Consider the following 57671-nt stretch of genomic DNA (forward strand, 5'->3'; position numbering starts at 1 on the left):
AACTACTACAATCAGGGCGGCTATTATAATCAGGCGCCGCAACAGGCTTACCCGCAACAATATCCGAACGGCTACGCCCAGCCCGCCTATCCTGCCCAGCAGGCCTACCCACAACAGGCCTATCCGGCACAGCAGGGTTATCAGGGCTATCGAAACGGCTACTGATGGCTTCCTCACCATCGCTATTGCCTGAGACTTCCTATCCGAGGCAGGCGGCCAAGGACCCTACACACTGATTATGCGGCTGGATCCCGGGCCGTCATGTCAGACACAAAAAAAACCTCCCGCCGTCTCTGACGGTCAGGAGGTTTTTTTGTGACGAATGGCAAGAGTTCACTCAAAGAGGGACCGGGAACAGCGCGCCACGGTATCGCAACGCGCACATTCCCTGCTCTGAGGGATTCTCCTCGATCAGACCGAAAGGGCCTCAGGTTCGGCGCGGGTACGCTTGACCAGTAGCTTGTTCAGGGCGTGCACATAGGCGCGCACGGCCGAGACGATCGTATCAGCATCGGCGCCCTGCCCATCGACCATCTTGCCTCCTTCCTGGAGGCGTACGGTCGTCCTGGCCTGTGCGTCGGTGCCTTCCGTCACGGCACCGACAGAGAACAGCTCCAGCGCTGCCTCATGCGGAAAGATCTCGCTGATCGCCTTGAAAGCCGCATCGACGGGGCCATTACCTGACACCTTGGCCGATTTGACATGACCGTCGACGAGCAGTTCCAGCTCGGCCTGCGCCGGACGTTTGGAGCCCGCCAGCAATTCCAGCGACACGAAGCGTATACGGTCGTGATCGCGCGTCTCATCATCGACCAGCGCACGGATATCGTCGTCGAACACCGTCTTCTTCTGATCGGCCAGAACCTTGAAACGCTCGAAGGCGTCCTGAATCTTGTCGTCAGGCAGATCGTAACCCAGCGCCTTCAGCTTGTCGCGGAAAGCAGCGCGCCCGGAATGTTTGCCCAGAACCAGCGAGGTCTTGCTCCAGCCTACGCTCTCGGGGGTCATGATCTCATAGGTGGCGGCATTCTTCAGAATGCGTCCTGATGAATACCGCTTTCATGTGCAAAGGCATTGCGCCCCACGATGGCCTTGTTCGGCTGCACGTCAAAGCCGGTGATATTGGCCAGCAGGCGGGAAATACCGAGCAGGCGCGGCGTCTCGATGCGGTTCTGGAACGGGATCTTGTCGCGTCGGGTGCGGATAGCCATCACGATCTCTTCGAGTGCGGCATTACCTGCACGCTCGCCGATACCATTGATGGTGCATTCGATCTGACGCGCGCCGCCAGCGACGGCAGCGAGGGTATTGGCGACGCCCAGCCCCAGATCGTTATGGTTATGCGTTGAGAAAATCACCTTTTCTGCACCCGGCACGCGTTCACGCAGCATGGTGAAAATCGCCTGCAATTCGTCAGGCGTGGTGAAGCCGACCGTATCGGGAATATTGATGGTGGTCGCACCATGACGAATGGCCGTCTCGACGCAACGGCAGAGAAATTCGGGCTCGGTGCGCGATCCGTCTTCGGCAGACCACTGCACATCATCCGTGAAGTGACGCGAGGCCTTGTTGCCCTCTGCAATCAGCTCCAGCACCCTCTCCGGCTCCATGCGCAGCTTGTATTTCATGTGCAGCGGCGAGGTGGAGATGAAATTATGAATCCGTCGGCGTGGCGCCTTGGCGATGGCCTCGCCTGCGGCCTCGATATCGCGCTTGCCGCCACTGCGCGCCAGACCGCACACCACCGCTTCGCGCACGGTTTCGGCAATTTTCTGCACGCTTTCGAAATCGCCGGGAGAAGCGACCGGGAACCCGGCCTCAATCACGTCCACACCCAGCTCTTCGAGCGCCTTGGCCATGCGGATCTTCTCTTCGAGATTCATCGAAAAGCCGGGCGACTGCTCGCCATCGCGCAGGGTGGTGTCGAAAATAATGACGCGGTCGTCAGCAACCGTGCCGAAGGAAGGATGGGTAATGGTCATAGTTTTTCTTCTCAACGCTCTGAACAACACAATCATGAACCCCCTGAACGCGCCAGACAGGCTGGCGGCGAAATGCGCTCAGGGGCTGATAAGTCGAAGCGTACGAAGGAGGAGGCCCGGGCACAGCTCGGCGCGTGCTGACGCACGACGCATGATGCCAAAAGAGGGGGCCGACATAATCATGAGGCCCTTCCTACTGCACAAAGCCGCCCCTTGCCTAGCGGAACCGGACGATTTTCTAGCCGGATCGCGCAATATTCGTGCCCGCACCCTGAAAATACCGATCGATTGCAGCGCTCATGGCGCTGGCCACTTGCTGTCGATAGGCGCCCTGGCGGAGCGATGCCTCGTCATGACGGTTGGACATGAACCCCATCTCGACCAGAACGGAGGGAATATCTGCCGATTTCAGCACGACGAACGCCGCATGACGCGCAGGGTGACGCAACAGGCCGATACGGGCTGAAACGCCGAGACGACACTCGCCGCCATGTGGGCCGAGCCACGACGCGTCTCTTCATGAACGAGACTCGCCAGAATATCCTGCACTTCCGTTGACATGCCGTGAAAAGCAGGCCCGGCAAAACGATCTGCACTGTTCTCCTTCTGCGCAAGAGAGGCCGTCTGCGCGTCTGATGCGCCGTTGGAGAGCGTGTAGACACTCGCCCCTCGTACGCCGGGGTCATGCAGCGCGTCGGCATGCATTGAAATAAAAAGCTGCGCCTTGTGCCGATGCGCGAGATCAACACGGCCTTCAAGCGGGATGAAGTGGTCATCTGCACGCGTCATGACGACGTCGTATCGCCCTGCCACCTTGATCTGGCGGTAAAGCTCTTTCGCTGCGGCTGCGGCAATATGCTTTTCATAAGTCCCGCTCACGCCGATGGCACCGGGGTCTTTGCCGCCATGTCCGGGGTCAAGCATGATGACAGGCTTTGGCGGGCTGGCATTGCCAATGACCGCAGGGGCCTTCTTTCCCGCATGGCCGTGGGCCTTGTGCCGGGCAGTGGCAAAGGCCACGGGAGACGGCAGGATCGTTGTCAGGGTGACGGCGCTGCCCATCAGGAAACTCACCTGGCGACGGGTCGGATTCAGGGCGGACATGAGGCGACCTTCGGAAGAGGGCAGAGACCGGCCATTCTGTGGCACCACAATGCGGTGTCAACATGGCAGGGCAGCGAGTCTTGCACGGATCGGGATTTTCGGTCATCCTGCGGGAGAAGGATTGCGAAACGGTCGATCCGGCACCAGCGACAGGGCATAGCTCTCCCACGCGCCGCTCCCGTTTTCCGCCATGCTTCGCGCGTCATCATGGTTTGCAAGAGCCCCCTCCGTTCCGCCGGCCCTTCGCCGCGAAACAGCCAGAGAGGTCAGTCTTCGAGCCGGAGGCGCAGATGACAACTCGCTTGGGGCCGCATGAAATCTGCCAGTCTCGTTTTGTGGAAAACTACCGGATCGGGCAATGCCCGGCTTCCGACGCTGTTCCGCGAGCGCTGGTCTGATGGCTCCTTTTTTTTCAAAAGTCCTCGACATTCTGCCGCGCGCGCCGGAACAGCCACTGTGTCTGCACAGGGCCTGATACCGGGCGTGACAAGGGCCGACCGGAGTTCCCCTTTATATGAACAAGCGTATGCTGATCGACACCACACACGCGGAAGAAACCCGCGTAGTGGTCATGGATGGTGATCGTCTCGAAGATTATGACATCGAAACATCGTCCAAGAAGCAGATCAAAGGCAATATCTACCTCGCCAAGGTAATTCGCGTAGAGCCGAGCCTTCAGGCCGCCTTCGTCGATTACGGTGGCAACCGCCACGGCTTCCTCGCCTTCAGCGAAATTCACCCGGATTACTTCCAGATTCCGGTTGCCGATCGTGAAAAGCTGCTCGCCCTTCAGGACGAAGATCTCCGCGCCGATGAGCGCGTCGAGAACGAAGGTGACAACCAGAGCGGTGACGAGACCGAAGCCACTGAGACCGGCGATCAGGGCGAGTTCGAAGCGCGTCCGGAGACGGTCGGTGGCGAACATGACACAGGCGACGAAGGTGCTGCTGCGCGTCGCACGGCGCGCTTCCTGCGCAACTACAAGATTCAGGAAGTCATCCGCCGTCGCCAGATCCTGCTGGTTCAGGTCGTCAAGGAAGAGCGTGGCAACAAGGGCGCTGCCCTGACCACTTATGTGTCGCTCGCCGGTCGCTATTGCGTTCTGATGCCCAACGCCCTGCGTGGCGGCGGCGTATCGCGCAAGATCACGTCGGACAGCGATCGCAAGCGCCTGCGCGATATCATCGCCGAACTCGACCTGCCTCGTGGCATGGCCATGATCGTGCGCACCGCCGGTGCCCAGCGCCCCGGCCCCGAGATCACACGCGACTGCGAATATCTGCTTCAGCTTTGGGACGATATCCGCAACCACACGCTATCTTCGGTAGCACCTACGCTGATCTACGAAGAAGCCAATCTGATCAAGCGCGCTATTCGCGACCTGTTCAGCAAGGATATCGAAGAAATCATCATCGATGGCGAGCCGGCCTGGAAGAATGCGCGTGAATTCATGCGCCTTCTGATGCCGCATAACGCCAACAAGGTGAAACTCTGGCGCGATCAGAGCCAGAGCCTTTATGGCCGCTACCATGTCGAGGGCCATCTCGACGCGATCGCCTCGCCCATGGCACAGCTCAAATCGGGTGGCTATCTGGTGATCAACCAGACCGAAGCCCTCGTTTCGATCGATGTGAACTCGGGCCGCTCGACGGGTCAGCGCAATATCGAAGATACGGCGGTACGGACAAATCTCGAAGCTGCCGAGGAAGTCGCCCGCCAGTTGCGCCTGCGTGACCTTGCCGGTCTGGTCGTGATCGACTTTATCGACATGGAAAGCCGCAAGCATAATTCCATGGTCGAGAAGCGCCTCAAGGACGCGCTGCGCAGCGATCGCGCACGCATCCAGATCGGCCAGATCTCGCATTTCGGCCTGCTGGAGATGTCGCGCCAGCGTCTGCGTCCGTCTATCGCGGAAGCCGTTCTGGTTCCCTGCCCGCATTGCCAGGGCACAGGTCATGTGCGCGGCGTCGAGAGCGCTGCCCTTCACGTTCTGCGTGCCGTCGATGAAGAAGGCCTGAAGCAGAAAGCGGCCGAGATCAGTGTTCACATCACCTCGGGCACCGCGCTTTATATCCTCAACAACAAGCGCGACTGGCTGGGCGAGATCGAACAGCGTCATCGCATGCATGTGTCATTCCAGCCGGATGACAGCCTGACGCCAGCCGATCTGCGTATCGAACGTCTGCGCCCTCAGGTTCCTGCGGAAACACGTCCTGCCCAGATCCACGAGGTCGAAAGCCCCGTGCCGTCGGTCGAAGCCGTCACGCAGGATGACGAGATCGAGCAGGGCCTGGATAATGCCGTTGCATCAGAAGAGACCCGAGAAATTGGATCCCGCGAAGAGAACACGAGAGAAGATGGTGGGCGTCGCCGTCGTCGCCGTCGTCGTCGCAACGGCCGTCGTTCGGATGACGCACGCGATGCCCAGACGACGTCGGATAACGGGCCCGACGATGAAGGCGAGGATGCACTGCGCGAAGTTGCCGCTGAAGACAACGGACGGGACGAGCAGGCGAACAGCGACGCTGAAGCCCTGATCGTACCGGGACGTCGCCGGATGCGCACGCGTCGTGTGTCACGTGACGAACGTGGCCAGGGTGACCACAATCCGGGTGAGCGTGGCCAGGATGAGCGCGCTCAGTCCGAGCGTCCTCAGGCCGAACCTGTGCACGAAGCACGGCGTAACGATGAGCGTCGTGCGCCTGCAGAGAAGCGTGAGAACCGCTGGGTCGGGCCGACACCTGCCGATCCGTTCGGCGGCGGCTCGTTCGACATTTTCGACATGATCGAACAGGCTGAATCGCGTCTCGGTGCGCCTTCTGCCCTCAATAACGAGCCGAAGCCGACTCTGGCGGTCGAGCCAAAGAGCGTTGAAGAGAAAGCGGCTATCAGCGCCCCGGTCGCTGCTCAGGCAGAGACGTCGCGTCACGGTATCGAGAATGAGGGTCGCAAGAGCCGTTCTCGCCCCCGTCGCAAGCCTGCTGCAGCGGAGATTGCCGAGCCCGCCCCCGCAGAGACGGTCGCTGCCGATTCAGCGCCTGTGCCGGAGCCGGTCGCCGTGGCCGAAGCGGATCAGGACAAGCCCGCGCCCCGTCGTCGCGGTCGCCCGCGCAAGACGCCGGTCGCAGCTGCCGTCAGTGAAGGTGACGCCCCCGCGCCGATCGTCGTTGAACCGGCAGTCGAAGTCGAGGCAGCACCGAAGCCGCGCCGCGGTCGTGCGCCAGCCCGCAAGCAAGCTGAAGCAAAAGCTACTGCCGCCAAGACGCGCACATCCAAAGCCAAGGCAAAGGCTGAAGAGGCGCCCGTGGTCCAGCCGATCAACGTCGATGACGTTGCCCCGGCCAAGCCACGCACCGGCTGGTGGAAGCGCTGATCGATTCAGCTTTTCAAACAGGCGAATAGAAAAAGGGGCGGCTCACACCGCCCCTTTTTTTGATCCCGATCCGCTCCTGCAAAGATGGCAGACATTCTGCCCGCAGTTCCCTTCCCCTCCTCCGGATCGAGGCTGCGCGAGGAATACGGATATGGTGTGCAGCTGATCCCAAGAAACGTAGGGGGCGACCTGTCACGGCGGGATTGACGCGCCTCCCTTTTAAATCTGCTCTGAAAGACAGTTCACCGCATTCATGACCTGGTGCTGATGCAGAACCGTATGGTCGGGGCACGCGTCAGTTGCCACCGGGATCGCCGTTATCTCCGCTTGATAGTTGACAGACTTCGTCCATCTCGGAAGCTCCAACACCCCAAGCTTGCATCGTCGCGCCACGCTCCAGGGTGCAGGGCTCGACCGCCTCGATCAATGCTTCCCTGCTACCTGCCTCAAGAGCACGCCACGAAACTCCACCGCTCCATCGAACGGCTTTCTGGCTTGATCCGAAATTCGAACTGATCGCCATCACGGTCACAATTGAAGACGAGCCTTGGCATTCTGGAAGACAGATCTCTCACGCGAGCAGATGCCTGCGCGAGCAGTCCCTGGTCGCGCGACGCAACGTCCACAATGATGCTCTCGAGATTGCGACTGGAAACAGAGAAATCGAATTCGACGCAGTAATGCCCTTTTGGAAGGTCCCGATAGGGGCCAAAAACAAGGTGCCCGTTCTTATAGTGATCGGCTTTGAAGACCAGGCGATCATCGTTGAGAGAACCGTGATGATGATGGAACTCGCGGGCAGCCAATCGGTAACGCCCTCTCTTTTCAAAATTCTCGAATGGCGCGAAACGCAGACGTTCCGCTCGATCAAAAAAATTTGCGGAATGCTTGAATATCGTATCTGGAAAAAAGGTTATGCCCGCTATCGTGGATGGCGTCCTGCACTCCGGTTACGGTCGACTGGGCTTTCTGCACGAAATGCACGACCGACCCTGCGAGTTCGGGCTCCTTTTGCAGCGCTACGGGCAGCGCGGCGTAGAGATGATGGGCGTCTCCTTGCTCGAAAGAGGCCAAAGCATCGATAATCTGCGCATCGACAATTTCACTTGAGTAAGATTGCAGGACGCGCTCCTGTGCAGCCATGACTGCGCGGTAACACGCCTCGTCTTGAAGGGAGACGACTGCGGCGGCGAACAAATTGAGATCGTAATAATGAAACCCCAACGGGTGATCGACCATCAATTCACGCAAGGCAGTCGTCGACCATACTATTGTTGGAAGCCCGCATCGCATCGCTTCGAATACAGGCAGCCCAAACCCCTCGTGCTCGGAGAGACAAACAAGTACATCAGATATGCGGTAAAGCTCTTCAAGTTCGGCTTCCGAGACTTCTCCGTGGAAGTGAGTTTCAACGTCAGGGTATGTCGCAGCATGCCGTTCGATCTCGATTTTCACATCGTCTTCACGTCCTGCGAAGCGCACGATCACCGGCTTGCCCGTTTCCTCAAAAACGCGGTTCGCCATCGAGATGATCGATTTATGGCCTTTGTGTTGTACGACACGACCAACGAAAAGCAGCGTGATCACGCCTTCAGGGGCGAAGCGTCGCTCCTGCTCGCGCCTCTCCGAACCGCCTTGCAGATAGCGACTTGCCGGATAGACAACAGAGGAACGTGACGCCTGGCCGCCCAGCGCCACGAACTGATCTCGCGTGAAAGACGAATTCACCCAGAAAAAGAGATTGGGCTTTCCGGATATCGCAACGATATTCTCGAACCCCTCGAGCGTATGGACGAGATAGCGCTCTTTGGAGAAATAGAACCAAGGAGACGTGTTGTTATGCCACCGAATCACAGAGGGCGTTGCACGCTGGCTGAGGAATGAATCCATCTCGGTCCAGGCACCGCAATAATGGTAGACTACGATCCCATCCGGATGATCGCTACACCAAGCATAGAAGGCTTCCAATCCCTTGACCGGCACGTCGGGATAACGAAGCGGATCGAAGCGCTCCGCAAATATCCCAAATTCGTGCGTCTCACCCGGGAAAAGAGCCAGGACACGTTTGAACTCATAGATACAATCGAAACCTATCGAGTCACTTTTTTCAAACAAGCCCTGTACAACAAACGCTATTTTCATGATGTATAAAGGCCTTCACAAATCAATGTCAGAGCTGCCAACGGTGTGACCATTGGCTTTCAGCATTCTCTGGTAATAGCTTTGGGAAAGATCGGGCTTTCCAACTCTTTTATAGAAATGACCTATTTGCAAAAGAAGATCATCATCCTCGGAATTTATCCGCAACGCCTGCTGATACCGTGCTTCCGCTTCCTTAAACTGACCCGCTTCCTTGTGCATATGTGCTGACTGGATGATGTAGCCATAACGCGTCGGGTCGAGAACGAGACCTCTATCGTAAAATTCCGCCGCTTCGATCCAGTTGGCATCATCCCTGGCAGCATCGCCCTTGCGAAAGAAAAATCTCGCCTGCCGCTTGAGCAGATACTTGCTCCCTGATGCTGAAATCAGTCGTAACTGAAGCTCTGGATAAACTGCAAACCAGCGACGAATGACATGCATGATGCGGCCTGAAACGGGAGTGTCCTCCCTCTCAAGCATGTCATCCTCGAGTTCAACGACAGACGTGAAAGTGATCCCCGAAAAAGTGACTGCGCCATCGAAAGCCTCTCCAACGGTGAGGATGATTTCGATTTCTGGCGCCTTGCCCGTTAGCTCGACGATAAGAGGCTCGAAATCTCGATGCACACCTGGTGACAAGGTCAAAACGCCACCGACTATCTGTTGACCCTGCGAATTGATGTCGATTTTGAGCGGCACCTGGTGACTGGACAAAACCGTTATCGTCGCCCGTAATTCGCAACGATACGCGCCAGGCGGCATCCTGATATACTGACTGGAAATGAGACGATCTGCGGCGATGCGCGTTGGCTCGAGCGTGCCCGGCGCATTCCCCTCCTGACTGGCAACGCGCACGCCTTTCCCCAACCAGAATTCATCAGGCCCGAAGGTAATGGATGGTGTGCGGGCAGGCGCGGTAAGGAGACTGAAAAGCTCCCGCTCCTGATCCAGATAATCTCTGTAGATTTTCAGATCGTAGAGCGAAGTGATGTTATCGTGCGAGTCGAACACAAGTTCCGGATCGAAGCCGCAAGGGAAGCGCTCATAAAGCGAGGCGCGAATAGTCTCGATGGTCTGTACAAGACGAGGGAGGTCTTTGATGGCAGGACGTGCCAAATCCTCGATAACCGACGGTCCCTGTTTGCTCTTCAATGACGCAAGGGCGGCTCGAATTTGCTTATCTCGCAGCCTGGGAGAATAAATATTCAAGATTGACTCTTGAATAGAGAGCAGCCTGCTTTTTGCAGAATCGGCTTCAAGGACTCCTATCGCAGAGACGAAGAGATCCATGTCATAATTCGGGAAGCCGAATGGATGGTCGACAAGAATTTCACGGAATACGGTCGTCGCCCAGGCTACGACTGGCAACCGATGCCGCATCGCCTCGAAAATCGGAAGGCTGAAACCCCCGTGTTGAGACAAGCAGACAAATACGTCTGCTGCTTCATAGAACTCTGTCAGCGCCTCGTCCGGGATAGCCCTGCGAACGACGATTTCGGCTTTCGAACTTCTGACAGACTGACCTGAAGCATCGTCAATCTCACACGCACCGTCACCCGCTCTAACAATGAGAGTCAATCTGACGCGGTGACCAAGCACCTCCTGCGCTCGGTCAGCCAGGGCAATGGCATTGATATACCCCTCATGCGCCTCTCCTCTTCCTACAAAAAGGAGCTTGATGGGCGTGTATGAGGTCGGGTCAAGTGCCGGCGCCGCGCTTGTTTTTGCAGGAGGTACATCAAGGCAGGAACTGGCAGGCAGCACGACATGACAGCGCTCAGGTGCAGCACCCAGAGAGATCAACTGTTCCCGACAGAAGCGGGAATCCGCCCAGAAATTGATGTGCGCGCAGTCGATGAAATCGACAATCGTCTCGTATCCGAGGAGCGCAGCATGGGCTTTTCGATCTTGACCGTTAAGGGTAAACCAGGGAGGTGTCGCAATATGCCACCGTATGACAACATGCCGGCAATGCTCTCGCAGAAAACGATTGAAAGGCGAGTGACCGTCACAATAATGGAATAAAACGACAACCTCAGGGTCTTCAATTAACCACCGCTCGAAAGCCGAGGTGGGCTCTACGGGAAGATCCGGAACGGCATCTGCATCATAACTGTCGGCAAAGATACGGATATCATCAGGGAAATTATCATTCGATTTTAAATATTTGTATTGATACTCGATATCTCTGATAAATACAGCGTTGTTTCTCGGAAAATTAACAACGATAAGTGCTATTTTCAAAATAAACCTCCCAGAATCAAAAGGATTTTAATAGTGTTATTCCTATTTATTCGAAATAATCCAAATTCATAACGGAACATCGATTAATATAGTACGTTACCTTCTGGGTTGTGTTGTCGAGCATGTAAAAAAGCATTTATGCTGATTTCGTATAGCGCCAAATTTTACAGGCCGACACCCCCCATGAAGCCCAACCTGAGCCTGTCTGTCGCCAAGATCGGATAAAAAGGCGCAGATGTCCCGTCGAAGCAAAATTGCACTGCCTATCGTGCCCCCATCGTCTAACCCGTGCCTGAAAGACTGGCCTTGCCAGACGGATCGTCGAGCCAACCTGCTTCGCGCAAATGCACCACATGATGACGCGAAACGGGGACGCTTACCCCGTTAACCAAGGTTAACCGCAGGGCCCTGGGGGTGCCATCCCACCTAGCCAGAGCCTTACGGGCGACCCACCAGGAACGATGAACCTGCAAGCCTTCGCATGTGGCTTGCCGGGCTAGAGCCTCGCGAAACACGCCGTGAACCAGTTTCGACCCGTCGCTTTGGTGGCAGCGAATGTAATGGTCCTCCATCTGCAGCGCGAGGATGGTTTCAGGGCGCGGGAAGTTATCGGCGATCCGGACCTGCTGGACGGCGGAGAAAGCCTCTTCCCTTTCGCTTGCCTTCGCCACGCTCGACAGATCTCGCACCGGCATTTTGCGTGATGTCGCATAAGCAGAACGACAAGAGCGACGCCTGGCAAGGCGATCAATAACACTTGCCCGTACCACTGCCACCAACCGGGCAAGCGAGGCCAGACCAGAACTTCTTGCCGTAGCAGATCAGACCCAGACGACGCGCGAGGAGCAGCGGCCCTGCATAGAGCCCCAGCCCTGTCAGGGCGCAAGTTACCCAATAGACCAAACGCGCAATTGGACCGGGGTTGAGATAGCTTCCATAGGGCCCGACAAAACCGAAGAAAATACCGCCCGATACCGCAATGATGACCAGCTTCATCATGAGACGGCGTGGCTGAAGAAGCCTGCCGTCATCGGGTATTCCTACAACCTTTTCCTGCACCATAGCCTTCAAGCCCCTGCCCTCCCCGGCCAAGGTAACGCAGCACTCCTGACGCGGGCATGCAATGCCCGATCGCCCTTTCGCCCGCTCGCCCATTCACGAAAGGGCGCTGGCCTGTCTGGCTAGAAGCGGCTTTCTGGGCCGTATGTTTTCAGGAGTTCGGTCTCGATGTTGCCCTTTTTTCGCCTCGTATCCTGCCTCTGCCTTGTCGGCATTCCGGCAAGTTCAGCTCGCGCAAACACTTCCTCCGTCGGTTGTCAGCATCTGACAACACCGAGCGGGCTCGAACTTGGCATCTGGTATCCGAGCCAAGGCAACTCACGCCGTCAGGATCTCGGTCCCTACGAGCAGACGTGCATTCCTGACGGGCCGGTTAGGGGCCAGAACCGGGCGTTGATCGTTTTCTCTCATGGCACGGGTGGATCATGGACCAGTCATCTCGATACGGCAGCAGCATTGGTGCATGAGGCTATGTCGTGGTGGCCATGACCGAGCCCGGGGATAACTGGCGCGATCAGTCGCGCGTCACCGATCTGGTGGGAAGAACACGCGCCCTGAGCGCAACGCTCGATTATATGCTTTCTCTCTGGCCGGGCAGAACACAGCTCGATAGCACCCGGATTGGGGCTTTCGGTTTTTCTGCAGGCGGGCTGACCGTGCTACTGGCGCTCGGGGCAAAGCCCGATTTTGCGCGCATCGCGTCATGGTGCCAGGCCCAGCCCCACAGTTTCACCTGCGCGCTTCTCGCGCATCGTCAAAAACCGCTGGATACTGCCCTGCCCGATCTGACCGACAGGCGCCTCAAGGCAGCGGTGATTGCCGCTCCGGCGCTGGGCTTCACCATGAGCAGAGAAGCCCTTGCTTCTGTGCGGATACCTGTTCAGCTGTGGCAGGCTCAGAACGATCGCATTCTGCCCTCGCCGGGCTCGGTCGAGCCCGTTCGGGACGGGCTTGACCAACGCCCCGAGACCCATCTCGTACCTCTGGCCGGACACTTCGACTTTCTGGCCCCGTGCCGCTCCGGCTTCGAAACCCTGTCTATTTGCCAGAGCGACCGTGCTTTCGATCGCGCTGGATTTCACGCGGGCTTCAATGCGGCACTGGGGCGATTTTTCGACGACACGTTACGCCCCCGGCCCCGCTCTGACACGCCGCGATGAATTTGTGTCAGCGGCAGACGCTTGGCGCGCCGGTCGCTGCGATATAGGTGCCGGTCAGCGGGTTGAAGCAGGCATTTTGCGGGCAGGTGCTGCCGGAACTCATGGCATCTGGAAAGACCTGTCCGCCCATACGGTTCGTTTCCTGCTGCACCGCGCCGCAAAGCGGCGTGTTGGTCGGGGCGGAAGGGTCGTTGGTGAGCTGCGCCTCATTGGCAGGCGGGGTTTCGGTGGTCATGCCCAGCGCGAAATCCTGCGGCGGCTGGCGGGTTGGGGCCTGCGCCACCGGCTGGGGCGGGTTAGGTTCGGCACAGCCTGCGAGCAGGGCCAGCCCTAGGAATCCGGCGCCGAGGCCGGTGCGATAGAAATGGTTCATAACCCGAGATCCCCCTGTTCTTCCTTTTCCGTCCCCAGAGGTCGAGCCGTCCCTGACGGGTGCCATCGGCAAAACGCAGGGTGATTGCGCCGCCACGTGGCGCCCGGAGGCTGTCGTCACCGGTTTTCCGCGGCCATCCTGCACCAAGGCATAGCCTCGCGCCAAGACGGCCTCTGGCGAAACAGCCTCAAGCCGACCGACGATACCATTTAATCTTGCGCGATCGAGGCCGATCCGGGCGTTGAGCGGCTCGGTGCCCTGACGGGCATGGGCAAACCCGGCCTTTTCCTGCTGCATACGATGCCTGATGCCCGCAGCCAAGGCTGCGCTGGCCAGACCCAACCCGGCCTTTTTCTGCCCTAGAAAATGCGCTGCGGAAGGCATACGCCCTTCAAGGCCCATCAGGTGCTGGCGCGCGCGTGAGGCCACCATAGGCAAGGCGAGTTCGAGGCGTTGCCCGCGTTCGTCCAGTCTGAAACGCGCAGTTTCGAGCAGGCTCGGCAGGTCGGGCAGCTTTGCGGTCACCTGCTCTGTGCGCGCCCGCGCCAGTTGCAGATGACGCGAGAGCCCACCGGCCAGACGGGCGCCACGATGGGCGAGATCGGCCACTATTTCCGAGCGCAACGGCACGGCCATTTCGGCAGCGGCCGTCGGTGTGGGCGCACGTTGATCGGAAACATAGTCGATCAGTGTCGTATCGGTTTCATGCCCGACAGCCGAGATGAGCGGAATGGGACAGGCCGCCACCGCACGCAGGACATTTTCCTCATTGAACGCCATCAGATCTTCGAGCGAGCCACCGCCGCGAGCGACGATCAGAAGATCGGGGCGCTGAGGCAGCGCGAGAAGCCTTCGATTGCCGCAGCGATCTGGAAGGCGGCCCCTTCGCCCTGCACGGCAACAGGCCAGACGAGAACAGAGCGGGGAAACCGCCTGGAAAGCGTGGTGAGGATATCGTGCAGCACCGCACCGCGGCTGGACGTCACGAGGCCGATTACCTCAGGCAGGAACGGAATCTTCCTTTTCCGCTCAGGATCGAAGAGTCCCTCTGCCAGCAGCTTATGGCGCAGTTTCTCGATCTTGGCGAGAAGCGCGCCCTCACCGGCAAAACTCATCTGGTCGATGACGAGCTGATAGCTGGAGCGGTCGCCATAAGCCGAGACGCGCCCGGTCGCGATCACTTCGATCCCGTTCTCGGGCACCAGCCCCAGACGCGAGACAGAGCCACGCCACACCACGCCGGAAATCTTACCGCCCTGATCCTTCAGCGAGAGATAGACATGGCCGGAAGGGTAGCGCTTGAGCTCGGTAATCTCACCTCGCACACGCACACGGCCAAAACTGCCCTCGAGCGTGCGCTTGATCGCGCCCGAGATTTCGCTGACCGAATATTCGGGCACATTGCCAGCCGCGCTCTGATCGTTTTCGCTCATGGGCGCAGTCTATGCTACGGAACGCGGGCTAGGACCAGTCAGAACAGGAAGAATGACGATGCGGGTGTTACTTGTCGGATCAGGCGGACGCGAACATGCCCTTGCGGCCTGCCTCTCCCGCTCTCCCGAGCTTGAGGCGCTGTTCATCGCCCCCGGCAATCCGGGCATGGCGCCCCTCGGAACCCTGGTGCCGCTCGCTGCCGATGATGTCGCTGCCCTCGTGGCGTTTGCAAAAGAGCAGCGAATCGACCTCGTGGTGCCCGGTCCGGAGGCGCCGCTGGTCGCCGGGCTGACCGATCTCTGCGTCGAGGCAGGCATTGCCTGTGCTGGCCCGAGTCAGGCCGCCAGTGCGCTTGAAGGCAGCAAAAGCTTTACCAAGGATGTGGCCGACGCCGCAGGCATCCCGACCGCACGATGGGAACGCTTCGAAGACGCCGAACCTGCCCTCGCCTTTGTGCGCCGTCGCGGCGCACCGATCGTGATCAAGGCCGATGGTCTGGCTGCGGGCAAAGGCGTGATCGTGGCCCTGACGCTCGAAGAGGCGGAAGCTGCAATCATCGACATTCTGACCGATCGCAGCTTCGGCGAAGCCGGGGCGAGCATCGTGATCGAGGAATGCCTGGTCGGTCAGGAAGTCTCGCTCTTTGCCTTCTGCTCGGATGGTGAGGCTGTGCTGATCGGCGCGGCCCGCGATCACAAGCGCATTGGCGAGGGGGATACCGGCCCCAATACGGGCGGCATGGGCGCGATCTCGCCCCCGCCGCATTTCGACCGCGAGGCGCAGGAAAAGGCGCTCGACATCATGGTACGCCCGATGCTGGCCGAGATGGTCCGTCGCGGCACACCCTTCCGCGGGATCATTTTCGCCGGGCTTATGCTGACCCAGGATGGCCCCAAGCTGATCGAATATAATGTGCGTTTCGGCGACCCTGAGGCTCAGGCCCTGCTGATCCGGCTCGATTCCGACCTCCTGCCGGTGCTCAAGGCGCTGGCCGAAGGAAGGCTCGAAAACGCGTCGATACGCTTCACTGATGACGCTCGATTTCGATTGTGCTGGCCGCACGTGGCTATCCGGGCACACCGGTCAAGGGGGGGGCCATTCGTGGCATCGAAAGGGCGGAAGCAGTGCCGGGTGTCTCGGTGTTTCAGGCAGGCACGGCAATGCGCGATGGTGCGCTCGTCTCCTCAGGCGGACGCGTTCTGACCGTGTGCGCCAAGCTGAGACGCCGGCGCAGGCACGTGCCCACGCCTATGAGGGCGTTGCGGCCATCGAATGGGAAGACGGCATTTTCAGACGCGATATCGGCCTCTGATAGCGGCCCCGCAACGAAAAGCCGCGCCTGTGCAGTTGCAGGCGCGGTGGATGAACGATCACGTTCAAGAAGCCCGCAGAAAAGCGGGCGATACGATTATTTCGACAATGCCTTGGGGCTCAGATTGCGGCGGGTCCATTTGACTTTCTTTCTCAGGCGACGTGTCCGCATTTGATTTCTCCTTCGAGGGGCTGCCCTCGTGCACTGCAAGTCGCAACAGCCCCCGCTTCATTTATCCTGAAAAATTGTCTTTCCGGTCGATGCTTTCATCTGACAGGGCTAAATTCTAGCTTGTGCTGACCTGAAGTGGCGTGTGATCACCCAGGATTTTCCTAACCCTGCCCTCTGTCAGCGTGGACATCGCGATGGTGACGACCATCGGTTCGTTGCGTGTCTGACTCTCGCGGTAGAGCGCCGCCTGCTGCTTGCGGAGCGGCATCGGTGGCGGATGGTCGTTGATCAACCAAGCCCAGGCCCCCCTAGGTCGATGGACCTCATTCTCGGGACTTACGGCCGTATCTGGCTCGGCCCCCATGGCCAGCCTGTATTGGTGGATCGTTTCTGACGGAATGTCGCACACCAGAAGGTCATCGACAGCGATCTGGGCATGACGGGCGGTGTCAAACACCGCCATGAGCATAGGCTGCATCATCCTGTTCTCCGTGTTGTCGCGATGAAATCGGCGACCCACCCTGAATAACATTTATATAGTGATTTACATCGTATTTCACGTTATTTTGATGTTATAATTGCAGGTATCGCAGGGTTGCGCGTGCCGTGCCTCTCGCCCCCCTGATGCCTCAGCACCCTCTTGCCCAAGCGCAATCGGGGCGTCCCCGATCCAGCCATCCCGGCGCAACGTTTCTCCTGTTGCGTCCAAATATGCGCCGATCATGCCAAAGCCATAATTGCGTGCAAGAAACAATCCAGGTTTTCTCCAGATGGGCGTTCCAGTGTTCAAGACTTCCATAAATACTGACAAGAGTACGACTGCATCCGACGATATGGCCATGCGCAATGCCGGTATTGATTGTCTGCGTGGCGTGGCCATTCTTCTGGTTGTGATCCATCATCTGGCGCTGCGCTTTCCGCTGCATCATACAGATCTGTCCCATGTTCTGCCCGAGCGTCTGTTACGGGCGCTCACATGGGATGGGCCTAAAGGTGTGACGGTATTTTTCGTCATCTCGGGTTTTCTCATCACACGCACCATGCTGTCCCGCTGGGGAAGTCCGGCACGCCTTGATTTCCAAAGCTTCATGAGTCGTCGTGCCGCGCGCATTCTGCCGTGCCTGTTTGGGCTGATCACGATCGCGTCTTTTCTCTGGGGGCTGGGGGTGCCGGGCTTCGTGCGGGAGACACCTCAACAAAGCCTTCCAGCTGCGGTCTTTGCCGCGCTGTTCATGCATCTCAACGTCTATGAGGCGAAGACGGGCTATCTGCCTGCGTGTTGGGACGTCCTCTGGTCGCTCTCGGTCGAAGAGGCGTTTTATGTCGTGTTTCCTCTTCTATGCCTCACTTTTGGCAGGCGACGTCACGGTCTGCTGCTTTGTGTCCTTGCTCTCGCACTCGCTGCGCCCTGGTGCGACTGGTCTCTGCGCGATGCCTCTGCAATCTGGCAGGAGAAAGCCTATGGGCCGGGTGTCAGCGCCATCGCGACAGGCATCGTTACCGCACTTCTTCTGGAACCAGCGCCCGGCAACGAGGCCAGGCGCGTGACAGCGTTGGCCGGATGGAGCGGGCTGGCAGGGATTGGGGCCTATCTGGTCTGGGGCGGATTGATCTGGTCGGTTTTGTCATGGGGAACGGCGCTTTTCTTCAACGTCGCCATCGCCCTGGCCGTCTGGGCTTTTGCTCGTGGCTGGGGTGCCCGGCCAGCTCAGAAGCGGACGCTCTGGTTACGCCGCTGGGGGCAGCGCAGCTATGAGATCTATCTCAGCCATATGTTTGTCATTCTGCCGGTCGTAGGACTGGCGCATGATCTGGGTCTCCCCGCGCATTGGGGCTGGGTGCTGTTTTTGCCGGTTCTGATACTGGCTTTCGCGCTTGGCAGTTGTGTCGATCGGTATTTCTCGCGCCCGCTCGACCGCTATCTGCTCGATTGGTTCGCCAGCTTGCGCGCCTCTCCTGCCCGGCCCTGAACCGGTGTTTTTACTGCACCCAGATCTGCGAGAGCAGCATGTGGTTGAGGAGGGAATAGTGGTAATTACCAAGACGCTTCGAGACGAAATCCACATAGCGCATCTGGATGAGCGGAACGAGCGCGCTCTGGTCCATCGCCATCTCGCCCGCCTGCTCCCACAGCGCCCTGGTCAATGCGGGATCGAGCGTTTTGCGCGCGCGCTCCATCAGCGATTGCAGAGGCGCGTAGCAGAAGCCGCTCGCGTTAGTGGCGCTATCGGTATGAAGCCGGGCATTGTCGCAGCCCAGAAGCGCATCGAGAAAGGTCGAGGGCGACGGATAATCGGCGTACCAATAGGCCAGGCTGATCTGCACATGATTATCCGAATTGCGCGCATAGCCCTCTGCCGTCGCCGGCGTCATCGGTCGGACGCTGGCGACGAAGCCGAGGCTCTGGAGCATGTTGCGCAGATAGACCCCCATCCCCAGACCGATCGCCTGGTTGGGCACGATGAGCGTGACACGCCGTCCGGCCTGACCGCTCTTGCGAATGAGAGTGCGGGCGCGCTCCATATCCGGCCCTTGCCACATGCCTGAAGAGGCGACCTGCCCGAAACGACAGGGAATATCCGCACCCGCTATGCCATGCGGCACGATCTGACAGAGCGGCTCGGCAATGGCGCTGCCGCCATAGAGAATAGCCATGGCGTGACGATCGACGGCGTGGTTGATCGCCTGTCGCACCTCCAGCGAGTCAAAAGGTGGCTCATGCACGTTAAGCGCCAGATAATAGAGACCCAGCAGCGGCTGAAGATGCACCTGATCGGTAAATCTCGCGCCCAGTTCACCCAGCCTGTCCTGCGGCTTGGCGTCGAGCATCGAATCATAATTCCCCTGTTCGATCGCTGTGACCTCGGCCTCATCGGAGAGACCAAAATCATAGACGACGCGATCGACGTAACCTTCGCTCTGCGCTTGCGGATTCCAGACCCGAAAATACGGATTGCGCTCGATCACGAGCTGACGCGCCGGATCGTACTGAGTGATGCGATAAGGGCCTGTGCCCGGCAACGGCGTCAGAGCCGACTCGGTCGATGGAACGTCTTTCGGCAGGATAACCGCGTGAGGGAAAGCGAGTTTCTGCAGGAATTCGCCATCGGGTGCGCTGAGCCGGATGGTAATCCGGCGCGTTGCGGCATCGGCGCTTACCCCTTCGAGCACACAATGGGCCGGGTCGGTCAGACAGGCTTTGGCGCCGATGATGGCGCCATAAAATGAGGAGGCGGTCGGACTGCCAACACGGTAGATACGTCGAAGCGACGCTACAACATCATCGACCGTCACGGGGGCGCCGTTGGAAAAACGTATGTTCTCGCGCAGAGTGAACACCCAGACCAGCCCGTCGGCGCTGATTTCCGGCAGGGATTCTGCCAGATCGGGCACGACGTCGAGGCCTTTCGTGCCATCGGCCTGACGATAGGTCACCAGCCCGTCATACATGTTCACGAAGAGCTGGATATATTCGCTGGTGTAATTGATCTGGGGGTCCAGCGTGCCACCGGACGCATCGGCGGTCAGATGCAAGATGCCCCCACGATGGGGGCTGCCTGTCGTATATCCGTTTTCAGGGGCAGGCGCTGCCTGGGCATCCCCGACACAGACAATCGACAGCGACGCTGCGAGAATGAGCGCGCTGCCTTTACCTGAAAACCGGGAACGCAGCGTGCTCATTCAGCCGCGATGGGCAAGCTGGTGGATGCGCGTCACCAGAGCCTCGGTACCGACCGTTGAGTCGATCGTGCCAGCATAACGCCCCTTGGGGTCCATGATCACGATGCGTGGAGCGGGCACATGATAGCTCGTGCCATCATCGCCCTTCATCAGCTCGTTGGGCGCATGAAATTCCTTCGCAACGCGCTCGATCATGCTGGGCGCGCCCGTAAGCGGCACCACGTGATCGCCGAGCGGCAGGGCATATTTCTTGAGATCTTCGGACTCGTCATGCAGGGGATCGAGGGTGATGGCCAAAGGCGCAAGCGAGATACCCTCGGTCGTCAGCGCCTTCTTGGCGTCGCTCATGGATTTCAACACGGGGCCGCAGAGAGTTTTCGGGCAATGCGTGTCGAAAAACCAGACCATGACCCAGCTTCCCCTGAAGTCGCCTTCGGTAACATTGCCTTCACCCAGCGCCACGAGGCGATAACTGCCACCGATCTCATTGCCCTGCGTTGAAACGCTGCCCCCGAATTTGTCGGAGAGACGATACCCGCTCCAGCTCAGGGCGAGGGCGAGAACGAGCACGACCAGCGCAATGCGCGGGGGGGTCCATCTCGTGCGGGGGGTCTTGTTCTTGTTCATTGTTTAATGTGCTTCCGCCCAGTTCGAGCCAATACCTGTTTCGACAACCAGCGGCACACTCAGTGTCGCGGCCTGCTCCATCTCGGTGCGCACGAACTCTGCCAGAGCCTCGGCCTGATTGGCCCGAACCTCGAACAGCAATTCGTCATGCACCTGAAGCAGCATTCTGGCGTCCAGCCCGGTCTGTGGCAAGCGCGCGCCCAGACGCACCATGGCGCGCTTGATGATATCGGCGGCACCACCCTGAAGTGGGGCATTGATGGCTTGGCGCTCGGCATAGCCGCGCCGCGCGCCATTCTTCTCGTTGATGCCGGGCACATAGCAGCGGCGCCCGAGGGGCGTCGTGACATAGCCGTCGCGCTTTGCGTCGTCCTTCGTGCGATCCATGTAATCGCGAATGCCGGGATAGCGGGCGAAATAGGCGTCGATATACCGACGCGCCTCGCCCGCCGGAATGCCGAGCTGGCGCGAGAGACCGAAGGCGGAAATACCGTAGATGATACCGAAATTGATCGCCTTAGCCCGTCGGCGCGTCAGCGCATCCATGCCTTCGAGAGGCACATTGAAGACTTCGGAAGCTGTGCGCGCATGAATATCCTGCCCCAGCGTAAAGGCTTCCTTCAGCGGGCCGATATCGGCCACTTCGGCCAGAAGCCGCAGCTCGATCTGCGAGTAATCGGCCGAAACCAGCACATAGCCTTCTTCGGCGATAAAGGCGCGGCGGATACGGCCGCCCTCCTCGGTGCGGATCGGGATATTCTGCAGATTGGGGTCGTTTGAGGACAGACGCCCGGTCGTGGTGATGGCCATCTGAAACGAGGTATGCACGCGATGGGCGCGCGCATCCATCTGCTGCACCAAGGCGTCGGCATAGGTCGATTTCAGCTTGGCCAGCTGGCGCCACGACAGAATGCGCGCAGGCAGATCATGTCCGGCATCGGCGAGTTCCTGCAGCACGGAGGAATCCGTGCCCCAGGCACCGGCCTTGGTGCGCTTGCCGCCCGGCAGGTTCATCTCGTCGAACAGGATTTCGCCGAGCTGTTTTGGTGACCCCAGATTGAAGCTGCGCCCGGCGAGCTCATGAATCTCGATTTCCATCTCCGCCATGCGAGTGCCGAAATCGGCAGACATGCGGCGCAATTCGGCGGCATCGAGTTTCACCCCTGCCTGCTCCATATCCTTCAGGATCGTGATCAGCGGGCGCTCCATCGTCTCGTAAAGTGCCAGAGCCTGACGCTCGCGCAAGGCAGGCTTGAGCTTGAGCCACAAACGCAGCGTTACATCGGCATCTTCCGCCGCATATTCCGTCGCCCGCGCGATGGGCACATGAGCGAAAGGCACGCGGTTGCGCCCGGTGCCGGTCACACTATCATAGGAGATGGGGTCATGTGCGAGATGCAGTCGTGACAGCTCATCCATGCCCTGACCGTGCTCGCCCGCCGACTGGGCGTAGGAAATGAGCATCGTGTCGTCGATGGGGGCAATGGTGTCGATGCCTGCATGGGAGAGCACCAGCAGATCGTATTTCGCGTTCTGGAAGATTTTCAGCACCGATCGATCGGCGAGAATGGGCCTGAGCGCCTCAAGCACGGCTTCAACCTCAAGCTGGCCGCCCGCCGGATGTTCGAGTGTGCCCTCATGGCGCAGCGGCACATAGGCGGCATCACCGGGCGCGGTCGCCAGAGACAGACCGATCAGCGTGGCCTGACGCGCATTGAGGCTGTCTGTCTCGGTATCGAAAGCGAAATAGCCCGTCTTGCGCGCACGAGAAAGCCAGGTATCGAGCACATCGAGGGATTGAATGGTCTCGTAGGGACCATAGGGCTTTTCGCCCTCCGCCACGGGCTCGGGTGCCGCCTGCGGGCGCGGTGAAGCAAGAGCGCCCAACCCCATGCGCTGGATGACAGAATGAAAGCCCATTTTTTCGAGGAAGTCGCGCAGCACGGCCCCTTCGGGCTCGCGACAGCCGAGGGCCTCGACGGGCTCGGGCAAAGGCACGTCACGCGCCAGGGTCACCAGCTTGAGCGAAATGCGCGCCGCTTCGGCATGATCGATGAGCGATTGCTGGCGCTTGGATTTTTTCATCTCCGGCGCGGCCGCCAGAATAGCCTCCAGATCGCCGAATTCCTGCACGAGCTGCGCCGCCCCCTTGGGGCCTATCCCCGGTACGCCGGGCACGTTATCGGTTGGGTCGCCCATCAGCGCCTGAACGTCGATCACACGATCAGGTGTCACGCCGAATTTGGCCTCGACCTCTTCTTTCCCGATCGGCTTCTGTTTGATTGGATCGAGCAGGCTGACGCGCTCGGTCACGAGCTGCATCAGATCCTTATCGGACGACACGATAGTGCAGCGCCCACCGGTTTTCTCGATCACCTCGGCATAGGACGCGATCAGATCGTCTGCCTCGAAACCGGGCAGCTCGATCATCGGCACATTGAACGCCTTGGTCGCATCGCGAATGAGCGAGAATTGTGGGCGCAGATCTTCAGGCGCCTCGGGTCGATGGGCCTTGTATTGCGGATAGATCTCGTTGCGGAAAGTATGGCGCCCCGCATCGAAAATAACCGCGAGATGCGTGCCCACATGATCGCGCAGCAGGCGCTGAAGCATGTTGGTAAAGCCGAATACCGCATTGACCGGCACGCCCTCGGGGCTGCTCATAGGCGGGAGCGCATGGAAGGCACGGAAAATGAAGCCTGAGCCATCGACGAGAACGAGATGGGGCGTAGCGCTCATGCGGCAACCGATCGGAATGAGGTCAACAAGAACAGCGTCTCCTAACTGGGTCCGGCCCGATGCAGGTCTTGGTCACCCGGCTCTGGCCAGCGCGCCCGGAGGACGCAATACTCAGCCGATGATACGAGAGTTCCGCCCGCATTCAAACCGCTGCCGCGCGTCTTTGCCCAGTTCATGGCGGACTGTCGCGACGCTGCTCGGTCTCTCGCTGCTTGCCGCCTGTTCTGCCCCCAAACCAGCAAGGGTGCCGCAACCGCGGGGGCAGGAGGCGGCGCTCATCCCCGCCACGCTGCATTTCTCCCTTTCCGACGGAAGTGTCGCGCCAATACGCGTCTGGCCCGCGACCGGTCAGACCCATGCGATCGTTCTCGCTCTGCATGGTTTTGGCGACAGCCGTGACGCGTGGGAATTCTCGGCCCCCCAGCTTGCGGCGGCGGGCATCGAGACCATCGCGCCCGATCTGCGCGGCTTTGGCGAAACACGCAGTCGCGGCGCGTGGAGCAGCACGGCCCGCATGGTGCAGGATGCGCGCGAAGAAGCCTCTGTTCATGCCCGAAACCCCGGCATCCCGCTTTATGTCATGGGCGAGAGCATGGGCGGCGCCGTTGCGACCCTGCTCGCCACTGACCCGCCACCGGAGACGATCAGCGGCGTTATTCTGGTCTCCCCCGCTATCTGGCGTTTCGACCCCCTCTCGCGTCTCATGCTCGACGGGCTGGATGTCATCGCGCCCGACTGGGTATTCACCGGCGCCCATGTCCCCGGCGAGCATATCGCCACCAATAACCTTGCCGCCCTGAGGCGCCTTTATTTCGACCCGCTCACAATGCATGGTTTCCGGCTCGATACGCTGCGCGGTCTGGTGCACCTGATGGCCAGCGGGCAGGACGCCGCTTCTCGCGTGCAGCTCCCCCTGCTCGTGCTTTATGGCGATCAGGACCAGATGATCCCGGCCCCTCCCATGGCAGCATTCTGGCAGCACCTGCCGCCTTCGGCACGGCGCGACGTCATACCGGGCGGGCATCATCTGCTGCTGCGCGACCGCAACGGGCGCAATGCAACGGGTGATATCGCTTCCTGGGTGCTGACACCCGACCGGCTTTTGCCTCTGGCGGCGATGTGGCGGCGGCTGCATGGATGGCGGCCGATCCGGGACATTTCATGCCCTGACGCCGGAACATTCGGGATGCTGTCCCGCCCCTGCCAAAGGGCCGTCGCCCTTTGGAAACCCTCGCGTGGGAATATCGGCGATGCAGATTTTGGGACTGGCGCGCTCCTGGAATTCTGGCTATGAAGCGATCCAGCGGGACCCGTAGCTCAGCTGGATAGAGCGTCGCCCTCCGAAGGCGAAGGTCGAAGGTTCGAATCCTTTCGGGTCCGCCATTTTCTGCAACATTCCGGTTCTGCGCTGCGACGCCCCCCAACCACACTCGCTGATGGCTTTACCGATTATCGGCGCCCTTGTGATCGAACGTCCGATGTCGATTCCCACTATATTTGCGTTGCGCGATAGCAGGACGCCGACCTCACACACGCTAAGGCCAGATTGGGTCCGCTCCCGCTTCTGCGCTCCAGCCGTCGACGCAACTGGTTTTCCTGCTATTTTCTGAAACGACGCTTTTGCCATTACGGGCGTGCAGAAACATGGCGCCGCGGTCTGAAGCAATCATAACCGAAAGGCACATTGCTGGAGCGCAATCAGAATGGAAGCAGCCTAAAGAACCGCGGCTTCGGCGAGCCTTGCATCTGTCTCGCCCTCACCGCCGCTCAGGCCAAGCGCGCCGATGACCTTGCCATTCATGTTAATCGGCATGCCGCCGCCTGCGGGGAGCATGTTCGGCAGGGTGGCGATCATCGTTTTCCCTGCGTGGAGTGCCGTTTCCATCGCTTCGGTTGGGCGCAGGAACAAGGCCGAGGTTCTGGCTTTGAGAAGGGCCAGCTCGATGCTGCCGAGCTGGGTGCCGTCATCTTTCTTGAAGGCGACCAGATGGCCGCCTGAATCGACAACGGCCACGGCGACACTTACCCCGCGCTCCCGGGCCAGATGAAGCGCCTTGTCGATATAGGTCAGGGCCATGGTGAGCTGCATCGGAAACCTCTCTGAGTGAAGATCACAGAGAGTGTAGCGTCAAAGCTCCTTCTCTCCGAGCAGGGCGAGATTAAAACTATCTATAAACCGGCCACATTCTCACTCAGTGATGCAGGAAACCCATGCCCGTCTGCAGGGCAGTTCGGGCAATTTCGGGCCAAATGCTGCCTCCGGAAGGACCACCACCGGCCCTTCCCTGCTGCGCGCCAGTGGTCTGGCCCGGATCGTCAGTTGTTCCCGCGCCGACATCCATATCGGGCTGGGTGCGTGGGGCGCAGCCCGCGAGAATCAGGCCTAGACAGACACAGAGCATCAGGCGTCGAAATGCTGCCGTCGCTGGGTGCAACAGCCTTGTCTGGGGCCGGCTCATCGCTCTTCCGGCCCGCCCTCGGGAGGCGGTGGCGGCGGACGGCATCCATGACGATGCGAGCCGCGCCGATCGTCACCATCGGGCGGTGGCGGGGGGCCTTCGTCGCTACCTCGTGGTGGTGGTGGCGGACGGTCTAAGGAAGGAGGGCGTCTGCAACGCTGCTGTGCACCCTCACCCGGTGACGGCGCCCCCTCGACGGCGCTGACCGTCGGGGAGGACGTATAGACCTGCCCGTTATAGACCGTACCGCTTTGCGCCAGAACCGCGCCGGACGACGAAGCGTAAAGGAGCAGCGAAAGAGCGGATATCGTGATCCGGCGTGTCATTGGTTGGCGCGACCCCGTCTGGAAGATTATCAGTCTTCCTCTATGACAGGGACGGTCGATCCGCACGAGGAACGAAGGGAAAGGGACTGTAACGGATCTTCGACAACCATGCCGGATCGGGAATACGGCGCGAGACATTCTGCGCCGGACGGATCAGGTCGCCCATTTCATCAGCACGACGCCAGAAAGGATTAGCAACGCCGCCAGACCGCGCGCGGGGCTGAGCGCCTCGCCCAGAAATGCAATGCCAATCAGAAATGCGCCAAGTGCACCGATACCGGTCCAGATCATATAGGCAGTGCCGAGAGGAAGGGTTTTCATGGCCCAGGCAAGCAGTGCCACACTGATCGCCATGCCGAACAAGGTCACGACACTGGGCATGAAACGCGTAAAGCCAGCCGACTGCTTCATGGCGGCAGCCAGATAATTTCACTCAAACCTGCAAGAAAAAGCGCGATCCACGCCATGGCGGCCTCCAGAACTCGGGTTCCGCCGGGCCGTCCCGGTCTTGACTCTCCGCTGGAGGCAGGAACGTCGTCGCTGCGTGCCTAATCTAGCGCGTGAGGCACCGGATTTCAATATTGCGCCGTTTTCTGGCTGCCAATCAGGCAAAAACTGCCCTCTCTCAATGCGCAGGGCCATCGGCAGAAAACGAGAGAAAGCGCCGGACTGCGTCTCGATCAAAACACAGCCCGGCGCCTCTGTCCGCAAGAAATGGCGCCGATAACGGACCCCAGTTCTCACCGCAATCAGCCCCTCACAACGCGCCACGCTTTTTGAGCGGAGAGCGCAGAAGGAAGACGGTTACAGCGTCTCGCGGCACATCGTCTTGTCGAGCGTGTAGAGTTCGAGGCTGTCAATGGTGACGCCCAGCCCTTCGGCAGTCAGGCGCAGCATATCCAGCGGCTTGGCCGGGTAAACGAGCGCCGTGCCGGTTTCGAGATGCTCATTGGCGAAGATCTCGAAAGCGCAGCCATCGAGAAAGAGATGCAGATCGAGACTGCGGGTGTCGGGATAAAACGCTGTGTTGATCGGTGCGGCGAAACGCCCCGTGTAGAACGGGTGATCGAAGCCACGCAGCTTGCTGCGATCGAGCCAGATCTGCGTGCTATTCACGTCATAACCGACAGAGAGCTTCTCACCTTCTGCATTGGCAAACGCGATTTCGAAGCGATTGAACTGAGGGGCCGAAGCCGTCGGGTTTGTCTGACGGGCTTCATCGACGGTCAGGCGAATGACCAACTCGATTGCCTTGCCCACTGGCAGGGCAATATCGCGATGTGTGCCCTGCGACAGATAGGCGGCTTTTTCGCACAGCAAGGTGCGACGCAGCTTTTCTACGCCGAGCGGCATCTGAACCAGACGCGCATAGCCGTTGGGGTCCTGACGGATCGACAGGCTGCGCGGCAAAGACATGGCGCCGCGCCAGTCGCGGGTCGGCAGCTCCTGGCAATACTGCCAGTTGCCCATCCAGGCGAAGGTAACCGCCTCACCTGGCTGCAGGCCGCTATAGACCTGCATGGCATAGGCATCCTTGGCGAAATCGGTTAGGCGCAAAATGGCATCGGAGGGCGTAAACACGGCGCCATCGAAATCACCGATGAAATACTGCGTGACGCTGCCGCCCATCGGGCTGCCGGGGTTGATCGACACGAACAGCACCCAGCGCGCCGCGCCGCTCTCGTCCCTGATCTGGATGAGATTGGGGCATTCGTAATTGACGGTAGGTAGACCGGCAGGGCCGAAATTGCTGAGATGCGTCCAGTGGATAAGATCGGTCGAGCCGTAAAAACCGATCTGGTGCTTCTCGACTTCGGCAAGCGCCATGACCCATTTGCGCGTCGGCTCGTGATAAAGCACCTGCGGATCGCGAAAATTCGGGCTGTCGATATTCAGAACAGGATTGCCCGGATATTCCTCGAAGCTCTGGCCGTTATTGGTGCTGATGGCCAGATACTGGCTCTGCCTCGTGGGCAAAGACCGGGTATAGAGCGCGGCAATATTGGTGCCATGCGCGTTGGGGAAAAGCCCCGAACTGTTATCGCGGTCGAGCACGGCGCAGCCCGTATAGGCCTGACCGTCGATCGTATCCGGCACGGCGATCGGCTGGTCTTTCCAGGTCAGCAGATCGGTGCTGATCGCATGGCCCCAGCAGATATTGGCCGAATAGGCCGCATCGGGGTTGTGCTGATAATAAAGATGATATTGCGCCCCATCGAAAATGAGGCCGTTGGGATCATTCATGAATCCCGCTGGAGGGGTGAAATGGACTGAGGGCCGATACTGACGGCTCATTTTGGAGAAAACGCAGTCGTTTTTCTTTTCAGTCATTTTTTTCCAGGAGTTTGTGAAAATTGTCTCTTCAAATCGCGCCGGATGGCTCCGAACGCAGGAGCCATATAGTGGCAAAATGCCAAAATGTCAAGAATATGCTTTGATATTGCGCTCAATGAACGGTCGATCTGCGAGCTTTACGACGGATAAGAAAGAACTGATGACGAATTGCGTGAGCGATTAGCCGTCAGCCCGTATTGCTCCGGCAAAATGAATGAAAATAGCAACGAAACGAACGAATTTTTTTAACAATCTGGTCGTTCTATAAGGCGCTCTGACTTTTTCCTCTCATACAACAAGCTTCTCTTTCGATCCTTACACCGCTCCACTCTTCTTCATCTCGCCTCTTTAGTTTCGGGCGAGCTTATATGTGATGCATCGCCGCAATCTTTTCTCGATGGGCACGGTCGCGCTGGACGATCTGCCTTATGTCGCCACCCTCCTGCTACGGCTTTTCTTTGCCATAGGGATAATTTTTCGCAGGGTGCAATTCTGGATTCTGGCGACATTTTATCCCGACGAGATTTTTTCGAACCTCCGTCGAGCGAATGACAGCTTGCAGGAAACTGTACCGCGCGTCTTCGTCGTGACGGGAGGGCTGCGCTAGGCCTCTTGCGCTTAGCGATGCCCTAGGACGAAGAGGCAGATCCTTCTATTGCCTCTCCTTTGTCTCGGAGTATCAAGCCGGAGCCTGTTTGCAACGACGGTCTTCGCTTTTTTCGTGATTGACCCCTGGCTTGGCTGACCGTTCTCCGAGCTTACGATTTCCCGGACGGAGCGACGGGCAGGACGCCTTTATCGATCGCTTCGTTGAAGGCTGTCCAGTCCTTCTTCGTCTGCTCGGCGTAGGCCTGCGAGAACCCCACGATGGCCTCGGCAAAACTGTCGCTCGACCCGAGATAACCGGCGATCAGCGCCACATCGCCCGAGCGCGCATGGGCGCGGGCCAGAGCGCGACCGCAGAGAGCTGCATAGTCATCGAGCCCTTCCTGCGCGACATCGGCGCCGATGGCTGCAAGGCGGCTGTCCTTGAGGCGCCGCACGTAGAACTGGCAGTTTGCACCGTCGAGTTTCCTTACAGGGCGGTCCGAGCTCGCGGCATCGCTATGCGTCCAGCCGAGAAAAATGTCTGAACTCGCCTGCATCAGCCTCTGGCCCATCACCACGCGCTGGCCCTGATTATCGTAGCGCGGCCCGGCGAGATGAGACGCCAGAACCGATTCCTGCGCTTCCTTGATCTGAAGCAGCAGGGTCTCGCCATCGGGCGTCGCGAACAGACCGATGGCGCAGTAGGTGCCGACGCTCCCGACACCCACGACCTTGAACAGAATGTCGCGCAGCCTGTAGCGCGACAATAATACGGCGCGCTCAGGAGGCTGGGTGGCAACATAGCGGGCAAAGGCCTCACGAATGGTCTCATCGCGTGCAGGCAGGCGCATGACCAGCGGCGGCTTGACCTTCAGCTTGGGCACGTTCTTGTCGAATGACACCAGACCGAAATGGTCGCGGGCGCTCTCCAGCCGGGCCTCCAGCCGGGCGCTGATGCCCTTGCGCGTGTGCTTGTCTGAAAACCCTTCGATGGCGGCGGCGAGATCGATCCGGTCGGACCAGATTTCGAGCGGGCTCATCGGGGCAAGACGGGCCATCTCACGCTGATAGGTCTTGGCCACGATCAACGCATTCTGCCGCGCCTGCTTGTCCGATGCTCCGCTTTCCAGACTGGAGAGAATGAACGATGTACCAAGCGCTTGAGGTCCCACTCGAACGGCGCGGGATAGGTCTCATCGAAATCATTGATATCGAAAACCGCGATCCCTTCCGCCGAGGCATAGCTGCCGAAATTCGCCAGATGGCAATCGCCGCAACTCTGCACGACAGGCCCGGTTGCTGGCGCATTGGCCAGATCGGCGGCCATGACCACGGCGCTGCCCCGCAGGAACGCAAAGGGCGAGGCGCGCATGCGCTCGTAACGTATCGGCAGCAGATCCTGAATGCGGCTCTCACCCTGTTTCACCAGTAACGAAACGGAATCGACACGGTCGGGTGCAGGCGCCCAGTCCGCATGGGCGCTGCGTTGGGTCTGCTTGCGTAATTCCTGCCCGCGGTCATGACGCTCCTGCCGTGTCTCAAGAGACGGGCTTGCCATGCCGGAAGCAGAAAAGGAGAGTTCAGCCATAAGCGTCGAGCCTCGGGACAAGGGATTGAGAACAAGTCAGCATGACAGACAGAGGAGCTAGAAGCACGGCAGGGAGGCGATTTTCAGATCCCGACCGAGAAAAGGCTTCCGCCTGCATCATAGCGGCAGGCACGGCCCCATTTGACATAGTGTGACACAAATACCCTATAGGCCGATTTTCTCGGAATGGCGAATAAACGGCTCTTACACCATCAGAACCAGCAGGGAGGCCGCAAGCGCCGGAAGGGTCAGCATCACGCCATAGCGCATGAAACGCCCATAGCTGATGTCGAGCCCATGCTTGCGCAGGATGATCAGCCACAGCACCGTTGCCAGCGAGCCGCTGAGCGTCAGATTTGGCCCCAGATCGACACCAATCAGCAGTGCATCCTGCAAGGCGGGGCCATAGGGCGCCAGCACGGGGGCGAGTTGTGCAGCGAGCAGGCCGGAAGGCAGGTTATTGATCACATTGCTCAGCAGCCCGAAACCGAACCCCGTGACCAGAATAGCCGTCGCGCCATGACCGTAAGACAGAATGAATGTGGCCAGCTTCTGGATGACACCGCTCTGCTCGACAGCCGAGACCAGCACGAACAGGCTCGCTACCAAAGGAAAGACAGACCAGGAAATCTCGGCCAGCGCCGGAAGGGGCGACCGACGGCGCAGAAATGTCACCGCGACACCGAGCCCTGCCCCGCTCAGCGCTGTCGCCCAGCCCAGCGGCCCGTGCAGAAAGGAAACGAGCGTTAGAAGAACGATCACCCCGAAAAGCGCCAGCGCGGTAAACCGCGCCATCGGGTCGAGGCTCGGCAGATCGTGAGAGCCGGTGAAACGACAATCGATCTCGCGTCGCACCAAAGCGTAAAGCAGGACAAAACTCACGCCGACAGCCAGACAGGAAGGCACGAAGAACCGTCCGAGCCAGGGCAGCAGGCTGGGCGGTGCGCCCCCGTAAAGCACCAGATTGGCCGGATTGCTGATAGGCAGCAGAAAGCTCGCCGCATTGGCGACGAAAGCGCAAGCCAGCAGAGAAGGAAACGCATCGGTCTTGGCCTTCTGTGCCACAGCAATGACGGGTGGGGTGAGAAGGATGATCGTGGCGTCGTTCGACAAAAAAGCTGTGGTGACGATCGCGACCACGAAAATAATCAGAAACAGGCGCCGCCCCGAGCCTTGCGCGTGAATCAGCGCCGAGGCCGCGAGCCAGTCGAAGAGCTTCTCCTGGCGGGCAACTTCGCTCAGGATCATCATGCCGAAAAGGAAAAGATAGACTTCCTCACCCGAGGCGATTGCCTTTCCGGCAGTGTGCCAGCTGCATAATCCGAGGATCGGCACCATCAGGGCAGCGAGAGAGGTCCAGAGCGCCTCGGGCAATTGCCAAGCCGAAAAAGCAGCCCGGCGATCGCGAAAGCGCAAAGACCCCAGAGACTATACTCGATCATCCAACGCTGCCCTTATGCCGCCTGCGGCGCGTCCGACGACGGGTCGTCTGCATTTCTCGTTTCAGGCATGAGGCTCAGAAAAAACACGAAAGCCATCACGGCGATGACGGTCAGGGACAGAAAACCGACACGATAACCCTGGTACTGCACCACATAGCCTCCGATCAGATTACTGAGCCCGCCGCCGATGCCCACGGCAAGGGCCACCATGCCCTGCAGGAAGTTGAAGCGCCCGGTACCCTCTGTCAGGTCGGAAGCGATGATAATGGCGATCACACCAAAGATCCCCGCGGCGATGCCGTCCAGTATCTGGATCGCGACAATGGCGTAGGGAGCGTGAAACCAGGAGAAGAGCAGGCCGCGTATCGGCAAGATGGCAAAAGCGATCAGAAAGATCGGTTTGCGTCCCACCCCATGGGCCATGGCCCGGCCGACGCCCCAGGCGACGATCATCATCACAAATTGGGCGACAATGACGCAGGCGCTGAGTGTGACGGCCTCCGCGCCCGGATGACTCTGCGCCATGACCTGCGCCGCGAAAGGCAGCATGGCGGCATTGCCGAGATGAAAGAGAATGATGGCGCCCAGAAATACCCAGACCGGGCGCTGCGAGACCAGACGCCCGATCGCCATGGGGGGCTGGTTCGTATCGTCTTCGCTCCCTCGGGCGATCTTCTGATCGATTTCCGACGGGCGGATCATCAGCAGCCCGCAGGCGCTGGCGATGGCCGAGCCGCAGACAAGATAGAAAATCCAGTTCAACCCGAGATATTGCCCGCAGGCCCCGGCCAGAATGGCCGAAACGAACGACCCGCAATGGTTGATTCCCTGGTTGCGGCTGATACGCCCGGGCAGACGTTTGCGCCCGACCAGACCAAGCGAGATTGCCGCCAGTGCGGGGGGAATAACTGCCGCCGCCGCCCCCATCATGATCTGCGCGGCAAGGACCGGGGCCATGCCGGACATCGAAACGATGAGCAGGCACGCAATCGCCGTGACAAGCGCCGATGCAGCGATCAGAGCGCGCTTGTGGATGCTCGCATCGACAAGCAGGCCTGCCGGTATCTGACACAGGGCAGCAGCAAACCCCGCCATGGCCATGGCCATGCCGATCGGCCCGGCCTGCCAGTGACGCGCACTGGAAAGATAGACAGTCAGATAGGGGCCTACCCCGCCCTGCACATCGGCAAGAAAGAAATTCGTGGCGTCGAGCCCGGTAATGCTGCTGGCAGAGGGACTCTTTCCCGACCCTGCGTCGTTTTTCTGCCTTTCTGCCTGCGAGAAAGTCACGCCTTCACTCCCTGCATTACTTTCTGGCTGATCATAAAAAGGTCGTTCCTTGTTCGGATAATCGAGAAATCGCCCAATCCCTCCGCATAGAACGCGTCTTTCACAGAGGAAGTCAGGGTCACGAGCAAGAAAGCGGGCAGATCGACGCAACGCGTTCAGAAACGGCATTGAAGAGCGACGCAGAAACGTGCTTGCGTGGCTGGGCGTTCCTTCAGGCGATGGAACGTTTCTCGTGTTTTATGCGACGTAGCGCCGTCCGGCCCAAAGCACGGCCATACCGGATCGCAGGACGCCCCGGTTTCAGTAGATGGAGAAAGAGAGTGACCCGATTGATCCGTATGACGGCCTGGCTCGTCTGCTCTGTTTTCGCTGTGATCGGGCTCGCCAAACCCTATTTCCCGACTCATGTCGGGCTGTTCGCCTACCCCGACGGGCATTGGGCGTTCGGGATCATGAAGGATACACAGGGTAGTGTCGAAATGCTCGGGGTCTTCTTCATGCCGATCGCCCTGGGCGTGGCGGCCCTTCTGCTTCTGACACTCGATCGGGACCCTGCCCATTCGTGAGAACTGGCGGGGAGCTGATTTGCCTGATTTGAGCTGGCCCCACCCGTGAAACGCCCTCCTTCGGGTTCAGGCCTCGCCGTATTTCGCCGCATGACGTGGCGAGATCCAGCGCGCTGCCAGCACGAGACAGATGACGAAGATCATGATCGAGCAGGCCACGCTGGCCAGAGCCGCCCCCGTCACCCCGCATAGCGCCATCAGCCCGGCAAGGATCGTAAAATAAAGAGCGATCACTACCAGACGGTATTTGAGAATAATGGCCAGACGCCCCATCACCGTCAGAAGCGTTTCGAGCGGAATGATGCAGACTTCGAGCAGGGCGCTGAACACCATGAGTAGGATGATTGGCATCTCATTGGCAAAGCTGTCATGCAGCATCAGATGCAGAATGGCCTTGCCGCCGAACAGCGCAACCAGCACGGCAAGCGCAGAGAACCCGATAATGACCAGAGCCAGCCTGCGCGCAACATGGCGCAATGCGCTCCAGTTCTGGCTGTCTCTGAACCGCACGAATTCAGGATAGAGGCTCGGGATCATCATCTGCGCGGGTTTGGCGAGGCCATCGCAAATCTGTTTCGTCACGCGATAGATTGCGACATCGCGTGCGCCCAGCATGGCACCGATGATCAGCGTACCACCCTGCCTGAACAGCGCATCGAGGATCTGGTTGATGCTGACCCGGATCGTGAAGCCCCAGATGCCGAGCGTCTCCGACGGTGTCAGAAAGGAGGAAACAAGCCCTATTTCTCCGCCCATATGCCGACGCAACAGCATGAGGCCGCCAAGGCTGGTCAGGACAAAGAGGGCAAATTGGTGCAAGAACCAGATGAACAGAAAGAATTCGAGCGGCGCGTGGCATAGATAGCCGACGAGATAACCAAGGGTCCGCACGCAGGTCGAACCGAAATCGAACAGGGCTGCCAGCCCGAAGCGATTGCACAACCTGATGACGCCGGTAGACCAGCCCGTGTTCATGAAGGCGACCGTCAGCATCATCCAGCTCGCATCACGCTTGACGGGGTCAGACCAGCCCAGAAAATGCGTGCCTGTCAGGGCAATCACGATCACACCCCCAACGAGCCCAATTGCCGCGCTGATCATGTCCGAACGGATGCAATAACCGAGGATGGGCATGAAGCGACGCCGGTCACGCGCCTCGAACGACGCGGTACCGTAATGAAGCAGGGTCTGCCACGATTGCAGATGCGTCATGTCAGAAACCAGCGTCACGAAGGTCGTGATGAGCAGGAGCACACCGAACGTCTTGAGCCCAAGCGCATGTACGGCCCATGCCACATAGGCAAAGCTGCACAGCGCGTTGATGATCCGGCTGGAAATCAGAAATCCGGTATTGCTGAAAATGCGGTGCAGCGCCGAGCGTTGTTCAGAGGCCATGGGGCGGCAAGAGATCGCGATAGGGCGATTTTGTCAAAGGGCGTGCCTCGTAAGACTTGCATGGGCCATGGAGGCTCCCGGTCTTTGGGAAGGCTTGTCACGAAGCTCACCGCCAACGCGCTCGGTCGCGCGAGGCTCAGCCGAACGGGGACGCATCAGGGCAAGAAAATCCTCTCCCCCCCGGGAGACGTGAAAGGACGACACGAGTGCGGCGAGTGCTTCGCAATCGGGAGAAGGTTCGTAAAGAAGGTCGCTCATTGCGCCTGCAAGCGCCGCAACATCGCGCGTCGGCACGCTGCGCCCAGCCGTCGCGCAGGTTATCAGGCTCTCCACCGCCGGAGAACAACGCGTGGAGACGATCTGACGCCCGGCGGCCAGCGCCTCTAGCAGGACAGCGCCGAAACTCTCGCAATGCGACGACAGAACGAAAAGACGCGCCTGCTCCAGAAAAGGGCGGATGCTGGGCACATAGCCAGTCAGCGTTACCCGCGCGGTCAGACCGAGCGAGCCGATCAGGTTTTCCAGCGCGCCACGCTCCGGCCCTTCCCCACAGATCACCAGCCTTGCCTCGGGATGTCGGGCTGCAACCTCGGCAAAAGCGTTGATCAAGAGGTCGAACCCCTTGATCGGCACGAGACGCCCGGCCGCGAGGATGGTCATCGTACCTTGCCGAACAGGGGATGGACGGCCTTCATCCCACAATGCCGGAAGCGGCACGACATCGACATGGGCACAGCCGACGATCTCTCGTGTCTCATACGCCAGAGAGTCGCTCAACGTTGTGATGGCATCGGCTTTGCCGAGCAGACGACGCATGCGCCAATCGTAACCGATCTGTATCAGACGCGACCGACCGGGGCGACAAACCGGCGAACTCACCTGTGCCACGACATGCGGCGCTGCGCAGCAGGGAGCGATTTGAGCAACGGTATGACGGGCCAATGACTATTGCCCGGTACGTAGCAGGACTCGATCTTTCTCAAACGCAGCACCTCGCGCGCGCGAAAGGCAAGAGACCAGGCAAGACGGGTGTCGCCGAGACCGGGTTTGAGCGCCAGATCGACAATCTCGACGGCAGGGACGAGCAGAGAACGCAGAGGGCCATCGTCACGACCGACGAGCAGCGTGACGGCAATCTGCCGTGACGCCCAGTAATTGGCGAGGCCGATGGCCACACGCTCGCTACCGCCGAGACGGAAATCGCGCAGGACGATGGCGATCGAGCCTGGCACCGACGACATCGGGCCGCATTTGATAGGGGTGATGACGGACATGAGAATCAGTCGTTCTGGCCTGCGAGGGAAGACCAGCCCTGATTGTCATGTTTTGACATGAGATACAATGCGTTACTTTTGCGGTCGCGACAAAACCGACCGGACCGCCCTCACTGGCAGAATACCATGTGAGGGCAGAACGTAGTGAGGGCCTCAACCCTCGATCAGTCCTTCGTTGCAGGCGCGTCCGAAGGCGCCGACTTACCGGGCTGGGTCGAATGCTCGACGTCATAGGCGGTGGCTTTTTCTTCATAGCTACCCTTGGCGCCGGGTGTTCCTTGTCATAGAGCGCCGCTTTTTCGCGGGCTTCCTTGCGGAACTCGTGACGCTTGTACATGCCGGTTGCGCAGCCACCGACAGCGCCAAGCACGCCGTGATTGACCAGATGGCCACCGACAGCGCCAGCCGCACCGTATTTCAGGCATCCGCCCGGTTCGGCATGGGCGAGAGGAGCTGCAACAGCGAAGGCCAGCAACGAGAGGCCGAGAAGAGGACGCATGGATGGGTTCCTTGAGAGTAGGGCGCATTCACACTTGAAGGCGCCCTGCTGGTAAAAAGCGGAAAAGCGGATCGGGTTCAGATTTCGACCTGATGGCCGATTTCGACCAGACGCTCGCGCGGGAGGGTGAAGCGATCCGAAGCACGCACCGCGTTGCGGTAGAGAAAGCCGAACAGGATGCGGCGCGGCGAGATCATCTTGGGTTTTTTCAGATCGGGCACGACGTCGTCGTCGCCCGCGAAAAACACCAGCTTGTCCAGATCGAGCGTGCAGCCCTGCTCTTTCGCCTGGCCGAGCACATAGTAGAGATTGGGTATCTCGACAAAGCCGAACGTGACGTTGATCTGCCAGATCCCGTTGCCGAGATCTTTGGTCGTCATGCGCTCATCGGCAGGTATCCGAGGCACGGTGTCGAATTTCACGTTCAGCGCGACCACCTGCTCGGGCAGGCAATGGAAATCGGCCACGTGACGCATGACGATGGGCGGGAGGGCGCTTTCATAACGCGAGAGGAAAACAGCCGCCCCCGGCGTTCTGATCAGTTCGCCATCGCGCAGCTTCTGCAGCACCTTGTCGGAACGCTCACCCAGTGGTGCCAGGCCGGCACGAAGCAGGATGGTGCCCCGGCGCCATGTCGTCATGATGACATAGATGCCCAGACCGATCAGAAGCGGGACATAACCGCCCTTGTCGATCTTGAGTAGGTTGGCAACAAAGAACGCGACATCGATCACCGCGAAAAACAGCGCAATTGGCAGGGCCTTCCAGAGCGGCCACTCCCAGCGTTCGCGCATGACATCGAAAACGAGCAGCGTCGTCATAAGCATGGTGGTGGACACAGCCGTGCCATAGGCGCCAGAAAGCGCGTCCGAACTCTTGAAGCTGAGAGCAATGAGCAGCGTCACGACCATCAGCATCCAGTTGACGACCGAAACATAGATCTGACCGTATTCGCTGTCGGAAGTCTGGCGGATATTGAGGCTTGGAAACCATCCGAGCTGCATGGCCTGGCGCGTGAGCGTGAAGGCCCCCGTAATGATAGCCTGGCTCGCGATGATGGTCGCAAATGTGGCCAGCACCACCATGGGCAGCACCATTTCATGGGGCATGGCAGCGAAGAACGGATTGTCTTTGACCTGTGGGTGACTGACCAGAAACGCCGTCTGCCCGGCATAGCTCAGCACCAGCATCGGCAGCACGATGACGGCCAGCGCCAGACGCACGCTCGGGCGCCCGACATGGCTCATATCCGCATAAAGCGCCTCGGCACCTGTGACGGAGAGGAAGACAGCGCCGAGAATAATCAGGCTGTTTGCCCCGTGCTCGTACAGGAAACGCAGGCCGAAAAACGGGTTGAGACCGATTAGTACAGAGGGGTCATGCAGGAGCGAACTCAGCCCTATACCGCCCAGAGCGAGAAACCAGAGCAGCATGATCGGGCCGAAAACGGCGCTGATCCGCGCTGTGCCCAGAGGCTGGATGGCAAAAATGCCAAACAGGATGAGGGCGGCAATCGGCAGGATATAGGGTTGCAACGATTTGGTGACGACACCGATGCCTTCGACGGCGCTCAGCACCGAAATGGCGGGGGTGATGGCACCATCGCCATAAAGCAGGGCCGCGCCGAACAGTCCGGCTGCGGCGAGGAGCGTGCCACGCGTGTACCAGTGCTTGCCGAAAGAGCCACCGACGAGAGAAAAAAGGGCGAGAATACCGCCCTCACCCTTGTTGTCGGCGCGCATTACCACGGTTGCATATTTGACGGCCACAACAAGGATCATGGTCCAGACCAGGAGCGAGAAACCGCCGAGAAGCGTCTCGCGATCTGTCGAACCCGTATCGTTGAGGACGGTCTGGAGGGTATAAAGTGGGCTTGTTCCGATATCGCCAAAAACGATGCCAAGTGCTGCCAGCGCGCCGGGCAGCACCTTCCTGTGTTCTTCGGCCATACGGCTCCCCGTTTGATTCTGCCCCTGCCCTCACCCGTGATGGGGGGCGTCGGCGTCCAGAAGTTTGACGTCGATGATCATCGCGCCTGAAAAATACATGGGCTTGACGAGATGCTTGATGATGTAGTGCCCATCGCCTCCCTCGATCCGCACCGGCACGGTAATATCGTAGCCGGAGAGACGGGCGTCGTAGGTGGCGTCATCGCCATTAAGGGATACGAGGGCGATCAGTTCATCATTTGTCATAATTTTCTCCATAACCCCGCCAGGGGCTGGCAGCAACTCATGAACGAACGAGACAGCGCGCCTGCTGGTTGCCCTAACCGCAGGTCTGCCAGCCATACCCGATGAAGCAATGCGTCGGCCGGAGGGCATGTCCTGCACCACGATGATCTGTCGCTCTTCTAGATAGGCGAGTTGCCTTCGCGCACGACCGAGCGAATGCGTGCCATAAGCTTCTGCAATCGCTTCGTCTCCCGGGCAGGGCGCGCCGTCGAGGGCTGCACGCGCCAGAAGCAGCACCACACCCTGCACGTCTTCAGGCACGGCACGGGCAATCTCCAGCGCCTGCTCCCAGCTTTCTTCCTGCGCCTGCTCGAAGCTCGAGCCAGAGCGCACACTAGCCAGAAGCAGGCGGAAAGCCCCCAGATCGAGCACGTTTCGGTCGAGGCGCTCGATACGCGCCCGAAGCTGAAAATCCTGATACAGCGTGGCGAGCGGGCGATAAGCCGACTCGTTTTCTGCGACCACCGCCTCGGTCAGGCGCCAGAGCAGTTCGGGAGCGGCTTCGACAACCGGGGCGGCCTCTTCGATAGGCACTGCCGCCGCATAGGAGTCCAGCTGGGCAAGCAGATCGGGTGCGGGCGCACGGCGCTCCCTGAGGCGAGGCGCCGTTTCGACCACAGGCTCGAGAATGAGGCTGTAATTATCTTCGGCGGGGCGGGCTTCGAAGGGCGTTAGAGCAGGGCCCGTCGCATGGCTTGCCGTCTCGACAGCGCCGATCGACACCAAGAGCGGCCTGCGACTCAGTGCAGGGCCGAGTGCCATGAACTGGCCGCGCGCCAGATCGCGAAACGCCTCGGCCGTGCGCCGCTCCATGCCCAGAAGATCAGCTGCACGCACCATATCGATATCGAGAAAAGTGCGGCCCATGAGGAAATTGGACGCCTCTGCCGCGACATTCTTGGCAAGCTTGGCCAGACGCTGGGTGGCAATCACCCCGGCCAGGCCGCGCTTTCGGCCACGGCACATCAGATTGGTCATGGCGCCAAGCGACAGGCGGCGCGCCTCGTCCGAGGTATCGCCACTCGCGACGGGCGCGAAAAGCTGGGCCTCGTCCACAACCACCAGCACCGGGTACCAATAGGCACGGGGCGCCTCGAACATGCCGTTGAGAAAAGCCCCCGCAGCGCGAAGCTGCATTTCGGCCTCGACGGATTCCAGATTGAGCACGACAGAGGCGCGATGGGCGCGCGCGCGCTCGCCTGCGGCACGCAGCGTGGCTTCCGTCTGTTCTGAAGCATCGATAACAAGATGGCCGTATTTATCGGCCAGCGTCACGAAATCGCCCTCGGGATCGACAATCACCTGCTGCACGAGCGTGGCCGTCTGCTCAAGCAGGCGACGCAGCAGATGCGATTTTCCCGAGCCCGAATTACCCTGCACCAGCAGGCGGGTTGCGAGAAGTTCTGTCAGGTCCAGCTGGACATCCGCGCCGTCACGGCCACGGCCCATCGTGATCGATACGCTCATGGGGCTGTCCCTAGCGCAACTCGCCTCCAAAGTCAGCCATCACGCGGACGAATACGAAGGCGCTCACGGGTTTTGTCGCATGTGTTTTTTCACCCCCTGCGCCGCACGACGTCCGGTCGCGAAACAGGCCTGAAGCAGATAGCCGCCCGTGGGCGCCTCCCAGTCCAGCATTTCACCCGCTGCAAAAACACCGGGGCGCTGTCTGAGCATCAACCGTCATCGAGCGCCTCTCGCCTCACACCCCCCGCCGTGGAAATGGCGCGGGCAAGAGAATCCGGTGCCACGAGGTCGAGCGGGCAGGATTTGATCTGCTGCGCCAGAATCCCGGCGCCGGAATGAGGCGGTGTGGCCTCACGCAGCAACCAGCGCGCAGCCGGAGACAGCCCCAGCCGACGCAGCCTGCCCGACTGGCTTTCACGCTCACGAAACCCTTTCAGACGCGACTGCAAGATTTCCTGCGTCAGGCCCGGCCGGAAATCGAGCGTGATCTGCAATCGCCCCTCCCGCCTCAGGCTTCCCGCCACATAGCCGAGAGACGATAGACCGGCGCCCCCTCAATACCCTGATGAGTGATCGTCACATCGCCTCTGGCGCTTTGCCCTACGCCGCTGATCGTGACGGAATGCAGCACCTCGCCGTGAAACTGCTCATGAAATGCCGGAGGCAAGGCGGTCATGAAACCGCAATTGGCGGGCTGCAAAGGCGAGAAGCTTTCGGGCGGCAGAAAACGCCTCCAGCCGCCATCGCTACCGAGACGCGGCCATGATGCACCACCGAGGGCAAGGATGGTCGCTGCTGCTGTCACCCTCTTGGCGCCATGAGAGGTCTCGAACAACAGGTTCCCGGTTTCGTCCCACCCTGCCCAGCGATGGCGCAAGGCGAAGACCGTGTTCTGCGCTGACAGTCGCGCCAGCCAGGCGCGCAGCAGCGGCGAGGCCTTCATCGCCTTCGGAAAAACACGCCCGCTGCTGCCGGTAAAGCAGGGCTGACCGAGATCTTCTGCCCATTCCCTCAGGGCCTGCGGCGGGAACTCCCTGATCATCGGCTCCAGCCAGGAGGCGGAAGCGCCATAGCGTGAAAGGAATGTCTCGAGATCTTCCGCATGGGTCAGATTGAGACCGCTGCGACCGGCCATAAGAAATTTGCGGGCCGGGCTTGGCATCTGATCGTAGACGACCACATCGAACCCGTCGGCAGAGAGGCTCTCGGCGGCGGCGAGCCCGGCAGGCCCGGCACCGATCACGGCGATGATGTGTGGTGTCAGCATGACGTGGGTTTAAGCCTCTTCACCAAATAGTGCCATAGAACGCCGTTTTTAGCCCTTGAGCCTTTCACGGGAACCGCCACATCATCCCGCGCGCTGCACTCCAGACCCGCGCCCCGAACGGGGCAGTTTCAGACACGCTTTTTCAGACACGCCGTTCAGGACGTGCCGCCCTTCTTATGTCTCGTGCTCCTTCAGGACAGCCCATGATCGCTCTTTCTTCAGAGACCCTCTCGACCCTTCCCGCCAGTGTCGAGGTTTTTCCCTATGATCGCGCCTCCCTGAAAGCGGGGATCGTGCATCTGAGCGTCGGCAATTTTCATCGCGCGCATCAATGCTGGTATGTCGATCGCCTACTGGGCCAGCCGGGCAATGAGGCTGGGCGTTCTGCGGCGTCGGGCTGATCGACGATGCAACCGAGCGTCTGAAGCTCGAAGCCTTTCCGGCACAGGATAATCTCTACACTCTGACGCGCTACGCGCCCGACGGCACGACACGGCATCAGGTGATCGGCTCGATGCTCGATTATCTTTTCGCCCCTGCCGACCCGCAAGCCGTGCTGGCCCGTATGGCAGATCCCGAGACGCGGATCGTGTCGATGACCATCACCGAAGGGGGGTATAATCAGGACCACGCCACCGGCAGCTACCGTCTGGAAACGCCTCTGACGCAGCGTGAGCTTGCGGCCCCGAACAAGCCGGAATCGGCTTTCGGCTATATCGTCGAGGCGCTGCGTATCCGGCGCGAGGCAGGCATTGCGCCCTTTACCGTCATGTCCTGCGATAATCTGCGCGATAATGGCATCGTGACCCAGCGCTCGGTCGTGAGCCATGCCCGCGCGCTCGACCCGGAACTGGCGGAATGGATCGAGCAGAATGTTACTTTCCCAAGCTCGATGGTCGATCGCATCACGCCTGCCGTGCTCAAGGAGGATGCCGACCGGGTGAACATCGAATGCGGCGTGCATGACCGCCTGCCGGTGATTTCAGAAGAATTTGCCCAATGGGTGATCGAAGACCGCTTCGTGAACGGGCGCCCAGCGCTCGAAAAAGTGGGTGCCCAGATCGTTCCCGACGTGCATCCTTACGAACTCGCCAAGGTGCGCATGCTCAATGCCTCGCACTCGATGCTCGCCTATCCCGGCCAGCTTTCGGGGCTCGAAACCGTGCGCGATGCCATTATCGACCCGCAAATCGGCAAACTGGTCGAGCGCTTCATGAGCCTCGATGTCATTCCGCATCTGAGCGCGCCGCAGGACATGCCGCTCCCGGCCTATCGCGATCTAATCATTGCGCGGTTCAGCAACCCGAATGTCGGCGACAGGCTGGCCCGTATCACCGGCGATGGCGGCAGCAAGCTGCCGGTCTTCCTCGCCCCGAGCTGGAACAAGCTGGTAGCCTCTGGCGCGTCGCTCGACCGGGTAGCGTTCGTTCTTGCCTGTTTCATTCGTTATCTGCGCGGTCGCACCGATCAGGGAGAGACCTTCACGCCGTTCGAACCCGCACTGTCCGACACGCAGCGCAAGCTCGCGGAAAGCTGGGAGACGGTGTTCTCCATGACCGTGTTCGAAAGCTTCACACTCGATGACGGACATCGCCGGGTGATTCGTGAAATGGCGGAAAGCATGGAACAGAGAGGCACGAGCGTCGTTCTGGCTGAACTCCTTGCGGCAGAACCTGCCAGCGCCTGACCCTGTCAGGCCGGAAGGGGATCGCCGCCTCTTCCGTCCAAAGGCGCTTTTCATGGTCTCATTTTCATCACCGGGATTTTCGTTCCTGCGTTATTCCGGGCTGAGTCTGGTCGTCGCGCTTTGCGCTGCCCCGGTGGCGCAGGCAGCGCCCCTCGCTTCCCTTTCGGGAGCCACCTCATGGCTCAACACCCAGCCCCTCTCGGCTGAGGCACTGAAGGGCAAGGTGGTGCTGGTCGATTTCTGGACGTATTCCTGCATCAACTGCCTTCGCGAACTGCCCTATGTCGAGGCCTGGGCCGACAAGTACAAGCCCTACGGCCTCGTGGTGATCGGCGTCCACGCGCCTGAATTCGCTTTTGAAAAGAACGTCGACAATATCAAAAAAGCTGTCGGGCGATTCCACATCACCTTCCCTGTCGCCGTCGACAACGACCGGGCGATCTGGAACGGCTTTGGGAACGAATACTGGCCTGCCGCCTATTTCGTCGGCGGTGACGGCAAGATACAGGCGCATCATTTCGGTGAGGGCGATTACGACAATTCCGAGCGCATGCTCCAGGCCATGCTGCGCGAAAACGGCGCGAAAGATGTGCCGGGCGATCTGGTTCACCCCAGGGGCAGCGCTGAGCAGGTCGAGGCCGATCAGTCCGATATCGGCTCACCGGAGACGTATATCGCTATGAGCGCGCCAGCAATTTCATTTCAACGGGGGGCGCCATACAGGATTCCCCCAATGACTATGTGATCGAGCGCACCCCCGCCCTGAATCAATGGGGCTTAAGCGGCAACTGGACTGTAGGGCCTGAATCGGCCCGGCTGAACAAGGCAGACGGCGCCATAGAATTCCGCTTTCATGCGCGCGATCTGCATCTCGTGCTCGGCCCTGTGAAGGGTGACGCCCCGGTTAAATTCAGGGTAACGATCGACGGCAAGCCCCCCGGCGCCATGCATGGCAGCGATTGCGACGAGAATGGCCTCGGCACAGTAACCGGCCAGCGCCTCTACCAGCTCGTGCGCCAGCCTGAAAACGCCGTGGGCGAGCATGAATTCAAAATCGAATTTCTCTCGCCCGGCGTCGAGGCGTTCTCCTTCACCTTCGGCTGAGAGACCGCGTCTCAGGGGGCACGCCCCCTGATCGCTCAGAAGCTGGTCGACACTGTGCCCGTCATGGTGAAGCGGGCAGCGGTCATGAAGGAATTGCCGTAGCCGGTATAGGGCGCGAGACTGCCGCTATAGACCGTGCTCGGGTCTTTCGCGCTGTAGATGGCGCCCATGGCGCCGGTGCGCACGATAGAGCCGGTCACATTGGCAAAGTTCAGCTTGATGGTGGGCGATTGCGCGATGCCGACCGGCTTGAAACGATAGCCGAGCGAAATAGTGTTGGTCACAAATCCCGGCATACGCTGATCGCCTGCCACACTGACCGATTGCGGCCCGGTATAATGCAGGCTCGCATTGCCGAAGAACCCGGCATATTTATAGGTCAGACCGAAATTGGCCAGAACACGCGGCGCCATGATGGCCTGCGTACCCTTCGAATTCAGCATGTTGTTCGTATAGGGGTCGAGTACGTTACTATCCTGCACGGCATGCAGATATTCGACCGAGGCATAAGGCTGAAGCCATGAATCGGACGGCCCGAAATCATGAAGTCGAAACCGCGCATATGCTGGTTACCGATCGAGAACGGCTTGAACTGGTTCATACCCAGATACTGGTTCACGATGCGGTTGGTGACATTGTAGTTGAAGAATGACGCATCGAGAATGATGTGCTCGTCATGATAGCGGTAGCCCAGTTCCTCCTTGATCGAATACTGGTTTTTCGGGATCGGCACGCTCGTATAGAGCCAGCCAGATCGACGGCGCTCGGCTGGCGGTAATCGCCCTCGGCGTTCAGATAGATCTGGCTATGCTCGTCGATCGTATAGCCGACAGAGAGCTGCGGTAGCGGCTCGGTGCGGTTATTGGCCATGCGGCCGTAGAGATCCTTGTTCCAAGTATTGGCCATGACGAATTTGAACCCGGCCTGGATGTCGAGCTTGTCGTTCAGATATTTGGCGTGATCCTCAATGAACAGGCTGTGGATCTCGGTGCCTGCATTCTGCTGGTCACCCGCATCGATGCGATAGGCGGCAGCGTTCGGGCTGGGTGCCGCGCCGTTATCCATGGTGTAGCTGGTGGGATAGGATTGCTGGGTATAATTGTTTTCATACCAGTAGCCGAAAGCGACATGATTATGACGGTCGACATCGAAACCTAGCTTGGCCACCGCCCCGCGACGCTCGGTCGCCCCTTGCAGGAAGTAGCTCGTGACGTTGCGCGTGGACCCGTCGGACTGGGTCATCGTTCCCCCCGGTGAGGCGTCCCATCCGCGACCGAGATTGTAATAGGGCTGCAGGTCGAAAGCGAGGCGACGCGTCAGAACGATATGGATCGGCGCGGAAATGAAGACCTGATTCCAGTAATCGGTGTTATTCTTCCAGTAGTTGATATTGTTGGAATTGGCCGATCGGCCATAGCCCTCACCCGTATGCTTGTATTTATAAAATTCCTGCTGCGTCGGATAATTATCGATCGTGAAATCTTCCCAGTTCCACGAAACGAAAGTCTTGGCGAAAGAGCCGTTCTGCCAGGTCTTATTCAGCCCGAAATCGATGTGACGACGGTCATTGATGCCAGCCCCCATCCAGCTACGGGTATGAGTGTTCGAGAAAGAGAAATACCCGCGCACGCCGCTATGGCCGATCTCGCCCGTATCCACGCGGATGAACTCACGCGACAGATTATTGGTACCATAGGAAAAATCGACCAAACCGCCGAATTTCTTGTCAGGCGTATGAGTGGTCTCGTTCATCGTGCCGCTGGCTGCCGACATCACCGGAAGGGCCGTTTCCGAGCTACCCGGCGTGAGGGAGACGGATTCAACGTTTTCCGTATCGATGTTCTCTGTGATGTATTTAGCCGCGGCGGCAGGCGCGCCATCGACCAGAAGCGCCATATCGAGATCGGTCAGGCCGCGCGACTGGATCTGGCCACCCTGCATACCGTAAGGATCTGGCGTGCTGATACTGACACTCGGCAGGTTCTGGATAAGGTCCAGCGCCGTGCTCGATGGATTGCGCATCGAGATATATTCGTGGTCGACCGTCTGCACGTTGCGCGGCGCGTGTTCGATACGCATCATGCCACCACCGCCATTGAGCGCCTGACGGCTGGTCGTGACCGAAATTTGCTCTTCCCCTTTGGCTTCAACAGGCCCAGCATGCTTGCGAGACGCTACATGACCCGTATTTGGCACAGGCTGATGCTTCATCTCTCCCTGTGCAGCGTTTTTGTGAACACCCAGTTTGTGGACAGTTTTTGGGGGAGCGCCGAAGGCAGTGCCTCCAAGGGCGAATGTCGACACGAGGCTTGTCAACACCATCAGGCAGGCAAAAGCAATGTAGCGCGGCGAGGGGCTGCGTGACGTCATACAGGATCCTATCGTTACGAACGTGCTCAGACACTGGCTGCGTCCAGGCCGTGGAGCCGAAAGATACCCTCCGCCGATCGGAACAGACCCGGAAACGGCTAATTTGTATACAAGACGAAACGATACTTCAACGAATCATTTCATCTGGTTTTCACAAAAATCGCTGCTTTCTCATGCAAGAACCGTCCCCAACGAAAAGATTACGCCGGAAAACCACTTTTATTCTTGCTGGATTTCAGTTTTTACCATTCTTGGGCGTTAAATCCACTCGCGCATGCTACTGCCTGCCATCGGGTCCAGAAGATTATTCTCGTCTGCGATGCAGATGACCTCGCAAAAGCGGGCCAAACCGGGCGCCTCACAGGGAAGCGCGGAAACAGTCACGCCTGCCGTGCCACTTGATTTATGTGCTGCTGGGGATAGCGCAGGCGGCCCGCTGACGACGCCCTTGCCCCCGCGAACTGATCGCCCCCCCTTTTGCACCTTGTCTCGGTCAAGCGACCGAGGGGAACGGCGGGACACGTCGATCAGAGATCGATATCGAGTCCGATATCCAGCGCTTTGACGCTATGGGTCAGCCAGCCAAGCGAAAGTACCTCGACACCGGTGGCGGCAATGGCCGGGGCCGTCTCTGGCGTGATGCCGCCAGAGGCTTCAGTCACGGCGCGGCCATTCACCATCTGTACGGCGTGGCGCAGCGTCTCGACGGGCATATTGTCGAAGAGATAGGCATCAGCACCGCCACTCGACAGCGCGGTTTCGAGCTGATCGAGCGTATCGATTTCGAGCGCCACGGCCATCAGATGGCCTGCCCGCTTTCTCGCGCCCTTGAGCGCGGCCGCCACACCGCCACATAGCGCGATGTGATTATCCTTGATCAGGATTGCATCATCGAGCGATAACGGTGATTACTGCCACCACCCGCCTTGACCGCGTATTTCTGTACGGCCCGCAGCCCCGGCAGGGTCTTGCGGGTGCAGCAGATACGAGCCTTCGTGTCCTGCACGGCGTCAACCACCTGACGCGTGGCAGTAGCAATCCCGCTCAGATGCGACAGTAGATTGAGCGCGGTACGCTCACCCCCTAGAATGGTTTCGGCGCTCCCCTCGACCTCGGCCAGAATATCGCGAGGCGCAATACGGCTGCCATCATCCTTGAGCGCCGTGAATTCGATCTGGGAGTCGAGCAGGGTAAAAGCGAGGCGCACCGCGCTCATACCGGCCACAACCCCCTCATGGCGCGCACGAAACACAGCGCGCAGACGTTGGCCGGGGCGTGCCACAGCCTGTGTGGTGGCATCGCCACCCGTGCCGAAATCCTCGACAAGACCGGCCCTGACGACAGGTTCCCACATCAGATCCGGCAGGGGAGAAATGAAAGAACTCATGCGTTGACCATGCTCCGTTCCTGAAGGCCGATATCCTCCAGGGTGAAATGAAAGCGCTCCGCCTGGACAGCCTGTTGACAATCAACACGCCAGTGGCTGCCCCGGCTTTCACGACGACGCAGGGCGGCAGAGGCTATGGCAGCGCCCACCAGCGCATGGTCGTCACGACCGGCAAGCGGCGCCAGATAAGCGGCAAGTGCCTCCAACCCGTCCTGATCGCGCAAGATACCCGCCCCCTTATCCATCTGCTGACCAAAGCTGGCAGCCCCCAGACGGGCGGGACGCGACGGGTTCTGGCAGGAATGGCGCTCGCGCGGGGCATTATTGACGTCCCAGGCGACCGCACGCCCCATGACGAAGGCTTCAAGCAGCGAGTTGCTGGCCAGACGATTAGCCCCGTGCAGACCTGTGCAGGCGACTTCGCCGCAGGCCCAGAGCCCGGCGATACTGGCGCGTCCGTGCAGATCGGTCGCGACCCCGCCCATATGATAATGCACCGCCGGTCGGACGGGGATAGGCTCACGATCGGGGTCTATCCCGTGCTGACGACAGGAAAGCGCAATACCGGGGAACTGACGTGAGAAGACCTGCTTCAGCCCCCGGCCCGATTTACCGATGCGCGCATCGAGAAAAACGCGATGTCCCTCGATACGGTGTCGAGCAATCGCCCGCGACACCCGATCGCGCGACTGTAATTCATCGGTGAAACGACCGCCCGTCTCATCCACCAGTATCGCCCCGGCCCCACGCACGGCCTCGCTGACGAGTGGCGAGCGCGCGCCCCCTGTCTCGACGTCGAGCGCGGTGGGATGAAACTGCACGAATTCCATATCGGCCAGCTTTACCCCGGCGCGTGCGGCTGCGGCAAGGCCGCGACCCGTATTGCTGTTGGGGCTAGTCGCACCGGCATAGAGCGCCCCCGCGCCGCCACAGGCCAGAATGCAGGTATTGGTCGGAATGAACTGCCCGGTATTGAGCCAGACGCCCTGAACCCTGCCTTCCGAAGCCTGGATATGTTCGAGCGTGACGCCATCGAGCACCACGATGCGCGGCAGCCTTTTCACCTGAGCGATAAGCGCCTGCATGATGCCTGCCCCACTGCCATCGCCCCGGACATGGGCGATGCGTGCGCGTGAATGCGCGGCTTCGAGATGCAGATCGAGGGTACTCGTTCCTTTGCGATCGAATGCCACTCCCCAGTCGAGAAGGGTCGAAATAGCCGAAGGGCCAGCACCGATAATGGCTTCAACCGCCTTGCGGTCGCAAAGACCATCGCCTGCGGCCAGCGTGTCGCCGATATGCAGCGCCACATCATCGTCATGACCGATTGCCGCAGCGAAGCCGCCCTGCGCCAGCATGCTGGCCGCCTCCTCACCGAGGGGGGTGGGGCTCAGCACCACGCAGGGACGGTCGAGATGCAGGGCAGCAGAGAGCCCGGCAAGACCCGCGCCCGCAATCACCGGCCAGCCTGCAAATCGGGTAAGCGTCATCATGGCAGCGCCCTCAGATGGCCAGCATCCGCTCGACCGCTCGACGCGCCTGCGGAAAGAGCGCGTCAGGAATGGTGACTTCCTCTTCCATGTTCTCCAGAGCGCGCCGGATCGCGGGAAGCGTGATGCGCTTCATGTGAGGGCAGAGATTGCAGGGCCGGACGAACTCGACCGCCGGATTCAGTGCCGCGAGATTATCGCTCATCGAACATTCGGTCACGAGCAGCACTTTTTTCGGCTGTTTCACGGCCACGAATTCCATCATGCCTGCGGTCGAACCGGCATAATCGGCCTCGGCCACCACCTCAGGGGGGCATTCGGGATGCGCCAGCACCACCACACCCGGATGCATGCGACGATATTGCCGGATTTCGAGCGGGGTAAAACGCTCATGCACTTCGCAATGACCCGGCCAGGTCAGCATCTCGATGCCGGTTTCGTTCTGGATATTCTGCGCCAGAAACTCGTCGGGGATCATGATGACACGCGGCACACCGAGACTCTCGACGATTTTCTTCGCATTGCCCGACGTGCAGCAGATATCGGTCTCGGCCTTAACGGCCACAGAACTGTTCACATAGGTAACGACAGGCACACCGGGATAGGTCGCCTTGAGCGCCCGGACATTCTCTGCGGTGATGGATTCTGCGAGCGAGCATCCGGCCATTGAATCGGGAATGAGAACCGTCTTTTCCGGGTTCATGAGCTTGGCGGTCTCGGCCATGAAATGCACGCCCGCCATGACGATCACCTGCTCTTGCGCCCACTGTGCCTCACGCGCCAGTGCCAGACTGTCGCCGCGTATGTCGGAGATGCAGTGAAAGATCTCGGGGGTCTGATAATTATGGGCCAGAATGACCGCATTGCGCTCACGTTTCAGACGCAGGATAGCCCTGATGTCGTCGGCAAAATTCTGCTCCCAGTCCTCGCGGGTCATCAGTCGGGAAACGGGCTCGTAAAGCGCATCGCTGCGGTCTCTGACGAGGGTCATCTGATCCATGAGATCCTCTCCACTCATTTATGCTCTCATTGAGCATAATAGGGATAAAACTGTTAGGCCCCTTACATTGGATGGAGCTTGCGGATTTCAAAGCCACGATCCCGTGATTTCCGCCAAAACCGCTGCCCTGCACGAGAGACATCCTCAGATCGAGCGTGCAATCGGCAGTTTCGACCCCATGAGATGCCGCGTGCCTATCACGGCCCCCTTGAAGCGATAGAGCCGCGCCGGGCGTCCCTGCGCCTGCATCTCCGCTTCACCCGTTTCCTCCACCAGATCCTGCGCCAGAATGAGCCTGCGGAAATTCTGTTTGTGCATAGGCCGCCCGGCAATGGCCTCGACCGTGCGTTGCAGCTGCCACAGGGTGAAGGTCTCGGGCATCAGTTCGAATACGACTGGCCTGTAGCGTATCTTCGCCCTGAGCCGAGCCAGCGCCGTGGCCAGAATGCGGCGCTGTCAGACGGCATGGCGCGCCTGGTGCCAGCCACCTGCCAGGATGGCGCGATTCAGGCAGAAGCCCGGCCTCCCAGAGCAGTTCGTAACGATGCAGAACAAGCTCGTCATTCCAGGGCTGCCCTTCGAGACCAAAGGTTTCGGCACAGCGCCACAGACGCGCGGCATCGCGCCCCGCCCATTGGGCCAGGGCACGCGCTATGTCAGCATCGAGTTGATCGGCGCCTTTTTCGCGCCGGTTCTCCCAAGGAAAATATTCGTAAAGCCCCCGCCAGCCTTCCTGCGCATCTTCGAGCCGCGTGAGCCCCATATATGAAATGCGGATCAGGCGCGGGTGGTCATGACCACCCCCTTCCGCTCCTGCCGCCTCGGCAAAGGTGTAAAGCTGTTCGATATGCCCGAGATGGCATTGCGTCTGCTGCTCGACCCAGAGCCTCATGCCGCGCTGCAAGGAGCGATGAGCGGTCTCGAGCGGACCCGAGGGCAGATTGCGCCCCTGCTCGAGGGTCAACACTAGAGGCATCTCGTCCTGCACGGCGATCAGCACCGCTACGAGCTCCGAACGCAGCTCGTTCATGCCGAAACGACCCGCCCGGTGGTGAGCAGAAGCAGGCCGCGAAGGATGTCGGCAGGTGCCGGCGGGCAGCCACGCAGGGCGACATCGCATTGCTGCATGCCCGACAGACCGGCCTCCATGATCCCCCCGAGTGTGGCGTAATTCGTGCCGAATGGTCCCTGCCCCAGCGCGCAATCGCCAATGGCGACAACGCCCTTTGGTGAGGGCATGGCCGCCCAGCGCGCCTGAAGCGCCGGCAACAGGGCGCGTGTCACTACGCCCACGACAAAAAGAAGCTCAGCATCATGAGGCGTATCGACAAAGCGTATGTCGTGCCGTGCCAGATCGTAAGCCGCCCCCTGCAACGCATTGGCCTCGACCAGACAACCATCGCAACCGCCACCGGCAACCAGATGCAGGGTCAGCGGGCGCGGAGCCGGTGGCAGGGCGCTGCGAGGCCGCCAGCGATGGGCGTCCAGAAGCGCGCGCAGGTAAATCATGGACAGATCCGCTCGTTTGATTCGTCCCGGATATGACCACAAACACCGACTGCAAAAAACCCCTGGCCTCTCAAGTTCTCGGGCCACTGCCTGGTTGCCCGCTTCAGTCTGAAGACGGCTGGAACCACCCGGCTACAAGACAAAGACTCCAGCTTCGAACCGAAGCACAGGAGCAAATCGCGGGACCGCGTCTTTTTGACCATGACGATATCCGGAAGTTGCGGTAAGCCGGAAACATGACTCCGGACACTGCCCTTCCTTTCGACGCCGATGCCCTGCTCGCCCTCGCTGCCCGACTGGCAGATGAGGCAGCTGTCCTCATCAACGATATCCGGGACAGCGGATTCGAGACGATCATCAAGGCAGACAAATCGCCGGTAACCGAGGCGGATCAGGCCGCTGAGCGCCATATTCTGGCCGGACTGCGTGCCGCCACCCCGCAAATTCCGGCGATCGGGGAAGAGGAAGTCGCCAACGGCACCTTCGTGGAGCCGGGCGAGACCTACTGGCTGGTCGATCCGCTCGACGGCACACGTGAATTCGCAGCAGGGCGCGATGATTTCACGGTCAATATCGGGCTGATTCATCGCAACCGCGCCGTTCTTGGCGCCATGGCGCTACCCGCCTATGGCCAGCTTTACACGGGTCTGGTCGGCAAGGGTGCCTGGCGTCGCGACAGCAACGGGCTGACAGAAATTGCAGCGGTCCTGCCCCCCGAGGGCGGGCTGCGTATTCTGGCCTCGCGCCATTATGCCGATGACCCGAGGCTGAAAGAATGGCTGGCCGGTCGCAAGGTGGGTACGCTCGGTAATATCGGCTCTGCTGCAAAATTCGCCCGCGTTGCCGAGGGTGCTGCCGATTTCTATCCGCGTCTCGGCCCGACCATGGAATGGGACACAGCCGCACCGCAGGCCATCGTCGAGGCTGCCGGCGGCCATATTCTCGATGAGCAGGGCACACCGCTCACCTATGGCAAACCTGGCTGGTTCAACCCGCCTTTCCTCTGCACCGGCCGTCATCCCGCAGGAGAGCATGACGCATGACCGAGATCCTGAAAGCCGATCCCGATGCCATCGCCCGCGCTGCCTCCCTGCTGCTTGAAGGCAAGCTGGTGGCATTCGGCACCGAGACCGTTTACGGGCTTGGCGCTCTGGCCACGTCAAACACCGCTGTTGCGCATATTTTTGCAGCCAAGAACCGCCCGCGCTTCAACCCGCTGATCAGCCATTTCGCCAGCGCCGAAGCGGCCTTTGCCCATGTAGAACCGACCGATCTGGCATATCGTCTTGCCGAGAAATTCTGGCCCGGCCCGCTGACCATGATCCTGCCGCGCAAAAGCGGCTCGACCATCTGCGATCTGGCCACAGCCGGTCTGCCTACGGTCGCGCTGCGCGTGCCACGTGGCAAGACGGCGCTCGCCCTGCTCGAAGCCGTAGGCCAGCCTGTCGCGGCGCCTTCGGCCAATCCATCAGGACGTGTCAGCCCCTCGGACGCGTTTCATGTTCTGCGCAACATGCATGGAAGGATCGACGCCATTCTCGACTCCGGCCCCTGCTCGGTCGGGCTGGAAAGCACGGTGATCGATCTGTCGCGTGAAGTGCCCTTTCTGTTGCGTCCGGGCGGCATCACGCTCGAACAACTCGAATCCGTCTGCGGCACGATCCGCAACCCCGATGATTACGCGACCAAGCTGCCCTCGTCGCCGGGTATGCTGGCCTCGCATTACGCCCCTGGTCTGCCTGTGCGGCTGAATGCTGAATCCGTTAGCGAGGATGAGGCCCTGCTTGCTTTCGGCGCGCCCCTGCCCGGCGCCGGACTGGTGTATAATCTTAGCGAAACGGGCACTCTCGAGGAAGCGGCTGCGCGTCTTTTCGCCGGCCTGCGCTTTCTCGATGGGGAAGGCCAGCGTCGCGGCTTGCAGACGATCGCAGCCATGCCAGTGCCGCGTCATGGGCTGGGTCTGGCCATTCTCGACCGCCTGCGTCGCGCGGCGAGCCCACGCCCTGTAGCGGGCGGGGATGACGACGATCTGGAGAGCATGATCGGCTGATGTCCGGCTCTTTCGACCCAAAGGAACTCAAAGTCCTCTCGGATATTCTTGCGCTCGTGCTTGAAGAGCAGGAAGGCCAGTCTGTTGCCGCGCTCAGCGCGCTGCGGTCGCGCGCGAAAAAAAGCGGGATGACGGGCGGCGCGCTGAAAAATCTTTTTGTCGCCATTGCTCCCAACCCGCCCGCTCGCGCCAAACCAAGAGCCACCCGCACGACGAAAACCACCGAGAACAGCGCCGATACTCTGGCTGCCCGTCAGCAGATTGTGACGCTTACCAATAATCTGCGCCAGATGGATCTGGAATTGCGCAATTCCGCGCGAGACTTGAATCCGTCAGGTCAGAACTGTTCCAGACCCAGCAATCCCGCGCCGAACTTCAGTCGAAGCTACTCAGCAAAGAGGCGCGCAAACCGTTTTCCAGCATTCTCATCTGGTGCGGGTTCGCTGCGGGTATCCTGATCGGCATCGCCGGGACACAGTTCATCCATTCGATCGCTGACACCCCGCACATGGATCGCTCGGTCTATCTGCGCTGACCTGCTCAGACTGCAAGGCTGACGATCAACGACATCGCACGCCCTGCCCTAGCCCCCCGTCAGGCTTGACGATTGCAATCACGAACGTCTCTGCCACTTTTCTCACCGCAACGCGCGATCCAGGAGGAGCAACCCCGTTTCGCCGGAGACTAGTCGCGCAGACCACCCATAATCGGTCGCAATTCAACACGGCTCTGGCTCCTTCGCCGTACGGGCGGGCGGGGCTGACAGGAGACAAAATAAAGCCCCATCGCGAAAATAAGGTTCGATACGATCATGAACAGATCGACCAGCATCAGGGCGCCACTGCCCGTAACACCCCTCCAGAGCGAATAGATCAGAAAGGCGACATTGAGCGGGCGCATACCAAGCAGGAGCGAGCGTAGTGGGTTGGCCTGACCGGGCCGCACCAGCTGACGCATTCTCATGATACCCAGATAGAAGGCGACGAACAGCACCCAGTTCAGGATGTTGAAAACCGACCCACCCAGGGACGTGTAACCGCAAAAGGAGATGATAAGGATCGCGGCCAGAAAAAAGACGATGGCGCCAAGTTGCAGGCTCATCCCCAGTTCTGCAGAAGGCAGCCGTTCGGGCAATCTGTCAGAGACTGGCTGGAAGACCCGATCGAGCAGCCAGAGATCGGCCTGATTAATGCGTTCGACGAATGTAGACATGCGGCTGATTTACCGTGCTGTCGCTCCGGACGCACCCGTTTTCTTCGCATGAGCGCGGTCGAACCAAGGGGGAGGCACGCATCGCTGCCTTCTTACAAATACTGGACCCAACTCTCCGACAATTCGAAAGTAAAATTTAATCTTTTGACAATCACCGTCACGAAAAGATTATAATAGTTTCGAATCATCAAGGAGTTCCCGCTCATGGCTTTGCCGGTCATCCTCGATCATCTGAGCAAGACTTATGACGGTCGGAGAGTTCTGGATGATATCAGTGTTTCGCTTCAGCCGGGCAGTATCAATGCCCTGCTCGGCCCCAATGGCGCAGGCAAAACCACATTGATCGGATGTTTGCTCGGGCTTCTGACGCCCGATGCCGGATCTGTCCGCATATGGGGCGAAGCCGCCGACGCCGTGAGCCCCGCCTCACGCCTACGTATCGGCTTCGTACCCCAGACCATGACAGGGCTCACCTGGTTCCGCGTCCAGGAACTCAAGGATTATCTGCGTGCCTTTCGTGACAATCCTGAAGATCGGGAAGACCGGCGATGGGCCGACTGGGCAGCCCTCGACCCGAACGCCCGGATCTCGACCCTTTCAGGCGGAGAACGCCAACGCCTGGCCATCGTGCTGGCCCTGCGCTTTTCGCCCGATCTGATCATTCTCGACGAGCCGGTCGCGAGCCTCGATCCGATGGCGCGGCATGATTTTATCGCACTGCTTTCGCAGAGCGTGCAGAGCCGGGAGACCACGGCCCTGATCTCGTCCCATATCATTTCCGATCTGGAGCGGATTTGCGATCGCTTTCTCGTCATGAAGAAAGGAAAGCTTATCGGTGATCTGAGCGCCGATGTTTTCGCCCGCGAGATACGGCGCCTCGCCATCTGGCCCGATGCGACACTCGGTCTGGAGATCTTGGCCGATTTACCCGATGGCAGTGTCTGGGTGCGAGGCTGGCGTCCCGAACTGGATGTCCTGAATCTTCCCGTTCTGTCAGGCGATATGGAAGCCTATTTTCTGGCGCTGACACGATGACCTTCGTAGCAAGCGCCCCCATGGGGCGCACCGTTCGAGACTGTCTGCGCGCCATGCGGCTCTACGTCTCGCCAGTCTTCCTGCGTGAAAACCCCCTGGCTTTTCTGGCCATTCTTTACGTCGCTCTATGCTTCGGTTTCGCTTTCCTGCTTCATCATGGCCGGCTCGGACACGACCGGTTCTGGCATGACGGTCACTATACGATTTCGCCTGTTCTGGCACCGATATGGTGGGTTTCGCTTTACGCCAGCTTTTCAGCGATCAGCCTGCATTACTGGCGTCAGATCCGACCGACGTCGACCTATCTGCTCTTACGGCTGCAGCGAGCGGAATATCACGGCGTCCTTGCTGTCGGGCTGATATCGATTTTTCTGCTTGCCCTGCCACCTCTGTCAACCGGCGCTCCCACACTCAACTGCTTCGCACTCGAAGCCATTGGCCTGTTCTTGTGGTCCGGCCCAAGACCGGCGAGCCGGGCAGAGGCCCTGAGAGGGGTGATGACACCATTGGGCATAGTCAGGGCTATCGGGTTCTTCTTTCTGCTTGTCCCCCGGATGCAGAATTATCTGTTCTCCGTACCGTGGTATGTCGCTGTCGTCATCATTATTGCCTGCCTAGGTATGGCCCTGCGCCTTTACCGCTTCCGGGATTATCGTCTGGCGCCCGAGACGCCCCGAGATCTCCTTGCCTCCGCCCC

At 59.9% G+C, this 57671-nt stretch carries 41 protein-coding genes, 1 tRNA gene and 10 pseudogenes (1 of these 52 running past the window's edge); 19 read left to right on the plus strand and 33 right to left on the minus strand.

From position 1 onward, the window contains the following. Positions 1–411: 411 nt before the first annotated feature. Together JCM25414_RS17135 and JCM25414_RS17140 are read right to left on the minus strand one after the other, a co-directional pair. Positions 412–1982 (minus strand): annotated as a pseudogene (locus JCM25414_RS17135) (2-isopropylmalate synthase). 238 nt (positions 1983–2220) lie between these two features. Continuing rightward, a pseudogene (locus JCM25414_RS17140) lies at positions 2221–3044 on the minus strand (N-acetylmuramoyl-L-alanine amidase family protein). Positions 3045–3600: 556 nt separating this feature from the next. Here JCM25414_RS17140 and JCM25414_RS04495 point away from each other — a divergent pair. Then, complete coding sequence (locus JCM25414_RS04495; RefSeq protein ID WP_025840852.1) at positions 3601–6459, plus strand: Rne/Rng family ribonuclease; 2859 nt, start codon at positions 3601–3603, stop codon at positions 6457–6459. 867 nt (positions 6460–7326) lie between these two features. Here the strand turns inward: JCM25414_RS04495 and JCM25414_RS04505 are convergent. The 4 genes from JCM25414_RS04505 to JCM25414_RS04520 form a co-directional block, all read right to left on the minus strand. Continuing rightward, the gene (locus tag JCM25414_RS04505; protein WP_035442645.1) at positions 7327–8601 is read right to left on the minus strand and encodes a glycosyltransferase family 4 protein; all 1275 of its coding nucleotides are present in this window, start codon (positions 8599–8601) and stop codon (positions 7327–7329) included. Between the two features lie 15 nt (positions 8602–8616). Next, on the minus strand, positions 8617–10845 hold the full coding sequence (locus JCM25414_RS04510; RefSeq protein ID WP_025840855.1) for a glycosyltransferase: 2229 nt from the start codon (positions 10843–10845) through the stop codon (positions 8617–8619). 281 nt (positions 10846–11126) lie between these two features. Further along, entirely contained in the window at positions 11127–11516 is a 390-nt protein-coding gene (locus JCM25414_RS04515; protein WP_025840856.1) for a LytTR family DNA-binding domain-containing protein, read from the minus strand. A 76-nt stretch (positions 11517–11592) separates the two neighbouring features. Continuing rightward, positions 11593–11937, minus strand: a complete 345-nt coding sequence (locus JCM25414_RS04520; RefSeq protein ID WP_148300941.1) for a hypothetical protein — start codon at positions 11935–11937, stop codon at positions 11593–11595. 135 nt (positions 11938–12072) lie between these two features. Between JCM25414_RS04520 and JCM25414_RS22865 the strand changes: the two genes are divergently transcribed. Both JCM25414_RS22865 and JCM25414_RS17145 read left to right on the plus strand, forming a co-directional pair. Further along, a complete protein-coding gene (locus tag JCM25414_RS22865; protein ID WP_148300942.1) occupies positions 12073–12393 on the plus strand; it encodes an alpha/beta hydrolase in 321 nt (106 codons plus the stop codon). Then, on the plus strand, positions 12390–13064 hold the full coding sequence (locus JCM25414_RS17145) for an alpha/beta hydrolase family protein (RefSeq protein WP_148300943.1): 675 nt from the start codon (positions 12390–12392) through the stop codon (positions 13062–13064). The genes JCM25414_RS22865 and JCM25414_RS17145 overlap by 4 nt, the downstream gene beginning before the upstream one ends. Before the next feature lie 7 nt (positions 13065–13071). Here JCM25414_RS17145 and JCM25414_RS21400 read toward each other — a convergent pair whose 3' ends face one another. Both JCM25414_RS21400 and xseA read right to left on the minus strand, forming a co-directional pair. Next, a complete protein-coding gene (locus JCM25414_RS21400) occupies positions 13072–13437 on the minus strand; it encodes a hypothetical protein (RefSeq protein ID WP_025840858.1) in 366 nt (121 codons plus the stop codon). Then, positions 13434–14870, minus strand: a pseudogene (gene xseA / locus JCM25414_RS17150) (exodeoxyribonuclease VII large subunit). Before xseA ends, JCM25414_RS21400 begins: the two are co-directional and overlap by 4 nt. 58 nt (positions 14871–14928) lie before the next feature. Here xseA and purD point away from each other — a divergent pair. Then, positions 14929–16183, plus strand: a pseudogene (purD, locus tag JCM25414_RS17155) (phosphoribosylamine--glycine ligase). Between the two features lie 286 nt (positions 16184–16469). Here purD and JCM25414_RS04545 read toward each other — a convergent pair. Next, positions 16470–16835 (minus strand): hypothetical protein, encoded by a 366-nt coding sequence (locus JCM25414_RS04545; RefSeq protein ID WP_148300944.1) that lies wholly within the window; start codon positions 16833–16835, stop codon positions 16470–16472. A 289-nt stretch (positions 16836–17124) separates the two neighbouring features. On the opposite strand from JCM25414_RS04545, the gene JCM25414_RS04550 reads away from it, so the two are divergent. Continuing rightward, positions 17125–18324 carry an acyltransferase family protein gene (locus JCM25414_RS04550; protein ID WP_081775797.1) on the plus strand — a complete coding sequence of 400 codons (1200 nt, stop codon included), beginning with the start codon at positions 17125–17127 and terminating at the stop codon, positions 18322–18324. Positions 18325–18334: 10 nt separating this feature from the next. Here JCM25414_RS04550 and JCM25414_RS04555 read toward each other — a convergent pair whose 3' ends face one another. The 3 genes from JCM25414_RS04555 to polA are packed head-to-tail and all read right to left on the minus strand — an operon-like array spanning position 18335 to position 23401. Beyond that, positions 18335–20035, minus strand: a complete 1701-nt coding sequence (locus JCM25414_RS04555) for an ABC transporter substrate-binding protein (RefSeq protein WP_035442649.1) — start codon at positions 20033–20035, stop codon at positions 18335–18337. Beyond that, positions 20036–20662 carry an SCO family protein gene (locus JCM25414_RS04560; RefSeq protein WP_025840862.1) on the minus strand — a complete coding sequence of 209 codons (627 nt, stop codon included), beginning with the start codon at positions 20660–20662 and terminating at the stop codon, positions 20036–20038. A gap of 3 nt (positions 20663–20665) precedes the next feature. Continuing rightward, positions 20666–23401, minus strand: a complete 2736-nt coding sequence (gene polA / locus JCM25414_RS04565) for a DNA polymerase I (protein ID WP_025840863.1) — start codon at positions 23399–23401, stop codon at positions 20666–20668. A 163-nt stretch (positions 23402–23564) separates the two neighbouring features. On the opposite strand from polA, the gene JCM25414_RS17165 reads away from it, so the two are divergent. Together JCM25414_RS17165 and JCM25414_RS04575 are read left to right on the plus strand one after the other, a co-directional pair. Beyond that, complete coding sequence (locus tag JCM25414_RS17165; RefSeq protein WP_159101713.1) at positions 23565–24695, plus strand: alpha/beta fold hydrolase; 1131 nt, start codon at positions 23565–23567, stop codon at positions 24693–24695. A gap of 12 nt (positions 24696–24707) precedes the next feature. Continuing rightward, positions 24708–24784 (plus strand) — tRNA-Arg (locus JCM25414_RS04575). A 331-nt stretch (positions 24785–25115) separates the two neighbouring features. On the opposite strand, the gene JCM25414_RS17170 is transcribed toward JCM25414_RS04575, so the two are convergent. After that, a complete protein-coding gene (locus JCM25414_RS17170; protein ID WP_035442682.1) occupies positions 25116–25490 on the minus strand; it encodes a GlcG/HbpS family heme-binding protein in 375 nt (124 codons plus the stop codon). Positions 25491–25599: 109 nt separating this feature from the next. On the opposite strand from JCM25414_RS17170, the gene JCM25414_RS23300 reads away from it, so the two are divergent. After that, positions 25600–25788, plus strand: coding sequence for a hypothetical protein (locus tag JCM25414_RS23300; RefSeq protein ID WP_025840864.1), 189 nt, complete (start codon positions 25600–25602; stop codon positions 25786–25788). A gap of 68 nt (positions 25789–25856) precedes the next feature. On the opposite strand, the gene JCM25414_RS22870 is transcribed toward JCM25414_RS23300, so the two are convergent. From JCM25414_RS22870 to JCM25414_RS04595, 3 genes are all read right to left on the minus strand, one after another. Beyond that, entirely contained in the window at positions 25857–26186 is a 330-nt protein-coding gene (locus tag JCM25414_RS22870) for a hypothetical protein (protein ID WP_148300946.1), read from the minus strand. Between the two features lie 153 nt (positions 26187–26339). Beyond that, a complete protein-coding gene (locus tag JCM25414_RS17175; protein WP_408734868.1) occupies positions 26340–26597 on the minus strand; it encodes a DMT family transporter in 258 nt (85 codons plus the stop codon). 393 nt (positions 26598–26990) lie between these two features. Continuing rightward, positions 26991–28517, minus strand: a complete 1527-nt coding sequence (locus tag JCM25414_RS04595) for a glycoside hydrolase family 32 protein (protein ID WP_025840865.1) — start codon at positions 28515–28517, stop codon at positions 26991–26993. Positions 28518–28890: 373 nt separating this feature from the next. On the opposite strand from JCM25414_RS04595, the gene JCM25414_RS04600 reads away from it, so the two are divergent. Then, positions 28891–29127, plus strand: a complete 237-nt coding sequence (locus JCM25414_RS04600; protein WP_148300947.1) for a hypothetical protein — start codon at positions 28891–28893, stop codon at positions 29125–29127. A 151-nt stretch (positions 29128–29278) separates the two neighbouring features. Here JCM25414_RS04600 and JCM25414_RS17180 read toward each other — a convergent pair. The 3 genes and pseudogenes from JCM25414_RS17180 to JCM25414_RS17190 form a co-directional block, all read right to left on the minus strand. Then, positions 29279–30696 (minus strand): annotated as a pseudogene (locus JCM25414_RS17180) (DUF2252 domain-containing protein). Positions 30697–30900: 204 nt separating this feature from the next. Next, positions 30901–32112: an SLC13 family permease gene (locus JCM25414_RS17185; RefSeq protein WP_051535687.1), complete on the minus strand. Its 1212-nt coding sequence runs from the start codon at positions 32110–32112 to the stop codon at positions 30901–30903. 38 nt (positions 32113–32150) lie between these two features. Continuing rightward, positions 32151–33428, minus strand: coding sequence for an MFS transporter (locus JCM25414_RS17190; RefSeq protein ID WP_051535708.1), 1278 nt, complete (start codon positions 33426–33428; stop codon positions 32151–32153). Positions 33429–33748: 320 nt separating this feature from the next. On the opposite strand from JCM25414_RS17190, the gene JCM25414_RS04620 reads away from it, so the two are divergent. Next, positions 33749–33994 carry a hypothetical protein gene (locus JCM25414_RS04620; protein WP_148300948.1) on the plus strand — a complete coding sequence of 82 codons (246 nt, stop codon included), beginning with the start codon at positions 33749–33751 and terminating at the stop codon, positions 33992–33994. 66 nt (positions 33995–34060) lie between these two features. Here JCM25414_RS04620 and JCM25414_RS04625 read toward each other — a convergent pair whose 3' ends face one another. The 7 genes and pseudogenes from JCM25414_RS04625 to JCM25414_RS17200 all read right to left on the minus strand — a co-directional run bounded on the left by JCM25414_RS04625 (position 34061) and on the right by JCM25414_RS17200 (position 42130). Continuing rightward, positions 34061–35389, minus strand: a complete 1329-nt coding sequence (locus tag JCM25414_RS04625) for a lipopolysaccharide biosynthesis protein (RefSeq protein ID WP_025840869.1) — start codon at positions 35387–35389, stop codon at positions 34061–34063. Between the two features lie 33 nt (positions 35390–35422). Further along, a complete protein-coding gene (locus JCM25414_RS21405; RefSeq protein ID WP_206777948.1) occupies positions 35423–36268 on the minus strand; it encodes a glycosyltransferase in 846 nt (281 codons plus the stop codon). After that, on the minus strand, positions 36265–36663 hold the full coding sequence (locus JCM25414_RS04635) for a glycosyltransferase family protein (RefSeq protein ID WP_025840871.1): 399 nt from the start codon (positions 36661–36663) through the stop codon (positions 36265–36267). Before JCM25414_RS04635 ends, JCM25414_RS21405 begins: the two co-directional genes overlap by 4 nt. 164 nt (positions 36664–36827) lie before the next feature. Next, a pseudogene (locus JCM25414_RS22300) lies at positions 36828–37162 on the minus strand (hypothetical protein). 77 nt (positions 37163–37239) lie between these two features. Beyond that, a complete protein-coding gene (locus JCM25414_RS04645; RefSeq protein ID WP_025840873.1) occupies positions 37240–39111 on the minus strand; it encodes a potassium transporter Kup in 1872 nt (623 codons plus the stop codon). 30 nt (positions 39112–39141) lie between these two features. Continuing rightward, positions 39142–40863, minus strand: a complete 1722-nt coding sequence (locus tag JCM25414_RS04650) for a helicase HerA domain-containing protein (RefSeq protein ID WP_025840874.1) — start codon at positions 40861–40863, stop codon at positions 39142–39144. Between the two features lie 63 nt (positions 40864–40926). Further along, positions 40927–42130, minus strand: a pseudogene (locus JCM25414_RS17200) (TIGR03862 family flavoprotein). A gap of 203 nt (positions 42131–42333) precedes the next feature. Here JCM25414_RS17200 and JCM25414_RS25790 point away from each other — a divergent pair. The 4 genes from JCM25414_RS25790 to JCM25414_RS23635 are packed head-to-tail and all read left to right on the plus strand — an operon-like array spanning position 42334 to position 44921. Next, positions 42334–42531, plus strand: coding sequence for a hypothetical protein (locus tag JCM25414_RS25790; protein ID WP_051535689.1), 198 nt, complete (start codon positions 42334–42336; stop codon positions 42529–42531). Positions 42532–42551: 20 nt separating this feature from the next. Then, the gene (locus tag JCM25414_RS25795) at positions 42552–43817 is read left to right on the plus strand and encodes a mannitol dehydrogenase family protein (RefSeq protein WP_277911041.1); all 1266 of its coding nucleotides are present in this window, start codon (positions 42552–42554) and stop codon (positions 43815–43817) included. A gap of 52 nt (positions 43818–43869) precedes the next feature. Then, positions 43870–44562, plus strand: a complete 693-nt coding sequence (locus JCM25414_RS22305; protein WP_025840875.1) for a thioredoxin family protein — start codon at positions 43870–43872, stop codon at positions 44560–44562. Beyond that, on the plus strand, positions 44535–44921 hold the full coding sequence (locus tag JCM25414_RS23635) for a hypothetical protein (RefSeq protein ID WP_242403377.1): 387 nt from the start codon (positions 44535–44537) through the stop codon (positions 44919–44921). Before JCM25414_RS22305 ends, JCM25414_RS23635 begins: the two co-directional genes overlap by 28 nt. Before the next feature lie 35 nt (positions 44922–44956). Here JCM25414_RS23635 and JCM25414_RS17215 read toward each other — a convergent pair. The 6 genes and pseudogenes from JCM25414_RS17215 to JCM25414_RS04705 form a co-directional block, all read right to left on the minus strand. Continuing rightward, positions 44957–47243 (minus strand): annotated as a pseudogene (locus tag JCM25414_RS17215) (TonB-dependent receptor). 575 nt (positions 47244–47818) lie between these two features. Then, positions 47819–48678: pseudogene (gene nadC / locus JCM25414_RS17220) on the minus strand (carboxylating nicotinate-nucleotide diphosphorylase). Further along, complete coding sequence (locus JCM25414_RS04690) at positions 48675–50171, minus strand: L-aspartate oxidase (RefSeq protein WP_148300950.1); 1497 nt, start codon at positions 50169–50171, stop codon at positions 48675–48677. Before JCM25414_RS04690 ends, nadC begins: the two are co-directional and overlap by 4 nt. A 10-nt stretch (positions 50172–50181) precedes the next feature. After that, complete coding sequence (nadA, locus tag JCM25414_RS04695) at positions 50182–51159, minus strand: quinolinate synthase NadA (protein WP_408734869.1); 978 nt, start codon at positions 51157–51159, stop codon at positions 50182–50184. 153 nt (positions 51160–51312) lie between these two features. Continuing rightward, a pseudogene (locus JCM25414_RS17225) lies at positions 51313–52198 on the minus strand (NUDIX hydrolase). Beyond that, positions 52195–52677 carry an NADH-quinone oxidoreductase subunit B family protein gene (locus JCM25414_RS04705; protein WP_025840879.1) on the minus strand — a complete coding sequence of 161 codons (483 nt, stop codon included), beginning with the start codon at positions 52675–52677 and terminating at the stop codon, positions 52195–52197. Before JCM25414_RS04705 ends, JCM25414_RS17225 begins: the two are co-directional and overlap by 4 nt. A gap of 236 nt (positions 52678–52913) precedes the next feature. Here JCM25414_RS04705 and JCM25414_RS04710 point away from each other — a divergent pair, with 236 nt between their 5' ends. Genes JCM25414_RS04710 through JCM25414_RS17230 form a run of 3 tightly spaced genes read left to right on the plus strand, consistent with a single transcriptional unit; the run spans position 52914 to position 55185 of the window. Then, complete coding sequence (locus JCM25414_RS04710) at positions 52914–53720, plus strand: 3'(2'),5'-bisphosphate nucleotidase CysQ family protein (RefSeq protein WP_025840880.1); 807 nt, start codon at positions 52914–52916, stop codon at positions 53718–53720. Next, on the plus strand, positions 53717–54727 hold the full coding sequence (locus JCM25414_RS04715) for an L-threonylcarbamoyladenylate synthase (protein ID WP_025840881.1): 1011 nt from the start codon (positions 53717–53719) through the stop codon (positions 54725–54727). The genes JCM25414_RS04710 and JCM25414_RS04715 overlap by 4 nt, the downstream gene beginning before the upstream one ends. Beyond that, positions 54727–55185, plus strand: coding sequence for a hypothetical protein (locus JCM25414_RS17230; protein WP_242403354.1), 459 nt, complete (start codon positions 54727–54729; stop codon positions 55183–55185). The genes JCM25414_RS04715 and JCM25414_RS17230 overlap by 1 nt, the downstream gene beginning before the upstream one ends. A 226-nt stretch (positions 55186–55411) precedes the next feature. Here the strand turns inward: JCM25414_RS17230 and JCM25414_RS04725 are convergent, their stop codons facing one another. Then, positions 55412–55939, minus strand: a complete 528-nt coding sequence (locus tag JCM25414_RS04725) for a hypothetical protein (RefSeq protein WP_025840882.1) — start codon at positions 55937–55939, stop codon at positions 55412–55414. 204 nt (positions 55940–56143) lie between these two features. On the opposite strand from JCM25414_RS04725, the gene JCM25414_RS04730 reads away from it, so the two are divergent. Continuing rightward, on the plus strand, positions 56144–56974 hold the full coding sequence (locus tag JCM25414_RS04730) for an ABC transporter ATP-binding protein (RefSeq protein ID WP_025840883.1): 831 nt from the start codon (positions 56144–56146) through the stop codon (positions 56972–56974). After that, positions 56971–57671, plus strand: the 5' portion of a protein-coding gene (locus tag JCM25414_RS04735; protein WP_148300951.1) for a hypothetical protein. The gene runs 739 nt beyond the window's last position; the window shows 701 of its 1440 coding nt (coding positions 1–701); its start codon is at positions 56971–56973; the stop codon falls past the right edge of the window. The genes JCM25414_RS04730 and JCM25414_RS04735 overlap by 4 nt, the downstream gene beginning before the upstream one ends.

Source organism: Asaia platycodi JCM 25414 (assembly GCF_000614545.1).
Lineage (GTDB): Bacteria > Pseudomonadota > Alphaproteobacteria > Acetobacterales > Acetobacteraceae > Asaia > Asaia platycodi.

Coding starts and splice junctions, on each gene's coding strand:
- JCM25414_RS04560 (WP_025840862.1), bottom strand. CDS start 20,662: ATGAACAAGAACAAGACCCCCCGCACGAGATGGACCCCCCCGCGCATT.
- JCM25414_RS04625 (WP_025840869.1), bottom strand. CDS start 35,389: ATGGCCTCTGAACAACGCTCGGCGCTGCACCGCATTTTCAGCAATACC.
- nadA (WP_408734869.1), bottom strand. CDS start 51,159: ATGACCCTCGTCAGAGACCGCAGCGATGCGCTTTACGAGCCCGTTTCC.
- JCM25414_RS04550 (WP_081775797.1), top strand. CDS start 17,125: ATGGGCGTTCCAGTGTTCAAGACTTCCATAAATACTGACAAGAGTACG.
- JCM25414_RS04645 (WP_025840873.1), bottom strand. CDS start 39,111: ATGGCCGAAGAACACAGGAAGGTGCTGCCCGGCGCGCTGGCAGCACTT.
- JCM25414_RS21400 (WP_025840858.1), bottom strand. CDS start 13,437: ATGAACCATTTCTATCGCACCGGCCTCGGCGCCGGATTCCTAGGGCTG.
- JCM25414_RS17230 (WP_242403354.1), top strand. CDS start 54,727: ATGTCCGGCTCTTTCGACCCAAAGGAACTCAAAGTCCTCTCGGATATT.
- JCM25414_RS04710 (WP_025840880.1), top strand. CDS start 52,914: ATGACTCCGGACACTGCCCTTCCTTTCGACGCCGATGCCCTGCTCGCC.
- polA (WP_025840863.1), bottom strand. CDS start 23,401: ATGAGCGCTACGCCCCATCTCGTTCTCGTCGATGGCTCAGGCTTCATT.
- JCM25414_RS17145 (WP_148300943.1), top strand. CDS start 12,390: ATGACCGAGCCCGGGGATAACTGGCGCGATCAGTCGCGCGTCACCGAT.
- JCM25414_RS04690 (WP_148300950.1), bottom strand. CDS start 50,171: ATGATGACGCTTACCCGATTTGCAGGCTGGCCGGTGATTGCGGGCGCG.
- JCM25414_RS22870 (WP_148300946.1), bottom strand. CDS start 26,186: ATGACACGCCGGATCACGATATCCGCTCTTTCGCTGCTCCTTTACGCT.
- JCM25414_RS04495 (WP_025840852.1), top strand. CDS start 3,601: ATGAACAAGCGTATGCTGATCGACACCACACACGCGGAAGAAACCCGC.
- JCM25414_RS17175 (WP_408734868.1), bottom strand. CDS start 26,597: ATGAAGCAGTCGGCTGGCTTTACGCGTTTCATGCCCAGTGTCGTGACC.
- JCM25414_RS04715 (WP_025840881.1), top strand. CDS start 53,717: ATGACCGAGATCCTGAAAGCCGATCCCGATGCCATCGCCCGCGCTGCC.
- JCM25414_RS22865 (WP_148300942.1), top strand. CDS start 12,073: ATGTTGCCCTTTTTTCGCCTCGTATCCTGCCTCTGCCTTGTCGGCATT.
- JCM25414_RS17170 (WP_035442682.1), bottom strand. CDS start 25,490: ATGCAGCTCACCATGGCCCTGACCTATATCGACAAGGCGCTTCATCTG.
- JCM25414_RS04545 (WP_148300944.1), bottom strand. CDS start 16,835: ATGATGCAGCCTATGCTCATGGCGGTGTTTGACACCGCCCGTCATGCC.
- JCM25414_RS04595 (WP_025840865.1), bottom strand. CDS start 28,517: ATGACTGAAAAGAAAAACGACTGCGTTTTCTCCAAAATGAGCCGTCAG.
- JCM25414_RS23300 (WP_025840864.1), top strand. CDS start 25,600: ATGCAGGAAACCCATGCCCGTCTGCAGGGCAGTTCGGGCAATTTCGGG.
- JCM25414_RS04650 (WP_025840874.1), bottom strand. CDS start 40,863: ATGAGCGTATCGATCACGATGGGCCGTGGCCGTGACGGCGCGGATGTC.
- JCM25414_RS25790 (WP_051535689.1), top strand. CDS start 42,334: ATGATCGCTCTTTCTTCAGAGACCCTCTCGACCCTTCCCGCCAGTGTC.
- JCM25414_RS04730 (WP_025840883.1), top strand. CDS start 56,144: ATGGCTTTGCCGGTCATCCTCGATCATCTGAGCAAGACTTATGACGGT.
- JCM25414_RS04725 (WP_025840882.1), bottom strand. CDS start 55,939: ATGTCTACATTCGTCGAACGCATTAATCAGGCCGATCTCTGGCTGCTC.
- JCM25414_RS04635 (WP_025840871.1), bottom strand. CDS start 36,663: ATGTCCGTCATCACCCCTATCAAATGCGGCCCGATGTCGTCGGTGCCA.
- JCM25414_RS04705 (WP_025840879.1), bottom strand. CDS start 52,677: ATGATTTACCTGCGCGCGCTTCTGGACGCCCATCGCTGGCGGCCTCGC.
- JCM25414_RS04505 (WP_035442645.1), bottom strand. CDS start 8,601: ATGAAAATAGCGTTTGTTGTACAGGGCTTGTTTGAAAAAAGTGACTCG.
- JCM25414_RS04555 (WP_035442649.1), bottom strand. CDS start 20,035: ATGAGCACGCTGCGTTCCCGGTTTTCAGGTAAAGGCAGCGCGCTCATT.
- JCM25414_RS22305 (WP_025840875.1), top strand. CDS start 43,870: ATGGTCTCATTTTCATCACCGGGATTTTCGTTCCTGCGTTATTCCGGG.